The organism is Paenibacillus sp. sgz302164 (genome assembly GCF_056120505.1).
Map to the genome: position 1 here is coordinate 296 of NZ_JBVYOL010000030.1, position 56979 is coordinate 57274.

At 53.1% G+C, this 56979-nt stretch carries 52 protein-coding genes and 2 pseudogenes (1 of these 54 running past the window's edge); 38 read left to right on the plus strand and 16 right to left on the minus strand.

Features of this window, described 5'->3' with window-relative positions; genetic code table 11:
• The first annotated feature begins 619 nt into the window (after positions 1-619).
• Both AC0LWT_RS32895 and AC0LWT_RS32900 read left to right on the plus strand, forming a co-directional pair.
• Complete coding sequence (locus tag AC0LWT_RS32895) at positions 620-925, plus strand: hypothetical protein (protein ID WP_474685521.1); 306 nt, start codon at positions 620-622, stop codon at positions 923-925.
• Positions 926-1015: 90 nt separating this feature from the next.
• Positions 1016-1669, plus strand: coding sequence for a GDSL-type esterase/lipase family protein (locus AC0LWT_RS32900; RefSeq protein WP_474685522.1), 654 nt, complete (start codon positions 1016-1018; stop codon positions 1667-1669).
• A gap of 36 nt (positions 1670-1705) precedes the next feature.
• Here AC0LWT_RS32900 and trhA read toward each other — a convergent pair whose 3' ends face one another.
• Together trhA and AC0LWT_RS32910 are read right to left on the minus strand one after the other, a co-directional pair.
• Complete coding sequence (gene trhA / locus AC0LWT_RS32905; protein WP_474685523.1) at positions 1706-2338, minus strand: PAQR family membrane homeostasis protein TrhA; 633 nt, start codon at positions 2336-2338, stop codon at positions 1706-1708.
• A 186-nt stretch (positions 2339-2524) separates the two neighbouring features.
• Positions 2525-4687 carry a HelD family protein gene (locus AC0LWT_RS32910; protein WP_474685524.1) on the minus strand — a complete coding sequence of 721 codons (2163 nt, stop codon included), beginning with the start codon at positions 4685-4687 and terminating at the stop codon, positions 2525-2527.
• A 180-nt stretch (positions 4688-4867) separates the two neighbouring features.
• On the opposite strand from AC0LWT_RS32910, the gene AC0LWT_RS32915 reads away from it, so the two are divergent.
• The 4 genes from AC0LWT_RS32915 (at position 4868) to AC0LWT_RS32930 (ending at position 8181) form a co-directional block, all read left to right on the plus strand.
• Entirely contained in the window at positions 4868-5347 is a 480-nt protein-coding gene (locus AC0LWT_RS32915; protein WP_474685526.1) for a glutathione peroxidase, read from the plus strand.
• 263 nt (positions 5348-5610) lie between these two features.
• Positions 5611-6918: a histidine--tRNA ligase gene (hisS, locus tag AC0LWT_RS32920; protein ID WP_474685528.1), complete on the plus strand. Its 1308-nt coding sequence runs from the start codon at positions 5611-5613 to the stop codon at positions 6916-6918.
• Between the two features lie 69 nt (positions 6919-6987).
• A complete protein-coding gene (locus AC0LWT_RS32925; protein WP_474685530.1) occupies positions 6988-7824 on the plus strand; it encodes a prohibitin family protein in 837 nt (278 codons plus the stop codon).
• Between the two features lie 159 nt (positions 7825-7983).
• Positions 7984-8181: a hypothetical protein gene (locus AC0LWT_RS32930; protein WP_474685532.1), complete on the plus strand. Its 198-nt coding sequence runs from the start codon at positions 7984-7986 to the stop codon at positions 8179-8181.
• 224 nt (positions 8182-8405) lie between these two features.
• On the opposite strand, the gene AC0LWT_RS32935 is transcribed toward AC0LWT_RS32930, so the two are convergent.
• The 3 genes from AC0LWT_RS32935 to AC0LWT_RS32945 all read right to left on the minus strand — a co-directional run bounded on the left by AC0LWT_RS32935 (position 8406) and on the right by AC0LWT_RS32945 (position 12028).
• Complete coding sequence (locus AC0LWT_RS32935; protein WP_474685534.1) at positions 8406-8612, minus strand: hypothetical protein; 207 nt, start codon at positions 8610-8612, stop codon at positions 8406-8408.
• A gap of 390 nt (positions 8613-9002) precedes the next feature.
• On the minus strand, positions 9003-10712 hold the full coding sequence (locus tag AC0LWT_RS32940; protein WP_474685536.1) for a hypothetical protein: 1710 nt from the start codon (positions 10710-10712) through the stop codon (positions 9003-9005).
• Positions 10713-10726: 14 nt separating this feature from the next.
• Positions 10727-12028, minus strand: a complete 1302-nt coding sequence (locus tag AC0LWT_RS32945) for an AAA family ATPase (RefSeq protein ID WP_474685537.1) — start codon at positions 12026-12028, stop codon at positions 10727-10729.
• A 236-nt stretch (positions 12029-12264) separates the two neighbouring features.
• Between AC0LWT_RS32945 and AC0LWT_RS32950 the strand changes: the two genes are divergently transcribed.
• The 4 genes from AC0LWT_RS32950 (at position 12265) to AC0LWT_RS32965 (ending at position 17701) form a co-directional block, all read left to right on the plus strand.
• A complete protein-coding gene (locus AC0LWT_RS32950) occupies positions 12265-12762 on the plus strand; it encodes a metallophosphoesterase family protein (RefSeq protein WP_474685538.1) in 498 nt (165 codons plus the stop codon).
• 100 nt (positions 12763-12862) lie between these two features.
• A complete protein-coding gene (locus AC0LWT_RS32955) occupies positions 12863-15154 on the plus strand; it encodes a type IA DNA topoisomerase (protein WP_474685540.1) in 2292 nt (763 codons plus the stop codon).
• A gap of 23 nt (positions 15155-15177) precedes the next feature.
• On the plus strand, positions 15178-15855 hold the full coding sequence (locus AC0LWT_RS32960; protein WP_474685542.1) for a uracil-DNA glycosylase: 678 nt from the start codon (positions 15178-15180) through the stop codon (positions 15853-15855).
• 151 nt (positions 15856-16006) lie between these two features.
• A complete protein-coding gene (locus AC0LWT_RS32965; RefSeq protein WP_474685544.1) occupies positions 16007-17701 on the plus strand; it encodes a M3 family oligoendopeptidase in 1695 nt (564 codons plus the stop codon).
• Positions 17702-17758: 57 nt separating this feature from the next.
• Here AC0LWT_RS32965 and AC0LWT_RS32970 read toward each other — a convergent pair whose 3' ends face one another.
• Positions 17759-18691, minus strand: coding sequence for a zinc dependent phospholipase C family protein (locus AC0LWT_RS32970; RefSeq protein ID WP_474685546.1), 933 nt, complete (start codon positions 18689-18691; stop codon positions 17759-17761).
• 190 nt (positions 18692-18881) lie between these two features.
• Here AC0LWT_RS32970 and AC0LWT_RS32975 point away from each other — a divergent pair, with 190 nt between their 5' ends.
• Complete coding sequence (locus AC0LWT_RS32975) at positions 18882-21125, plus strand: PAS domain S-box protein (RefSeq protein WP_474685548.1); 2244 nt, start codon at positions 18882-18884, stop codon at positions 21123-21125.
• Between the two features lie 122 nt (positions 21126-21247).
• Here AC0LWT_RS32975 and AC0LWT_RS32980 read toward each other — a convergent pair whose 3' ends face one another.
• Positions 21248-21478 (minus strand): hypothetical protein, encoded by a 231-nt coding sequence (locus AC0LWT_RS32980; RefSeq protein ID WP_474685550.1) that lies wholly within the window; start codon positions 21476-21478, stop codon positions 21248-21250.
• A 210-nt stretch (positions 21479-21688) separates the two neighbouring features.
• On the opposite strand from AC0LWT_RS32980, the pseudogene AC0LWT_RS32985 reads away from it, so the two are divergent.
• A pseudogene (locus AC0LWT_RS32985) lies at positions 21689-22130 on the plus strand (DUF3900 domain-containing protein); the annotation flags it as partial.
• Positions 22131-22207: 77 nt separating this feature from the next.
• Here AC0LWT_RS32985 and AC0LWT_RS32990 read toward each other — a convergent pair.
• On the minus strand, positions 22208-23161 hold the full coding sequence (locus AC0LWT_RS32990; protein ID WP_474685552.1) for an L-lactate dehydrogenase: 954 nt from the start codon (positions 23159-23161) through the stop codon (positions 22208-22210).
• Positions 23162-23371: 210 nt separating this feature from the next.
• Here AC0LWT_RS32990 and AC0LWT_RS32995 point away from each other — a divergent pair, with 210 nt between their 5' ends.
• The 9 genes and pseudogenes from AC0LWT_RS32995 (at position 23372) to AC0LWT_RS33035 (ending at position 32798) form a co-directional block, all read left to right on the plus strand.
• A complete protein-coding gene (locus AC0LWT_RS32995; protein WP_474685554.1) occupies positions 23372-24028 on the plus strand; it encodes a deoxynucleoside kinase in 657 nt (218 codons plus the stop codon).
• Between the two features lie 854 nt (positions 24029-24882).
• A pseudogene (locus tag AC0LWT_RS33000) lies at positions 24883-25998 on the plus strand (FAD-dependent monooxygenase); the annotation flags it as partial.
• Between the two features lie 174 nt (positions 25999-26172).
• Positions 26173-26481 (plus strand): DUF4870 domain-containing protein, encoded by a 309-nt coding sequence (locus AC0LWT_RS33005; RefSeq protein WP_474685556.1) that lies wholly within the window; start codon positions 26173-26175, stop codon positions 26479-26481.
• Positions 26482-26763: 282 nt separating this feature from the next.
• Positions 26764-27012 carry a hypothetical protein gene (locus tag AC0LWT_RS33010; RefSeq protein WP_474685558.1) on the plus strand — a complete coding sequence of 83 codons (249 nt, stop codon included), beginning with the start codon at positions 26764-26766 and terminating at the stop codon, positions 27010-27012.
• Between the two features lie 1551 nt (positions 27013-28563).
• Positions 28564-29565, plus strand: a complete 1002-nt coding sequence (gene cyoA / locus AC0LWT_RS33015; RefSeq protein WP_474685560.1) for a ubiquinol oxidase subunit II — start codon at positions 28564-28566, stop codon at positions 29563-29565.
• Between the two features lie 29 nt (positions 29566-29594).
• Entirely contained in the window at positions 29595-31568 is a 1974-nt protein-coding gene (locus tag AC0LWT_RS33020; protein WP_474685562.1) for a cbb3-type cytochrome c oxidase subunit I, read from the plus strand.
• Positions 31568-32182 (plus strand): cytochrome o ubiquinol oxidase subunit III, encoded by a 615-nt coding sequence (gene cyoC / locus AC0LWT_RS33025; RefSeq protein WP_474685564.1) that lies wholly within the window; start codon positions 31568-31570, stop codon positions 32180-32182. Before AC0LWT_RS33020 ends, cyoC begins: the two co-directional genes overlap by 1 nt.
• 1 nt (position 32183) lies before the next feature.
• Complete coding sequence (gene cyoD, locus AC0LWT_RS33030) at positions 32184-32510, plus strand: cytochrome o ubiquinol oxidase subunit IV (protein WP_474685566.1); 327 nt, start codon at positions 32184-32186, stop codon at positions 32508-32510.
• Between the two features lie 75 nt (positions 32511-32585).
• Positions 32586-32798, plus strand: a complete 213-nt coding sequence (locus AC0LWT_RS33035) for an alpha/beta-type small acid-soluble spore protein (protein ID WP_474685568.1) — start codon at positions 32586-32588, stop codon at positions 32796-32798.
• Positions 32799-32897: 99 nt separating this feature from the next.
• Here AC0LWT_RS33035 and AC0LWT_RS33040 read toward each other — a convergent pair whose 3' ends face one another.
• On the minus strand, positions 32898-33737 hold the full coding sequence (locus tag AC0LWT_RS33040) for an ATP-dependent DNA ligase (RefSeq protein ID WP_474685570.1): 840 nt from the start codon (positions 33735-33737) through the stop codon (positions 32898-32900).
• Positions 33738-33899: 162 nt separating this feature from the next.
• Here AC0LWT_RS33040 and AC0LWT_RS33045 point away from each other — a divergent pair, with 162 nt between their 5' ends.
• The 6 genes from AC0LWT_RS33045 to AC0LWT_RS33070 all read left to right on the plus strand — a co-directional run bounded on the left by AC0LWT_RS33045 (position 33900) and on the right by AC0LWT_RS33070 (position 41685).
• Positions 33900-35099 carry an ornithine--oxo-acid transaminase gene (locus tag AC0LWT_RS33045; protein ID WP_474685673.1) on the plus strand — a complete coding sequence of 400 codons (1200 nt, stop codon included), beginning with the start codon at positions 33900-33902 and terminating at the stop codon, positions 35097-35099.
• Positions 35100-35116: 17 nt separating this feature from the next.
• A complete protein-coding gene (pruA, locus tag AC0LWT_RS33050) occupies positions 35117-36667 on the plus strand; it encodes an L-glutamate gamma-semialdehyde dehydrogenase (RefSeq protein WP_474685572.1) in 1551 nt (516 codons plus the stop codon).
• 24 nt (positions 36668-36691) lie between these two features.
• Positions 36692-37621 carry a proline dehydrogenase family protein gene (locus AC0LWT_RS33055; RefSeq protein WP_474685573.1) on the plus strand — a complete coding sequence of 310 codons (930 nt, stop codon included), beginning with the start codon at positions 36692-36694 and terminating at the stop codon, positions 37619-37621.
• A gap of 15 nt (positions 37622-37636) precedes the next feature.
• Positions 37637-38587: an arginase gene (gene rocF / locus AC0LWT_RS33060; protein WP_474685575.1), complete on the plus strand. Its 951-nt coding sequence runs from the start codon at positions 37637-37639 to the stop codon at positions 38585-38587.
• A 662-nt stretch (positions 38588-39249) separates the two neighbouring features.
• Positions 39250-41211, plus strand: coding sequence for an endonuclease MutS2 (locus AC0LWT_RS33065; RefSeq protein ID WP_474685577.1), 1962 nt, complete (start codon positions 39250-39252; stop codon positions 41209-41211).
• A gap of 150 nt (positions 41212-41361) precedes the next feature.
• Positions 41362-41685: a hypothetical protein gene (locus AC0LWT_RS33070; protein ID WP_474685579.1), complete on the plus strand. Its 324-nt coding sequence runs from the start codon at positions 41362-41364 to the stop codon at positions 41683-41685.
• Positions 41686-42042: 357 nt separating this feature from the next.
• On the opposite strand, the gene AC0LWT_RS33075 is transcribed toward AC0LWT_RS33070, so the two are convergent.
• Positions 42043-42180: a hypothetical protein gene (locus tag AC0LWT_RS33075; RefSeq protein WP_474685581.1), complete on the minus strand. Its 138-nt coding sequence runs from the start codon at positions 42178-42180 to the stop codon at positions 42043-42045.
• Positions 42181-42360: 180 nt separating this feature from the next.
• On the opposite strand from AC0LWT_RS33075, the gene AC0LWT_RS33080 reads away from it, so the two are divergent.
• The gene (locus AC0LWT_RS33080; protein ID WP_474685583.1) at positions 42361-43857 is read left to right on the plus strand and encodes a L,D-transpeptidase family protein; all 1497 of its coding nucleotides are present in this window, start codon (positions 42361-42363) and stop codon (positions 43855-43857) included.
• 93 nt (positions 43858-43950) lie between these two features.
• Positions 43951-44388 (plus strand): carboxymuconolactone decarboxylase family protein, encoded by a 438-nt coding sequence (locus tag AC0LWT_RS33085; RefSeq protein ID WP_474685585.1) that lies wholly within the window; start codon positions 43951-43953, stop codon positions 44386-44388.
• Positions 44389-44466: 78 nt separating this feature from the next.
• On the opposite strand, the gene AC0LWT_RS33090 is transcribed toward AC0LWT_RS33085, so the two are convergent.
• Positions 44467-45582 carry an aminopeptidase gene (locus AC0LWT_RS33090; RefSeq protein WP_474685587.1) on the minus strand — a complete coding sequence of 372 codons (1116 nt, stop codon included), beginning with the start codon at positions 45580-45582 and terminating at the stop codon, positions 44467-44469.
• Between the two features lie 172 nt (positions 45583-45754).
• Between AC0LWT_RS33090 and AC0LWT_RS33095 the strand changes: the two genes are divergently transcribed.
• Positions 45755-46282, plus strand: coding sequence for a hypothetical protein (locus tag AC0LWT_RS33095; protein ID WP_474685589.1), 528 nt, complete (start codon positions 45755-45757; stop codon positions 46280-46282).
• 139 nt (positions 46283-46421) lie between these two features.
• Here the strand turns inward: AC0LWT_RS33095 and udk are convergent, their stop codons facing one another.
• On the minus strand, positions 46422-47060 hold the full coding sequence (udk, locus tag AC0LWT_RS33100; RefSeq protein ID WP_474685590.1) for a uridine kinase: 639 nt from the start codon (positions 47058-47060) through the stop codon (positions 46422-46424).
• 154 nt (positions 47061-47214) lie between these two features.
• Positions 47215-47532, minus strand: coding sequence for a hypothetical protein (locus AC0LWT_RS33105; protein WP_474685592.1), 318 nt, complete (start codon positions 47530-47532; stop codon positions 47215-47217).
• Between the two features lie 320 nt (positions 47533-47852).
• On the opposite strand from AC0LWT_RS33105, the gene AC0LWT_RS33110 reads away from it, so the two are divergent.
• The 5 genes from AC0LWT_RS33110 (at position 47853) to AC0LWT_RS33130 (ending at position 52781) form a co-directional block, all read left to right on the plus strand.
• Positions 47853-49382, plus strand: coding sequence for a HAMP domain-containing sensor histidine kinase (locus AC0LWT_RS33110; RefSeq protein WP_474685594.1), 1530 nt, complete (start codon positions 47853-47855; stop codon positions 49380-49382).
• Positions 49382-50968 carry a DUF3369 domain-containing protein gene (locus tag AC0LWT_RS33115; protein WP_474685596.1) on the plus strand — a complete coding sequence of 529 codons (1587 nt, stop codon included), beginning with the start codon at positions 49382-49384 and terminating at the stop codon, positions 50966-50968. The genes AC0LWT_RS33110 and AC0LWT_RS33115 overlap by 1 nt, the downstream gene beginning before the upstream one ends.
• 76 nt (positions 50969-51044) lie before the next feature.
• Complete coding sequence (locus tag AC0LWT_RS33120; RefSeq protein WP_474685598.1) at positions 51045-51179, plus strand: hypothetical protein; 135 nt, start codon at positions 51045-51047, stop codon at positions 51177-51179.
• Between the two features lie 77 nt (positions 51180-51256).
• On the plus strand, positions 51257-52114 hold the full coding sequence (locus AC0LWT_RS33125) for a patatin-like phospholipase family protein (RefSeq protein WP_474685600.1): 858 nt from the start codon (positions 51257-51259) through the stop codon (positions 52112-52114).
• 100 nt (positions 52115-52214) lie between these two features.
• Complete coding sequence (locus AC0LWT_RS33130; RefSeq protein ID WP_474685602.1) at positions 52215-52781, plus strand: DNA-3-methyladenine glycosylase I; 567 nt, start codon at positions 52215-52217, stop codon at positions 52779-52781.
• 56 nt (positions 52782-52837) lie between these two features.
• On the opposite strand, the gene AC0LWT_RS33135 is transcribed toward AC0LWT_RS33130, so the two are convergent.
• The 3 genes from AC0LWT_RS33135 to AC0LWT_RS33145 all read right to left on the minus strand — a co-directional run bounded on the left by AC0LWT_RS33135 (position 52838) and on the right by AC0LWT_RS33145 (position 54695).
• Positions 52838-53137 (minus strand): hypothetical protein, encoded by a 300-nt coding sequence (locus tag AC0LWT_RS33135; protein WP_474685604.1) that lies wholly within the window; start codon positions 53135-53137, stop codon positions 52838-52840.
• A gap of 305 nt (positions 53138-53442) precedes the next feature.
• Positions 53443-54420, minus strand: coding sequence for a YpdA family putative bacillithiol disulfide reductase (locus tag AC0LWT_RS33140; protein ID WP_474685605.1), 978 nt, complete (start codon positions 54418-54420; stop codon positions 53443-53445).
• A 98-nt stretch (positions 54421-54518) separates the two neighbouring features.
• Positions 54519-54695, minus strand: coding sequence for a hypothetical protein (locus AC0LWT_RS33145; RefSeq protein WP_474685608.1), 177 nt, complete (start codon positions 54693-54695; stop codon positions 54519-54521).
• A gap of 138 nt (positions 54696-54833) precedes the next feature.
• Here AC0LWT_RS33145 and AC0LWT_RS33150 point away from each other — a divergent pair, with 138 nt between their 5' ends.
• The 3 genes from AC0LWT_RS33150 to AC0LWT_RS33160 form a co-directional block, all read left to right on the plus strand.
• Complete coding sequence (locus tag AC0LWT_RS33150) at positions 54834-55769, plus strand: hypothetical protein (protein WP_474685610.1); 936 nt, start codon at positions 54834-54836, stop codon at positions 55767-55769.
• 112 nt (positions 55770-55881) lie between these two features.
• Positions 55882-56202, plus strand: a complete 321-nt coding sequence (locus tag AC0LWT_RS33155) for a Dabb family protein (protein WP_474685612.1) — start codon at positions 55882-55884, stop codon at positions 56200-56202.
• A gap of 13 nt (positions 56203-56215) precedes the next feature.
• Positions 56216-56979, plus strand: partial view of an aldo/keto reductase gene (locus AC0LWT_RS33160; protein ID WP_474685614.1) — the 5' portion only. Its footprint extends 124 nt past the window's final position; the window shows 764 of its 888 coding nt (coding positions 1-764); it begins with the start codon at positions 56216-56218; the stop codon falls past the right edge of the window.

Here is a 56979-nt window from a genome sequence, read left to right on the forward strand (position 1 = left end):
GCCATCCTTGCAGGCGAGGCCTACAGAGTGGTGAGCGGAAAAACATGCTCACCAGGGAATCACTAGCCGCGCGCAGAAAGCCTGCAAAAGTACATCTTTTTTGCGTCGAGAAGTGCTGCCCGCGAAATATTCCTGCGATAGTGCAGGCTTTTCGCCGAAATTCGAGGCCCAGCCGCCTCTTAGCCGGAAATTCCTGCACAATCGCAGGAATTTCCCGAAACCGGCCCGCTCCCCCGAAAAAGCCTGCACTTTATACGAAAATAAACACAGTAGAGCTGAATTATTTTCATTCTGTGGGGTGACGTCCACGGCGTCATGGGGGTTTTCGCAGGCTATTTCGGGCTGCCAAGCCGTCAGGTTCAACCGGCTGCGCCGTGCCACCCATCGTGGGTTTTCACACAAACGAATGTGCAAGCCCGAAAATTAATTACTGCGGAACCGCTCGACGGTCGCTAAAAACGCCGTTCCGCGCAGCATGGACGACTGTTTTTATCCCCCGCTCGAACACGATGAAAAAATATTCTTGGTTTCATTGTAGTACATTTGAGGGGGAACTACCACAAACGCGGAGGCTGGGTTACAATAAGTGGACGACACGTGCAAGAAGGAGGCAATGGGTATGATGAAATACGGTGCGGATCCGGTAGAGCACGATTTTGCGCTATTTCGCAGGGAAGTGGAAGCTCGGGGGCAATGGGTTGATGTGTACCTCGACCTGAATTTGAAGGAAGGGCAGTATTTGCCCAACGGCCTGCAGGAGCCGGGGGTTCTCGTCATATGCAATCATGGCGGCGAGCCCGTGCAAATCGTGCTGCAGGACGAGGGCTGCGACTGCGAATATCAGTTTACTTTGACGGAAAAGGCGCAAATCGAAAGGTTTGTCGAGGAGCAGTGCAAGCCGCAGATGCTGCTCGCGAGCGAATAAAAACTTCCCGCCGGCGCGTCGTCCGGCCTTCCCAATCTGGGCGCACCCGCATACATTGGTAGTACGTCGGGATTTGGGGAGAGGGTTGTGATGAAGAAGGCGATCCATTATCTGGCATTCGGTGATTCCTTGACTGTAGGCTATGGGGCAAAGGCCGGGCAAGGCTTCGTGCCGCTGTACCGGAAAAAAGTGGAGAAGGCGCTGAACGTGCCCGTCCATTTGACTCAGGCAGGTACGAATGGCGCGACTACCGGAGAACTGCTCGCCAAGCTCGAAAAGGAGCCCGAACTGCGGGCTCATGTCAAACAGGCGAACTTGATCACGATTACAGCCGGTGGCAACGATTTAATTCAAGCTGCCATTCCTTATTTTTACCAGGGTAATGCGAACCTTCTGAAGTCGGCGCTGCAAAAATATGAAGCGAATTATAAAAAGCTGCTCGCGCAGCTGGAAGAATTGAAAAAAGGCGCTGGGGCGCCTTATCTCATCGTTTTGATCGGATTGTATAATCCGCTGCCGCAAGTGCCCAATTCCGCTTACTGGATCAGGCGGTTTAACCGGTTTTTGCGCAAGCAGGCGAAGGAGGACGTCCGCGTCGTGCAAATTTATGATGCTTTTGTCGGCAAAGAAAGCAAGCATTTGGCCGAAGACCACGTCCACCCGAACGCCAAAGGCTACGGGCTGATTGCCGCCGCGCTCGAACACGCCGTCTCCGTCGGTCAACTGCAGCATTTGCTGGCTTAACGGGAGCCATGCGGCCGGTCAGCGGCGCCAAAAGCTTTACAGCGGTGCGACATAAAGGAATATGGAGAAAAAGTGGCAAGCGCTGCCTGCCAGCACGAATGTATGCCATATGGCGTGGTGGTAGCGGACGCCGCGCCATACATAAAAGATTGTGCCGAACGTATACAGCAGTCCGCCGGCAATAAGCAGGACGATCCCGCCGGTCGGCAAATGGTCATAGAGCGGCTTGAAGGCGAACACAATGAGCCAGCCCATCAATATATAACAGATCGTGGACAGTACGATGAATCGTTTGACATAAAAGATTTTGAGCACGATGCCGACGAGTGCCAAGCTCCATATGACGGCAAAATACGTCCAACCGAGCGTCCCGCGCAGCGTAACGAGGAGATAAGGCGTGTACGTTCCGGCAATGAGCAAATAAATTGCGGAATGATCCAGAATCTCGAACAGATCTTTGATTTTCGGTTCGCTGACGCTGTGCAGCAAAGTGGAGCACGTATACAGAAGCACCAGGGTGACTCCGAAAATGCTGAAGCTTACAATATGCCAGGCGTCTCCATAACGGCTGGCTTGAACGATCAGCAGAATCAAGGCGGCGATACTGAGTGCGGCTCCTATGCCATGACTGATGGCGTTGGCCCGTTCCTCTCGAAGCGAGTAGTCCATATGCTTCCCTTCTTTCTTCCCAATTTCATTCGTTGTTTTTGGCGATTGGTTCAGCCACTACTAGTTTGGACGCTCGCGGAACGCGTATACCTTCATTCGTTTTGAACAAAATGCAAACCGAAAAAAAGAGACACACAGCTTGGGCGGCCGCCGCGTTGCGGTCACCGGAGCTATGTGTCTTATTGGTTATTGTGGAAAATCGGTGGTTACGTAGGCCTCATCCCGAATATCGATCAGCGGCGACAGCTCGCCGGGGGCGATCAGCCAAAGCTCGTGAAGGGCGCGGGTACAGCCGACATACAGCAGCTTGGCGTCCAACAGGTTCGCTTCGTACTGACCCGCGATTGCGTCCATAAGCAGGACGGCGTCGAACTCGAGTCCTTTGGCGATGTAGACCGGAAGTACGGAAAGGCCGCCGCGGTATTCCCTTTGCCCAGCCGTAATCAAATTCGCCTCAATGCCTGACGCAGTCAGCGCTTCGTGCAGCTCCAGAGCCTGCTTCTCCGTCCGCGCGATGACAGCGATCGTGTTTGCATCGCCTTGTTTGAGCTTCGTCACGGCTTTTACCAGCATAGGCAGCCGGTTTGCGGGGGCGGTCTGCAGCACGCGCACCTTGTCTCCGCTGCGGAATACAGGGACGGCGAGCAGCGGATTGGGCACGCCCCGGGTGAGCACCTGATTCGCAAAATGGATGATTTCCATCGTAGAGCGGTAGCTTCGTTCAAGCTCGAAATAAGCCGTTTCGTTTTCTTGGAATAAACTGGAAAATTCTTTCCATTCGACGATGCCTTGATAGGCATGGATGCCTTGCGACAGATCGCCCAAAATCGTAAAGGAGCCGCTGCGTGTATAAGAATCCAGCACGGCAACCTGGAACGGCGAGAAGTCCTGCGCCTCGTCGATAACGACATGATCGAACATCCGGTCTGAAGCGATGCCGTGCAGACGGGTATGAATGTACAGCAGCGGCGCCAGATCTTCCGGCTGCACTTCTTTTTTCTTGAACAGCTTCACCGTGGAGCTGACGATCGAGTCGGGAATTTGCCGCAGCAGCTCAAGCGGCAGGCTTGAGGGTCTGCCCGTCTCCGAAAAAATCAGCTTATACAGCGAGAATGCCGTATGCTCCGGCCATCCGGTCAAATACGTGCGCAGCTTCTGGGACGATTTTTTCTTCAAATCTTTTTTGCGGCTTGCTTCCCAAATTTTTTCCAGCTGCATCTCCGTCCACCGCTTAATCCGCGCGATGACGCGCTCACGGCGTTTGGCTAACGGGTAGTGCTTGTTTTCGACGAAAAACCATTCGCGGATCGTGGCGATCGGCAGCTTGGCGCCTTCCCACGGAATGAAATCCGCAGCCGGAACGTACGATTGCTCGAACCGGCTCAGGCAATCGTCCAAATAGCGGAGGAAGGCGGTGGAGCCTTTGAAGCGCCCCGGCGCGGAATCGTCGATAACCGGCCGTTTGCTGCCGACGGCGAACCAGGTTTGCAGGGCGAGGGAAGGGTCGGCCATTTTGACTTCCTGATCCAAAATATCGAGCGTCCAGTCGGTGAACGTGCTTTGCTGAATATTGCCGACGCCGAGCTCGGGGAGCACGCCGGAGATGTAGTCGAGAAACATGCTGTTCGGCGCGAAAATAATCATCCGTTCCGCACGGATTTGCTCTCTGTATTGATAGAGCAAGAACGCGAGGCGGTGGAGCGCGACGGTCGTTTTACCGCTTCCGGCGACTCCTTGAATGATCAGCGCCGTGTTCTTGGCGGCGCGAATGATGCGGTCCTGCTCGGCTTGAATCGTGGACACGATGTCGCGCAGCTTATTGTCCTTGTTCTCGCCGAGCCTGTAAAGCAGGAACTCGTCGCCTACGGCGAGCGAATCCTGATCGCGGTCATAAGTATCGACGACCCGCTGCAAAATTTGCTTGCGGATGACGAGGTTGCGTTTCAAATAGACGAGGCCTTCGATCAGCCCGTCCGGGGAATCGTAGGCTGCGGCGTCCAAACCGCCTGTAAACGAGTAGAACAGGCTGGCTACCGGCGCGCGCCAGTCAATGACAAGCAGCTGCCCGGTGTGATCGTCCTCTACGCCGACTTTGCCGATGTACAGCGGAACGGGGCTGCCTGACGCATTTTCTTGAAAGTCAAGACGCCCGAAATACGGCTCCTCTACGGCTTTGGACAAGCTGCGACGGCTTTGATCGCGAATCCCCTCGAGCGCCTGCTCGGTTAAGTCGGGGCCGTAATAAACCGGGGTCGCGCGCAGCCTTTCCAACTGCCGGTCGATCTCTTCGCCTGTTTGTTCCAGACGCTGCAGTTCTTCTTGATAGGCACTTTGAGTCTTTGTGTCCAAGATCAGTTACCTCCTAAGAGTTAATGTGTTGGTAAATAAAAACAGAGTAATCAACTATATCACATGAAAGGTTGGCAGGCAACTTTAGCTTCAAGGTCGTCCGAAAGCATTGGTAAAATGCTGGAAAGCAATGTTATAATGGACAAGTCGGGACATTTCAAAATAAAGGAGAGAGCATTTATGTCGATCTATGATATACAAGTACAAACGATTAAAGGTGAGGAAATTTCGCTTTCCGCGTTTAAAGGCAAGGTGCTGCTCATCGTCAATACGGCCAGCGCCTGCGGACTGACTCCGCATTATAAAGGGCTGCAAGAGCTTTACGAAGCATTCAAAGAGCGGGGTTTTACGGTTCTCGGGTTTCCCTGCAACCAGTTTGCCAATCAGGAGCCGGGAACGAACGAAGAAATTCAAAGCTTCTGCGAGCTGAACTATAACGTCACATTCCCGATGTTCGCCAAGGTGGACGTCAAAGGCGAGCATGCTCATCCGCTGTTTGCTTATTTGGTGAACAACACGCCCGAGCCTTACCGGACCGGCGATATCGAATGGAACTTCGTGAAATTCCTCGTCGATGCCAGCGGTCAAATCGTGAAGCAGTACAGCGCCCGCACGGAGCCTGCCGATATCGCTGCCGATATTGAATCCTTGCTGGCATAACCGGCAAAAAAACCAGTTGCACAGCGGACAACGTGCCGTTATAATCATTGTAATTATGTTGAAGGAGACGATCGCCATGATTCGTTCTTGCATCGTACAATTTCATCATTATTTTGAAAGGCGTTAGCACACACCTGTAACTTTTTCGGGGTGGGCTAACGCTGTTCGCGTTGGCCTCCCTGCGGAATAACGATTCGCGCGGGACCAGAGGTCCGGCGCGTTTTTTATTTTCGCCAATAAACGGAGAAGGGAATGGGAAATGTATGCAAAACGTGAAAGGAACTAACGATTATTGGGGAAAAGAGCAGGCGCTGAGGAAAGAGGTGCAGTCCGTGCTGGAAACGGTGTTTGCATTGTACGATTTTGAGCCGATGGAAACGCCGATTTTGAATGAAGAGGCGCTGCTGGCATCCAAGTATGCGGGCGGGGAAGAGATTTTGAAAGAAATGTACCGCCTGCATGACCAGGGCGGCCGGAATTTGGCGCTTCGATATGACCTGACGCTGCCGCTTGCCAAAGTGGTTGCGAATAACCCCGGGCTGGAGCTTCCGTTCAAACGTTATGAGATCGGCAAAGTATTCCGGGACGGCCCCGTGAAGCGCGGACGAATGCGTGAATTCATCCAATGCGACGCCGATGCGGTCGGAATCGCGGGTCCGGTCGGAGAGGTGGAGCTGATGCAGCTTGCGGCCGATGTGTTCGGGAAGCTCGGCATTCCGGTTATTATCAGATGGAACAACCGCAAATTGCTCGGCGAGCTGCTTGACTGTCTTGGCGTGCCGTCAGCTATGCACCTTACCGTCATGCTTACACTGGACAAATTGGCGAAAATCGGTGCCGAAGGCGTTGGCGCCGAGCTTGCCGCCAAAGGATTATCGGACGCAGTAATAACCCGCACGCTGGCCCTTAACGGCGAGGAGCCGCTGCGACTCGCTCATCTGCTGGACCGTTTTCAGTTGGAGGCAAAGGGAGGTGCGCAGGAGGCACGGGCCTTGCAGCTGCTTTTGCAGCAAACCGGTTTGGACGCCTGCTGCACTTTTGACCCGTTTCTCTCGAGGGGATTGTCTTTTTATACAGGTACGGTTTACGAGATTGCCGATGCGGCGGGCGCGTATACATCGAGTCTGGGCGGAGGGGGGAGATACGACCGGATGATCGGGCTTTTGGCGGAGGGACGGGAAGACAGCGTTCCGGCAGTCGGCCTTTCCTTTGGGTTGGAGGCGATTATGGAGATGCTGCGTCGCGGAGAACATGCGGATCAAACGCCCCGGCCCCAGGTGCTGGTCGTTCCGATAGGGGAGGAAGCTTCCGCCGAAGCTCTGCGGACAGCGTTCGAGCTGCGCCAGGCAAACATACGGACCCGCGTCGCAAGCGGCAGCCGCAAATTAAAAAAGCTGCTGTCATCCGTATCCGCTCAAGGCATCCGATTCGTCGTTCTGATCGGTTCGGAGGAAATTTCGGCAGCCCGAGTCAGGCTGAAAGATATGGTCGAGCAGACCGAGCAGGTCGTTCCTCTGCAACAAGCGATCCGCTGCATGGAAGTGTGCTGCCCGCCAAGAAACTTTACATAATTTTGAAACAAATTCCCGCTCGCCGCCGTACAATTATTGAGGTTCTTAAAAAAGAGAGGGAGAGATGCGATGGAAACCAATCTGAACCCGAAGAGTCGGGCTGCGAATGTGAAATGGATCATAACCACGGCTTTGCTGGTCGTTGTCGTTCTCATTATTTTGTTGAACGGATTTTCGACCGTACAGTACGGGAATGTAGGTTTGTACAAAACATTCGGAAAGCTGAGCGACTCCGTATTGGGCCCGGGCGTGCATATGAAAGTGCCGTTCGTGCAGACGATTATTCAAGTGAACACCCAGGTGACCAAAGCGGAAGCCGACACGACGGCATCGTCGAAAGACCTTCAGCCGGTGTCCACGCACGTCGCCGTTAACTATTCGGTGGATAAAGCATCGGCGTACAACTTGATGAACAATATCGGCGGCTCGTACGATACGGTGATCATCGCGCCGGCCATTCAGGAAATCGTGAAAGAAGTGACAGCCAAATATGCGGCTGAAGATTTAATCGCCAAACGCGATGCGGTCGCTGTGGAAATTCAGGAGCTGCTGACCAAACGCTTGGGCAGATACAATCTGTTCGTCAATGACATCAATATTGTCAATTTCAAATTTTCCGATGCGTTCAATCAATCGATTGAAGCGAAGCAAGTCGCGCAGCAGCAAGCTTTGAAAGCGGAGAACGACTTGAAACGGATTCAAATCGAAGCCCAGCAAAAGGTTGCGCAAGCGCAGGCGGAGGCGGAATCGCTCAAGCTCAAGAAGCAGGAAGTAACGCCGGAGCTTGTGCAATTGAAGCAAATCGAAGTGCAGGAGAAGGCGCTGGAAAAATGGGACGGCCGTTTACCTTCCGTTACCGGCGGGGCGGCACCATTTATCGACATCGATTCTTTGACGAAAAAGTAAACAGGATCGGTACTGGCGGCATTGTCAAAACCTGGGGTATAATGTCTAGTAGAATGCAAGTGCGATCACGATAACGATGGAATTTTATTCCAGGGTTACCCCCGAATTCGGGAAGCGGCTTGCGAAAGATATAGGGAAACCAACGTGGAGGGTGAGCCAATGCCGCTTTGCAACTGCGTCGATTGCGGGCAATTGCTGCTCGCCGACTATGAGAATCGCTGTAAAACGTGCGTAGAAGAGCTTATGGCGGAAACACGCAAAGTGAAAGAGTTTGTCCGTTCGAACCCGGGAGCTTCATTGCTGGAAGTATACCGCGAGACGGGCGTAGCCCTGCACGTTATTAAAGAGTTGCTGTGATGATCGGCAAATAAAGGACCCGAAAGCTTCCAAGCGAAGATTGCGGGTCTTTTTTGGGTCGTCCAATGACGGTGCACCCGGCAAAACAGCGACCTTCCAGCCCGCCACCCGCCCGCCCGAGCCGTTCGCAACAATTTGCCCAGAAACCTACACGGTAGAGCCGATCGCAACAATTTGCCAGAAACCCACACGGCAGAGTCGGTCACAACAATTTGCCCAGAAACCTACACGGTAGAGCCGGTCGCAACAATCTGCCCAGAAACCCACACGGCAGAGTCGGTCGCAACAATTTGCCCAGAAACCCAGACGCCAGAGCCGATCGCACCAATCTGCCAAGAAACCCACACACCAGAGCCGGTCGCACCCTCTGCCTGGTTGCGCGAAGAAAACCTGCAAAAGTACAGTTTTTGTTCGATAGATACGTTGTCCACGACAAATTCCTGCAAATGTACAGGCTTTTCGCTGCGAACATGGGCTCAGGTTCATTTTCGTCGAAAATTCCTGCACTATTGCAGGAATTTCGCTAAAATGGACCATTTTTACAGAAAAAACCTGCACTTTTGCAGGTTTTCTCCCTACCAAGCCGTCTAGCCTCACCACTTCAGCACCGCAACCCGACCGGGAAGGGGCTTACTTCAGCACCGTAACCCGATAGGAGAGGGGGGCCTACTTCAGCCCAAAGGCCAAGCTTATGCACCAGATATCTAGCAGGTGAACTGCTTGCCAGTCGGTTCTACGCATAGCCGATACGGATGCCTCCTTCAAGTGTTCACCCAAATGGAAACAATCGTTTGCGGTCAAGAGGGCGTTATTCCGTGCCGTCAATGTTTAGCGAAAACGTCAAGCAGCAGCTCGTCTTTAACCGGGTCCTGCATCTCCCAGGTCGTTGCAAATCGGATTTGATGCGAGACGCCCAAAATCTCGTATTTTTGCATCAGATGCTGGCGCGCGGTTCCGATGATCAGGGAGTGGAGGCGCAGCCGCTTGGTTTGGCCGAGCGCGCCGAGCTTTTGCAGCGTCGGCGGGGACAACTGGCCTACGCCGTCCGTCACCATGACGAAATCGGCGCCGTGAAAATGCGGATTGCTCTGCACCGCTTCCATTCCTTTCAGTAGCGGCGCGTCGAAGTTCGTGCCTCCGCCGAAAGCCATCTGCGCCAGCGTGTAGAAGCGGTCCCAATCCGGACGCTTACAGTACAGCGTGTGCTCGATCAGCTCGCCTTTGGCGCCGAACAGCAGCAGCATGAAGTCGCGCCCCTCCAGCAGGGCGAAGGAGGCGAACGTTGCGGTGAACAGCTGAGCAAGCTTCAGCTTGGCGCCGCGCATGGAGTGCGACGTGTCCAGCATGCAGATGACGGGACCTTTTTGCGGTTCGTCGAGAGCGCCGGTGTAGTTGTAAGTCATGAGCTTGTTTTCGATCCATTTGACGAGAAAATAAGGCTCGAAATCTTCATCCCCGAGCAGGCTGGCTTCGCTGGGCAGCATGTGGGAAAGCTCCCCGGAATGCCGCAAATCGTCGTAGGCTTCGGGAATGAAAGGGGAGCGTATTTTTTTGCGCTGCACGCGCAGGTGATGGACGTTCCGGCCGACTTCCTGCAAGAAGGTGATCAAATCTTTGCTGCGCCGCAGCTTTTCGATCCACTGCGTGTAGCGTTCGAACGTCTGCCGCCGCAGTTTGCCGAGCTCGCTGCCCCAGCGCCTGTTGGCCAGCCGCTGGCTGGCCTGCATCAGCGCGTGCACATCGAAGCTGTCTTCCTCTTCCTGCGACAGCGTCTCCTTGAGCGCGCGGTTCAGCCAATCGCCGATCTCGTCCTCGATTTCTTTCATCGCGGCGGCATCTCTTGCGGTCATCCGCTCCATTTGCCGCTCGCGGCTCGTGAGCTCGTCCTCCGCCTTGCGCAGCTTGGTTTTCAGCTTGTCCCGCTTCATGAACTCGGTGCGCATCGCTTCCTTCAACTCGGCGATGCGCTGGCGCAAAGCCTGGATCTCCTCGGCGACGAGCGGTTTCGTATCCGCGGCAGCCTGTTTCTCCTCGACCGTGCGCTTGCCCTGCTGGAGCGTATAGCCGACAAGGCGCAACTTCTCGATCTGTTTGTCCGTTAGCCGCTCGCTGACCCTGGCGTCTTCCTGGCCGCTGCGCTCCTGCTTTTTCTCGATGCCGGCGGCAAGCTGCTGCTGTTCCTTTTGCCTGCGCGTCACTTCTTTCTCGTAAGACTCCGTCAGCCACATCAACGCTTTCAGCGCCGTTTTGAAGGACGCATTGACATGGCCGATCGTCCGCGGATGTATCGAGACGTAAAAATACTGCTTGCGCAAAGTGAGCACAAGCCAGCGGTGAAAGGGCGTGTCTTCCGCCGCGCCGTCGATTTCCGGTTTCGCCAAATAAAAACACATGAAAAAATCGGCGAACAGCTCCAGTTGAAACCACGGGGCTTGCCGGACAGCCTCGCGCATCCATTCGCTAGCGGCCCGCGATGAGCGGACATAGCCTTCGAAGACGTATCTGTCGACCCTTGTGCAGCGTATGATCATAGGGCGGTACCTCTTTAAAGGGTATAGTCGTAGACAATGCCGGGAATTTCCCGGTCAAACAAGGTGCGGTACAGGCCTTGAACGGACTGCAGGATGCGCTCGCCCTGTATGCGGAGATGGGTGAACTTTACGGCATATTGATCAGGATGCAGCAGGAAAATGAACTGGGAAGCGATCCATTCGGCCAGCTTTTTCTCCTTTTCCTGCCAGCCGATGAGCCGGCCCCGCAAGCTTCTAGCCGTTTCCTCCAGCTCGGAGCGGCACAGCTCCAGCTCCGCTTTCAGCCGTTCGGACGCCTCTTTGGAAAGCGCACCGCCGACTTCCTTTTTAAATTGGAACGAATGCAGCTCGTCCTCCTTGTCCAGCCACTTGCGGACGGATTGATTGTAGGTCTGGAGCGGCAGTTCCTGCTCCATTTCCTTTTTCAGCATCTCCTGAAAAACTTGATCGAACAGCTCTTTCAGCTCGCTCAAGTCCTCCGGGAAGTCCCACAGCATATGCGGTGTGAGCACCGTATCCCATACGCTTACCGAGCTGCGGCCGTGGATGGCGGCGGAGCATTTCCAGACCCGGCCGATTTTGTGCCAGCGGCGGTCGGATATGACGTATTCTTTTTCCTCCATGGCGGTTTTCAGCTGGAACATCATATAGATGATCGGCTCTGGCAAAATAATGTCTTGCGCCGCCGCTTTCAATTGGTTGACCAACTCCGTCGACAGCAGTACGGGCAGCGGTGCGGAAGGGGCGCCGAACATCAGCTCAAAGCTCGATATTTGCTTCACATACTCGACTTCGAAGCGGAAAAGGAAGCGGTCGTACAGCGCGGCAAGCTGTTCGTTGTCTTCGGGCAGCTCATTGGAAGCCGCCATCAAAAAATGAAGCGGAACCTGCTGCTTCCCGCGGCCGTTGAAAAAGATACGCTCGTTCAGAATAGAGAGCAGGGAGTTGAGAATCGCGCTGTTCGCCTTGAAAATTTCGTCGAGAAAAGCGAAGCGCGCCGCCGGCAAATATCCGTCCGTCAACCGGACGTATTCGTCCTGTTTCAGCTTTTGCAAAGAAACGGGACCGAACAGCTCATCGGGAGTTGTAAACCTGGTGAGCAAATAATCGAAGCCGGGCTCGCTGCCGAACAGTCCGGCAACGGCCCGCGCCAGCTGCGACTTGGCGGAGCCGGGAGGGCCGACGAGCAGAACGTGCTCGCCGCTCATTACGGCCAGCAGCAGCACGCGAATCAGTTCTTCGCGTTCCATGAAGCGTTTTTCGAGATGGCTCATCGCTTCTTTGAGTTTATTTTGAATGACCACAGGTTCTTTCATATGATGGAAGTGCCTCCGGTTTGCAGGGCCGGGTGCACGCGATCCCCCTTTATCGGTTGAAGTATGGTTTCTATTGTAACAAACTGGCACGCAAACAGCGAGTGAGTGAGCGGAAGAAGTATAGAATCGTTTTGCTTACATCAGATGGAAGGAATGTCCTTTTTTGGACGATTGCGTGCAAATGTAAGCGTTTTCTGTTACAATGGCAGGACAGAGAGCGATTGGAGTGATAGTACTTGAGAATTGGTGTGATTTCGGATACCCATTTATCGGATCGTGCGGAAAAGCTGCCGAATGCACTCGTTCGGGGGCTTCAGGGTGTGGATCTGATCGTGCACGCCGGCGATTGGGTAGGCATGCGGATCGTAGATCTTGTAGAGCAAATAGCTCCTTGCGAGGCTGTGGCCGGGAATAACGACGGCATGGACATCATCGAGCGCTTCGGGCGCAAAAAACTGCTCACGCTTGGCCGCCGCCGGATCGGGCTGATCCATGGCGACGGCTACCGCAAGACGACCGAGGAGCGGGCGCGGGAAGCATTTGCTGCCGAACGGCCGGACATCGTCATTTTCGGGCATTCCCACGTTCCTTACCGGCAAACGATTGACGGCATGCTGCTGTTCAATCCGGGTTCGCCGACCGACAAGCGGAGACAACCCCGGTATTCATACGGCATCATCGAGCTGGGGGCCGGTATTGACGCGCAGCTGTATTTTTACGACGAAAAGATATAAGACGGGCTTGATAGAAAGAGGATTTTTGACTGCGTAGGACGAATATTGTTAAGCTGACGAGAAATACCGACAGCAATAATCGACAAGAGGTAGTAGACGCGTGAAAACTTTGATTATCGCCGAAAAGCCTGACATGGGCCGCAATATCGCCTCGGCTATCGAGCCGAAAGCGCAAAACAAACGGTCCTATTTGGAAGGCGAGACGTACATTATTACTTGGGCGATCGGTCATTTGATCGAACTGGCGGAGCCCGACAAATACGATGAGAAATATAAAAAATGGAGCATAGATCATCTGCCGATTATTCCCGAGCAGTTCAAGCTCGTGCCGAATCCGCGCACCAAAGATCAGCTTAAGGTCATTGCCGAACTGGCGGGGAAATGCAACCTTCTGGTCAACGCGTGCGACGCCGGGCGGGAAGGCCAGCATATTTTTTCGCTCATACAGCGGCATTTGAAGTTGAAGCATCCGGTGAAGCGGCTGTGGATTTCGGACTTGACGGCGGAGACGATTCGCAAAGGGTTCGCGACGCTGAAGGACGGCAGCGAGTACGATAACTTGACCAAGGCAGCCAGATCGCGGAGCGAAGCGGACTGGCTGATTGGCATGAACGGCTCGCGCGCTTTTACGACGAAGCATAATGTGCTGCTTTCCGTCGGCCGGGTGCAGACGCCTGTGCTCGCATTGATTTATGACCGGCAAAAGCAGATCGAGGCGTTTTCGTCGCTCAAGTTTTTCGAGCTGGAGGGCCATTTTACGCAAGGGGATACGGCCTACAAAGGCATGTGGCAGGGAGAGCGCATGACGGACAAGGCCAAAGCCGAAGCGCTTGCGGCGAAAGTAAAAGGCAAGCCTGCGCGCATCGTTTCGTACGAGGTCAAAGAGACGAAGGAGTATCCTTTCAAACTGTACGATTTGACGCTGCTGCAGCGGGATGCGAACGGCAAGTTCGGATTTTCCGCGAAAAAAACGCTGGACACGGCGCAGTCGCTGTATGAGAAGCATAAAGTGATCTCGTACCCGCGGACGAATTCCAACTATGTGACGGAGCAAAACATTCCGGAAATGCACAAGGCGCTTTCCGCGCTCCAGGGTACGGCTTACCAGGATTTGGCGCAGGGAGCCGACCGCAATCTCGTTCATAAAAACAACAAATTTATTTGCAATCCAGCTAAAGTGGAAGACCACCATGCGATACTGCCTACGAACCGCAAGGCGTCGGGCCTGAATCCGGACGAACAGAAGCTGTACGATCTGATCGTCAGGCGCTTTCTTTCGCAGTTTTATCCGCCGGCCGAGTACAAGGTGCATACGGTGATGACGGAAGCGGAAAAGGAAATGTTCAAGACGACCGTCAAAGAGCTGCTGCATTTGGGCTGGAAAATCATTTACGCCGATCAGAAGAAGGACAAGCCCAGAGGCGGCAAAGGCAAGGACAAGGACAAGGAAGAGGAAGACGAGGAAGAAATCGAAGTCAATGAGCCGTTCTCCGTCAATCCGTCGGACGGTGTCATCTGCAGCGACGCCGTCGTCAAGGAGAAAGAAACGCAGCCGCCCAAAACGTTTACCGAAGGCACGCTGCTGAAGGCGATGGAAAGCGCCGGCAAGCAGATCGAGGACGAGGAGCTGCGCGATGCAATGAAAGATTCGGGGCTCGGCACTCCGGCCACGCGCGCCGCGACGATCGAGCGGCTGAAAAAAGTCGGCTACATCGATATGCAGGGCAAAAAAATCGTCATCACGCAAAAGGGCCGAACAGCCGTCGAGCTGATCCGCGGCGCCGGGATCGAGCTGCTGACCTCCCCCGAAATGACCGGACAGTGGGAGCGCAGGCTGAACGAAATATCGCGGGGCACGGCTTCGGACGAGCAGTTCATGCATAACGTGAAAAAGTTTGCCGGCCTGATCGTGGACAAAGTCCGCATGCAGGCGAGAGCGTCCCGCACGGCTTTCGAAGGGGAGACCCCGGTCGCAGGCAAGCGCGGCGCGGCGCGTTCCCAGGCGGCGGGTTCCCGCCGGGAGAACGGCACAGCGGCGCAAGGAACCGCTGCGGGAGCGAAAGCCCCGGCCGCAGCGCGCAAAACGGCCGCAGCCCAGCCGCCGGACGGCGCTCCCGCGATCGTGGCCGCGTGCCCGCGGCCCGGCTGCGGCGGCTCTTTGTTCATGGGACGGAAAGGCTACGGCTGTTCCCGTTACAAGGAAGGCTGCAAGTTCGTCATCTGGAAGGAAAGCTTCGGCCGCAGTTTGACCGATACGCAGGTGCAGGCGCTGGTGCAAAAAGGAAAAACCGCCAAGCTGAAACTGACGCTGCCGGACGGCGCGCCCGTTGAAGGCCGGATTGTGCTGAAAGACCCGCATACGGGGGAACTGGGCGTAGAAACGCTGGCATAAAAACATGGTGGAGGAAATAAAGAATGGCTATCTTGAATAACGATTGGTCGGAGCTGTTGGCCGAGCAATTCGAAACGCCTTACTATATGGAGCTGCGCAAATTTCTTGTGGACGAGTACAACTCGCGGCGAATTTACCCGGACAAGCACGATATTTTCAACGCGCTTCATCTTACAGGCTACTCGGACACGAAAGTTGTGATTCTTGGCCAGGACCCGTATCATGGGCAGGGGCAGGCGCATGGACTCAGTTTCTCCGTCAAACCCGGCATAGCGACTCCGCCGTCGCTGCAAAACATGTATAAAGAGCTGCAAACCGATATAGGCTGTCACATCCCGGATAACGGCTATTTGATCAAATGGGCGGAGCAGGGAGTGCTGCTGCTCAACACGGTGCTGACCGTGCGGGCCGACACGCCGAATTCGCACAAGGACAAAGGCTGGGAGCGTTTCACGGATCAGGTGATCCGATGCTTGAACGAGAGGGAGAAGCCGGTCGTGTTTCTGTTGTGGGGGAGCCATGCGCAGGCCAAGATGAGCCTGATCGATGCGAAGCGGCACCGGATCATCCGATCGCCGCATCCGAGCCCGCTCTCGGCTTACCGGGGATTTTTCGGCAGCAGGCCTTTCTCGCAGGCGAACGCGTACTTGCAGGAAATGGGCAGCGAGGAAATCGATTGGCAAATCCCGAATTTGAGCTAATGATGCAAGGGGGCGGCTGCGTGAAGCCGTCCCCTTCGGTTTTATGATTGCTCCTATTTGCTTATTTAAAACGAGTCTCATCTGGTGTAAAGTGAATATATACCATTGGTTAAATAATCCTGCCGAGCAGGGAGAAAAGAGTGATCCAGCGTTGAAATTTCAAGAGTATGTGTATGAAAGACCGGATTTTGCAGCGTTTGAACGGCAGTTCAACGGCCTGCTTGAGCAGTTTTCAAGCGCGGCGGATTTTGGCGAGCAGGATGCGTGCATGGAATCGATCGTCGCTTTGCGCGGCGAACTGGAGTCGCTGATGCAGATCGCGCATATTCGCCATACGATTGATACGGCGGACGAGTTTTACAAGGCGGAGCAGGATTTCGTCGATGAGGTTGATCCGCAGTATCAGGGGCTCGTGACAAAATTTTATGAAGCGCTTACAAACTCGGCTTTCCGGGCGGATCTGGAGGCGAAATGGGGCAGGCAGCTATTCACCATTGCGGAGCTGTCGCAGCGCACGTTTGCGCCGGAAATCGTGGAAGATCTCGTGCGCGAAAATAAGCTGGCGAGCGAATATTCCAAGCTGGTCGCCTCTGCGAAGCTGATGTTTGAAGGCGAAGAGCGCAATCTGGCGCAGCTGGCCCCGTTCCAGCAATCGACGGACAGGGCGATGCGGAAGCGGGCGACGGATGCCAGGTACGGCTTCTTTGAAGAAAATGAAGCGCGGCTCGACGAGATTTACGATCAATTGGTCAAGGTTCGCGCCCAAATTGCCGCAAAGCTGGGCTTCGGCAGCTTTGTCGAGCTCGCCTATGCCCGGCTGAACCGGTCCGATTACGACGCGAACGATGTTGCCGCATTCCGCAAGCAGGTGCTGGAGCAGATCGTGCCGGTGGCCACGAAGCTGAAAGAGCGGCAGGCGGCGAGAATCGGGGTCGATACGCTTCGCTATTACGACGACAAGTTCAGCTTTCCGTCCGGAAATCCGCTGCCGCAAGGGGATGCGGAATGGATCGTCCGGCAGGGAGCCGAGATGTATGCGGAACTGTCGCCGGAAACCGATGAGTTCTACACGTTCATGCAGGAAAACGGCTTGTTCGACCTCGTCGCCAAAAAAGGGAAGCGCGTCGGCGGATACTGCACGTTTATAAGCAAATATAAAGCGCCTTTTATTTTTTCCAACTTTAACGGCACGTCCGGGGATATCGACGTGTTGACGCACGAGGCCGGCCATGCTTTCCAAGCTTATTGCAGCAGGCATTTCGAGGTGCCCGAGTATATTTTTCCGACGCTTGAGGCGTGCGAGATTCATTCGATGAGCATGGAGTTTATCGTGTGGCCATGGATGGAGCTGTTTTTCGGGGAGGATACGGACAAGTACAAGTTCAAGCATTTGAGCGAGGCGCTGCTCTTCATTCCGTACGGGGTAGCTGTCGATGAATTTCAACACCGCGTGTACGAACAGCCGGACATGACGCCTGCGGCCAGAAAGCAAGTATGGCGCGAGATCGAGCGCAAATATTTGCCTCACCGCGTGTACGACGACCAGGCGTATTTGGAAAGAGGTGGCTTCTGGCATCAGCAGGCGCATATATTCAAAAGCCCGTTTTACTACATCGATTACACGCTGGCGCAAATTTGCGCGCTGCAATTTTGGAAACGGGCCGGCGAAGCGCCTGCGGCGGCGTGGCAGGATTACTTGAGGCTGTGCCGGCTGGGCGGAAGCCGCTCCTTCACGGAGCTTGTGCAGGCGGCCGGGCTGATCTCGCCTTTTGCAGACGGATGCGTCGCCTCCGTGATCGGGCAGATCGGGAAATGGCTGGAGCAGGCTCCGGACGACAAGCTCTAGAAATCTGACGGCGGAGCTGTTTGGGCGCAGACAGCTTCCGTACACCGGATCGGCCGCCTAGATAATCGGCTGCACGTGAACGATTTCCAGGCCGCTTTCGCACGGCTTGCCCGTTTCGTAAGATCGGTTGCTGAGAACGGTGCGCAGCGCTTCCCAATCGGCGGCCGAGTCTGTCTGCAGCGCGCGGATCGCAGCGGGCATGACTTTCAGGCCGTCCTCCACGGCTTGATCCCACAGCTCCCAGGCGCTGTGCGTGTACGTTTCGTCCGGCGAAGTCGGACAGTTCCAAACCGTTCCGGCTTCATTCATGTAATCGAGCGGAGCCGGGTTTTTGGCATATACGAACGGGCTGATTTGGCCGAGCGTAAATACGCGTTTAATCCCTTTCGGATCGTGAAACAGCCGCTGCGCCCGAATCATATCCTGATACGCGTCGTTCCAGTCCTGTTCGCTCAGGCCGGCGGCAAGCTCCGGATAATGCCGCTCTGCGGAGGCGGCAAGCGCCGGTACGACGCCGAGCGGGAACGTCCGGCCGACATCGATCTGTTTCCACACGGGCGTCTTCCATGTCTCCAGCCCAAGCATGCGCCGCACGACCAACGTGTCCATAATGACCTCGAAGCGCTGGTGATTCCACTTTTTAAAGCCGGATTTATAAAAAATGTACGGATGCATATTGCGGTCCAAAATATGATGGGTGACAAAGCCGAGAGCGTACAGGACGGCGGGATTGTATATGCCTCTGCCCTGCATCCGGCCCAGCAAATCCAGCAAAAAGGGCCCGCATTCCCGCTGGTGCATCGCGCTCCCGAGCTGCTGAAGCCGCTTATCTTTTTGCCAGGGCAGGAAATGATGATACAGCAAAAAATCGGGCCCCTGGCAGCCGAGGGAGAACGTGCGACAGGCCTGTTTATCGTTCAAAATATGGCTGTGCCCAAGCCGTTTCATCAGTTCCTGGCCGAATATAAGATGAGCCCAAATATTGGGCATAGCACATACCTCCATTCGCATGCTTGATACTCGATTCATTCTAGCATACAGACTATTGGTTTGGGCACATTTTGAGCATAATTTCAGCACGGCATGCAACTTGGGCAGGAAAATATTTCTAGTCGTCGAATTCAAACAAGCGAACAACGTGAGCTTTGAACGCTTGTAAGGGATAGGAGATAGAACGAAAATGATTAATAAGCCGCTGGAAATGGGAAAAGGCGTGGATCCGGACAATGTGCAGGAGCTGCTGAGAGGCAACGAGCCGTCTTTTGGCGCGGCCTTCGAGTATGCGGCGATCGGCATGGCCTTGATATCAGTCAACGGCCTCTGGATCAAAATCAATAATTGTTTCAGCTCTATTACAGGATATTCGCGACAAGAACTTCTTTGCACCGATGTTCACGCCATTTTTTTGCCGGAAGATATGAGCCATCACAAGGCGTTAATGGAACAATTGCTTCAAGGGCAGTTTACTTCATACCAAATCGACAAAAGACTTAAGCATAAATCGGGAAGCATCCTTTGGGTGGAGTGCAGCATATCGCTAGTTCGGGACTTGATCGGCAATCCGCTCTATTTTGTTACGCAAATCCGCGATATTACGCGCAGGTCGGAGATGGAAAGGAAACTGGCCGAAAGCGAGCAGCGCTACAAGTCGCTGATCGAGCACAATCCGGCCGGCATTCTGACGTGCGATTTATCCGGCATCATCAAGAACGTAAATCCTGCGATGGAACGCATTATGGGCTACCTGGAGATTGAGATGGCCGGTCAGCCGATCAGCCGTTTTTTTGGCGGCAAAGAGAAGGAGAACATTTTCGCTCACAGCCTGCTTTTTCAGGAATCCGATAATTACATGCTGTCCGTCAAGCATAAAACCGGCGAAACGATCGTGCTCGGCTTGAAAAATGTGCCGATTATCGTCAACGATGTGATCGAAGGCATGTACATTATCGCCAGGGACATTACCCAACACAATAAAGACCGGGAGTCGCTGCGCATCGCCCAGCAGGATTTGCACGAGACGGTCCGCAGACAGCAGGGCATGACGATGAAGTTCCGGCAAATGAAAGGCCGGTTTATCCATACGCTGTGCGACGGCGAGCTGCTGTACCGGTTAGGATACAAACCGTCGCATATTATCGGCAACGGCTTGTATGAAATATGGCCGGCCTACATGGCCAAAAATTTGGAAACTTATTACCGCAGAGCGTGGAACGGCGAGGAAAACGTCATTTACGAGGCGACTTTTCGCGGCATCACGTATTTGAGCTCCTTGCGGCCTATTTTGGAAAACGGCAAAGTGATCGAAGTCATCGGCTCCTGCGTAGATATTACCGAGCGCAAGCTGATGGAGACGGAGCTCCGGGAGACGAAAGAGCTGCTGGAATCGTTCATCAATAATACGACGGACGCCATCTGCGTGCTGGACCCGAGAGCCAAGGTGATGTCTGTAAATGCGGCATACGAGCATGTGTTCGGTTGGCGGCTGGAAGAGCTCAAAGGGAACAGGCTGCCGATTTATCCGGAATTTCTGGAAGAGCAGCGCCAGGAAATATTTGAAGCGCTGCAAGCGGGCAAGCAAATTTCCGGCTTGGAGACGGTGCGCCAGCGCAAAGACGGCCAACTCGTCCATGTAAGTGTGACGAAAACGCCGATCAAAAACGAGCGGGGCGATATTATCGGGTTCGCCGGCATCACGAGGGACATCACGGAGCGGAAAAGAACGGAGGAGCTGCTGCGCAAGTCCGACAAGCTCTCTGTCGCGGGCCAGCTGGCCGCCGGTCTGGCGCATGAAATCCGCAATCCGCTTACTTCCTTGCGGGGGTTTTTGCAGCTGCTGCAGAGCGACATGAAAGGGAAGCAGCACTATTTCGACATTATGCTGTCGGAGCTTGACCGCATCAATTTCATCGTCAGCGAATTTCTCGTCATTGCCAAGCCGGAAGCGATTCAATACAAAAGAGGCGATTTAAAGGAAATATTGCTCAGGGTCCAGGCGCTGCTGGACACGCAGGCGGTGCTGCGCAGCGTGCAGCTCGTGCTGGAATTTGAATCCGAATTAACGGAAATCGTTTGCTCGGAGATGCATTTGAAGCAGCTTTTTATTAATTTGGTGAAAAATGCGATCGAAGCGATCCCCAAGGAAGGCTTGATCCGCATCAACGTGTCTATGCCGGACCCCGGCCACATTCGGGTGCGCACGCAGGACAACGGCTGCGGCATCCCGGAGGAACGGCTCAAAAAGCTGGGAGAGCCTTTTTATACGACGAAGGAAAAAGGCACCGGGCTCGGGCTGATGATGTGCTTCAAAATCGTAGAAGCCCACAAAGGCACGATGCATGTGCGCAGCACGATCGGCAAAGGTACGACCATCGACGTCATTTTGCCGACACGGCTCGACGACAGCGGGCCGCTGGAGCTTGCCTAGAAATCCGGCGGGCGCCGCCAAAACAGAAAACCGCCGTCCTGCTCACTTCCGCAAAGGAGGCAGAACGGCGGTTTTCTCCTTGTCGAATCGAAATGTTTAGTTCTTCAAGGTAAAGGTTTATCTCATGGTTTGATGCTGAATTCATTCGTTTCCCGCGAATACCGGATCGTCCGCTGCTCGTTTCCGTAACTGCGCACCCGGACTTCGTCGGGCGTATACTTCACAATAATTCCTGAATCCACCTGGTAAAATACGCCCAAGTGATCCATGGACCAGACCAGGATAGGCGTCTGAGTCAGCGCGGCGGCGAATAGTTCGGTATCTGTATCGATCAGCTTAGTTCCGTAAATCATCTAACGCACCTCTGTCGTTTATTTTAGAAGAAAGGCTCATTTTGTAAGACAGTGCGAGAAAGGCAATCATCACGCGCAAACGAAAAATATCTTTACAACCCGCTCAGGTGAAGTACAATCATAGTTGTGCCTATGGTTAAGCGGACGTGTCATCTACGAATCGGTAAGGAACGGCAGCATGAAATTTACTATCCTGTTCATCTCATTTTTCGTATCGCCCGGATTACAGACGAGAAAAGTTTGCTGAATCAAGTCGAAATGGCGATTAACGCCAAAAACATGAAGTCCATTCAGTATCCGTTCATGCCGGAGGAAGGGATGCTGGAGGAGGCGGAGCTGAAAATTCACCAGGCTTCGCACGCCCGCTATTTTGAGGATTTCCTAAAATATGTAGAATATGAGCAATCGATGCCGGAAATTTTGCATGTTCAAGTGATGGGGCTTGTTCGGCAGCAGTTGGAGAGCCAGGACGAGCATTTGCCCGAGGAGCGGGAGGCGCGAGGAGATAGACATCGAGCTTTGGGCCGCCGGCGAAAAAAGGGAGCTTCAGGAAAAATGGACGCCCGTCCAGGTCATGGAAGCGGCGTCTTATTGGGTCGAACAAAAGCCTGATCTCGAAATGCGCATCAAGCTTGATCATATTCAGGTGAAGGCAGCTGAAGCCCGACGATCTTCATGAGGCGATCGAGCGAATAACCCGGGAAGAGGATGAACGGTAAGCTTCCCGTTTTACGGAGCTGCCAGCTGTCCGATATGTTGACGAATGATGGAGCAGGAGTAATCGAACTGCTCTTTTTCTTTTGCCGATAGGTTTAGCTCCAAAATTTCCTTGATTCCTTGCCGGGTGACGATGGCCGGCACGCCTGCGCATACGCCCGACTGCCCGTACTCGCCATCGAGAATGGCGGAGACGGCAATGATTTTATGATCGTCATTAAATACGGACCGGACGATATAGGCGATGGCGCTGCCGATGCCGTAGTGCGTCGAGCCTTTGCGGTTGAAGATTTCCCAGCCGGCATTTTTCGTCCGCAGGGCGATCTCTTCCAAATCCATATGCCCGAACCGGCCGGGATGCTGGGCGATAATGTCCAGAATCGGTTTGCCGCCGACGGTGACGTGCGACCAGCAGGGAAATTGGGACTCGCCGTGCTCGCCGAGCACATAGCCGTGAACGCTGCGGGGGTCGACGGGCAAATACTCCGACAGCAGCGTTTTCAGACGTGCCGAATCGATGGAAGTCCCTGTGCCGAGCACCCGGCTGCGCGGGAGCCCCGACAGCTTCCACACCAAGTAGGTCACGAGATCTACCGGATTGGAAGCCGCGACAAAAATGCCGTTAAACCCGCTTGCCATAATTTGGCGAATCATGGGCTCGTGAATTTCGGCCGCCGTATCCAGATGATCCAGACGGTTGCGGCTGTTCGGGGGATTGGAGCCGGCGCACAGCACGATAATATCGCTGTCCGCGCACTGCTCATAGGCGCCGGTATAAACTTTCGTGCGCGTATGGGTAAAGTCCATACAGTGCGACAAATCGAGCGCCTGGGCGTAGGCGCGGTCAGGCGTGCGGCCGATCAGCATGATTTCGTCGCAGACCGATTGATGGATCAAGGAGTAGGCGCAGCTTGAGCCTACATAGCCTGTTCCGACAATCGCGACTTTGCGCGGTTTGTTTCCCATGGCGATTCTCCTCCCGTCATATGTGGTTGCTATAATATATGTGTAGGAGTCAGGTTAGTGTGATGAAAAAGTTAATTTTTATTACACAATGAGTGACGAAATTACAACATCGGTTTTTCACTGTTCACAGTAGCTGTTCTCCTTGCTATAATTGAAAAGCTCTTATTAACATTTGGTAAATTAAAGTTTGGCAAAAGGGGAAAGGGGACAATGTCAGTGATTGTGGTTGGGGGAATGATCGGGCTGGGCAAAACGTCGGTAGCCACTTTGCTCGGAAAAGAATTGAATTCGGACGTTTTTTTCGAAAGTGTGGACGACAATCCGATTTTACCGCTGTTTTATACATCTTTGCCGGAAGAAATCGAGCGGAAACGGTATCCGTTTCTGCTGCAGCTGCATTTTTTGAATACGCGATTCAGAGCGATCAAAGCGGCGCTTGTACACAACCGGAACGTAATTGACCGAAGCATATACGAGGACTGGTATTTTGCAAAAGTTAACCATGATCTGGGGCGGATCAGCCAGTTGGAGTTTGATATTTATGAAGACTTGGCCGACAACATGATGATGGAATTGGCCGAGCTTCCGAAAAAAGCTCCGGATCTGATGGTCTACCTGAAGGCATCCTTCGAAACGGTCATACACCGGATCGGGCTGCGCGGCAGAAGCTTCGAACAGGATCAGTCGCTGGTGGATTATTACCGTCTGCTGTGGTCCGGATATGACGATTGGGTGATGAACTACTACAAAGCCTCCGACGTGCTGACGGTCGATATGGATAGATTCGATGTCGTCAACCGTCCGGAAGACGCTGCGAAGCTGGTAGCGGATGTAAAAGAGAAGCTCAAGGAATTGGGCATTGAATAAAAGCAATCAGGGCTGCCGGCGAGGGCAGCCCTTTCTCATGATTGGAGTGTATCCGATAAGGTGCAGGAAGCAATGCGGTAAAACGCTTTATTTATATAAAGTAGAAAAACCAGCTGAGTGTAAACAAGGCAAGCCATAAAAATGAACTGATCATGAGACCGTTTATTAAACCCCAAGCTGTGTTCGGATAATCGTTCATTTTATCATCACCCTTCGAAAAACTATTACCTATATAGTATGAAAGCACTTACAAAAAGTCTATGGTTAAATATATTCAGAATAATTAGAAAAATGATGCGAAAATAGTAGGAGCCGGCGACTAAATTCGTCTAGTTATAAAGTCCTGCAACAAAATGCGGCCCGCTATCGTTTTATGACTGGAAACCTCTTTTTTTGTTGCAATTGCGAGCGAAATGATTTATGATACATTATGTATCAGTCGCAATCGGCGGCTGAAGATAACACAAAGAATAGGGTGATCGATTATGCTGTACATTGTTTGCTATAAAGGTAAACCTCTGTGCTCACCGATATCCAAGTTAGAAGCAGCCGAGAAGTTGATGAAGTGGAGCCGTTCTTTTTCCAACCTCGAAATTATAGAAGTAAAACAGGAACTCGCGTCCGCATCCAAATAAGAACAGTGCAGTGGTCGCATACCTTGAACGAGAGTAATCGTTGAACCTCCTGAACGCCACCCGCGCGGGCCAGGGGGTTTTTGTCATGGCGGCACTATGCTACAGTGTAAACAGTACACTCGATATGCAAGCCGTGCAGCCGTTTAGGAGGAGCATCATGGGGAATGAAGGGAAAGCGTTAAGGAAAGCGGTCATTATCGGATCGGGGATCGGCGGCCTGTGCGCAGCTATCTGTTTGCGGAGAGCAGGCTTTGCGGCGGCGGTTTTTGACCGGCAGGAAGCTTTGTCCGAAATGGGCGCGGGGATTGTTTTGGGCGCGAACGCGATGAACGTTTTCAAAAGCTCGGCCTGGACGGGCAGGTTCGATCGGAGGGGGCGAAGGTCGGGAAGGCCGAGATCCGGACATGGGACGGCAAGCTTTTGACGGAGCTGCCCGTGTCGAAGCAAGCTGAAGCGTACGGAACGTACAGCTATCTCATTCACCGGGCGCGGCTTCAGTCCATTTTGTATCAGCAGGCGGTGCGGGAAGGTGTGGTATGGGCGAACAAAAAGCTTGTCGCGCTCGGGCAGGGAGCGGATTATGTGACAGCCCGGTTCGCGGATGGGAGCGAAGAAACCGGGGATGTACTCATAGGGGCAGACGGGCTTTATTCTTCCGTCAGACAGCAGCTCTTCGGCGCATCCGATCTTCGATATTCGGGATACACCGCGTTTAGAGGCATTGCCGCTTTCGGCGACCCGCGATACGAGATGGAGCGAGGCGGCGGTTTTGAAGCTTGGGGCCGGGGCAAGCGGTTCGGGTATTCCCATCTGGGCGACGGCCGCATTTTTTGGTTCGCCGCGATTAATTCGGCGCCGGGCAGCCGCGTGCCCTCCGGTGAGCGAAGAGACGCCGTCCTGCAGCATATGAAAGGATGGTACGGTCCGATTGAAGCGGTCATAGCGGCAACGGACGAGACGGCCATCCTCGCGCACGATATTTTTGACCGCAAGCCATTGAAACGGTGGAGCCGCGGCCGCGCAACTTTGCTAGGGGACGCCGCGCATCCGATGCTGCCCAATTTGGGGCAGGGCGGCGCGCAGGCGATGGAGGACGCCTGGGTGCTGGCGCAGTGCCTGCGGGCGGAACCCACGGACGCCGCGAAGGCGCTCATCGCCTATGAAAGGCTGCGCATTCCGCGAACGGCCCGGGTCGTTCGGCAGTCGCGCCGAATGGGGCGGCTCGTGCAGCTGGAAAACCGGGCTGCGCTGTACATGCGCAATTTGCTGCTGCGGACGATGCCCGCCCGCGTGCAGATGCGCCAGCTCGACTGGCTGCTTGGCTATGAGCTTTAATGCGAGATTTCGGACACGCTCGGAGGATGTCGGGTAAACGACTTGTAGGAGTGATCCAGGTACGGACAAATTTGTACAAAATTAAAATATTTAATTTATGAGAAAACATACAGAATAGCCGGGCGGTTTCGAATATAATAGAAGTAATAAATATGAATCGAAGAGGTGCTGCGCATGTACGAATCATCGGACATTCAAAATAACAAAGGCATGGCGATTGTGGCCTACATTTTGTTTTTCATACCGCTGCTGGCCGCCAAAGAATCGCGGTTTGCGATGTATCATGCCAATCAGGGGCTGACTTTATTTCTGGCCGCTGCCGCATCGAACATTGTGCTGGGTTTTATCCCGATCATTGGCTGGTTCTTGCTGCCAATCGCCAATTTGATCGTTGTCGCTCTGGCGATATTAGGAATTGTGGCCGCAGCGCAGGGGCAGGTCAAGCCGCTTCCGCTCATCGGTTCGTTTACATTGCTAAAATAGCCGGAAGCCGTTTGCGAGGACATACATACGAATTGAATAGAAGAGCCGTCTTTGAATCGCTATGACTCAAGGACGGCTCTTTTTTGCTTATTTTCTAACTCAGTCTCGATAGCTGGGCGACCGTTCGTTCAATATATAGCTATATTTTTTACGTTTTGTGAATTTCCAATAAAAAACTTGTCTATTTTTTGATAAAACTGTGAATAAATAATGAACAAAATCAAAAAGTTGTGGTATACTATAAATATAAAGCACTTACATTTCTCGTTTGGAGTGATTATAATGACGACAAGAACAGCAACTGAAAGTATGGATAAAGACGTAGCGCGCCTGGTGAGATTGATGACCGTAGCCTCTTGGGTACTGCTTGGCATCGGGGTACTGCTTAGCCTTTTCAGTCTCAATCAATTCAATGATTTCAACACCCCACTGATGGTCGGCATCGGGTTCATGGTCGGCAGCGTATTTGTTTATGTGATTCGTACGGCTATTCATTTGGTTCATTCGCAAAGAACTTCCCAATCGGAATGAGACGGAATCATAGTCAAGTTTCCGGCATATTTAAAGCCCTTTAGGTGAAAACTTAAAGGGCCTTTTCCGTTTTTATATCATTAAATTGACACATTTTCGTGCAGGTGGTACTTTCTCTTTGATTTGATTCCACATTTTGGGAGGAAGCTGTGCGAAAGAAAGTGATGATAGTTTCTGCGCGCGGTAAATATAAGGGCGAGACTCATTATGAATTTAATTATTCAAATCATGATCATAGCAAATCCGTTACTCGTTCTCAGATAAAACAAAAAAGGTATACAATTCAAAATATACTTTAATAGCCAGGTTGTAAGCGAAGACCACACCGGCAAAGAGAACAACTTCTTGTTGGAAAAAACGTTTAGTCCGTAGAATCAAAGAGATTATAAAATCTCGTTTGTGTCGGACGATGGCGATGGAGGAACGAATTATCCAATTAGTGAATTGGTTGGAACGGTACCGAATTGATTGTTCATCAATTCGGTCGGGCTGTTGATAAAGGGGGACGACCCGGTGCTCGGTGAAAGACAAGCAATCGGTCGACAGGCGGTCAAGGCGCGGCAACAGGGGCGGTCCCCCGTCGTGTGGCGCAACAAATGCGCCGGAAGAGAGCTTGATTGGGAAAGGGCGGCTGCGCTCCCAATTAGTACCCCGGCAAAAGCAATGCACCGGTTGAACTCTTGGTTGCAAAACCTAGGTACTGGCGTGCAGGCAACCTGCAATAGTCAGGCTGTTGAGAACCCTCACAAGCCCGAACCGTTAATACGATCTGACTGGCCGGGCAGGGAAAGCCTGCAAACATACATCTTTTTACTCATTGATACTCCGGCCACCTCTTTTCGCAGAAAAAACTATATTAATCCAGGCTGTTCGAAAACCGGGTAACTATCGATGGCCACAAACTGCCTGGTTGCATGAAGAAAACCTGCAAAAGTACATGAATTTATACCCTTGAGACGCTTGCCTCGAAGAATTCCTGCAATTGTTCAGGCTTTTCGCCGCGATCATGGACGCAGCTTCACTTTCAGAGGAAATTCCTGCACAATCGCAGGTTTTTCATCAAAATAGACCAATTCCACAGAGAAAACCTGCACTTTTGCAGGTTTTCACCTGCTGGGCCGCCTTGTCCCACCCACTTCAGTTTCGCAACCGTGTAGGAGAGGGCGTGGCCCACTCCAGTTTCGCGACCGTGCAGGAGAGGGCGTGGTCCACTCCAGCTCCACAACCGTGTAGGAGAGGCGCGGCCCACTCCAACTCCGCAAATCGTCGTTGTTCTTGACCTCCCTGGTCTACATTGTAATACTCCTCAATAATTCAACAAATCCTAAGTTTAAATATGAAGTCTGAAGAGGCCGTTTTAAATTCATAATCACTTTAATAAAGTCAACGAACGTTTTGTGACATTTGTTTTACATTAAAACGTCTATCCTTTGACGTATTTGTTAAGTAGGATGTACTTTATGTTGTAATTTGATATCTTTGGAATAGTAAAAGTGAAGAAAGGGCATATTATTTCATTGCTTTCGGACATGCGGATAGGGAGGATCACGAATGGAAAAAACGAAAAAATGGATAAGGACAGCATTGCCGCTTGCAATCATATTGATGATTGTCTTGCTGACAGGCTGCAGCAGTCAAGCGATGGTGCTGGATCCGAAAGGGCCGGTCGGCGCGAACCAAAGAGATTTGATCTATATCTCGACCTTGCTCTGCGCCATCATATTGGTGCCGGTGCTCGTGTTGACGGCATGGATCGTGTGGCGGTACCGCGACAAAGAGGGGAACAAAGCCGCATACCAACCGAACTGGTCGCATAGTACTGCGCTGGAGACGATATGGTGGTCCATTCCGATCGTCATTATTTTGGCGTTGGGCGTAGTCACTGTCAAATACACGCATGCGCTTGAGCCGTCTAAACCGTTAGCATCCGCCAAAAAGCCGATTACGGTTCAGGTGACTTCGTTAGACTGGAAATGGCTGTTCATGTATCCGGAGCAAGGCATCGCGACAGTCAATTACTTGCAAATTCCGGAAGGAACGCCGGTCAAATTCGAGCTTACTTCCGATGCGCCCATGAACTCGTTCTGGATTCCGCAGTTGGGCGGACAAATCTATACGATGTCAGGCATGGCGATGACGCTGTACCTGCAGGCTGACGAGCCCGGCCATTATTTCGGCACAGGGGCCAACTTCAGCGGCGAGCATTTTGCGGATATGACTTTCGATGTGAATGCAACCTCCCAGCAGGATTTCGACACTTGGGTGGCGGAAGTCAAGAAAACGAACCCGGGTCTTTCGAAGGAACAATACGAGGCGCTGGCCAAGCCGGCAAAATCGACGCAGCAATTCTTCTCTTCGTTCCCGGACGGTTTGTTCCAGTACATCGTAACGAAATATACGCCTAACGGTGAGGGTGGACACAGCATGCACGGGGGTTCGGAGGCTTCCAATGCAGCGAAGGATAAAGTTGTCGACGAAGTGAAAAAGCCTCAAAAGGCTGATTACGAGATGCACAACGATCAATCCGAACATAAGGGCCATACGGGTCATTAAAGTTGACTTAAACGAAAGGAAGTCTGCACATGCTGGATAATATCAAACAGTTTGCCTCAACGTTTTTCGTGACCGGCGACCCCATGATTCTCGGGGCGCAGGTCAGCATCGCGCTGGCGATGGTGGCCATCGTCTTCGTGCTCACGTATTTCAAAAAATGGGTCTGGCTATGGAAAGAATGGCTGACGAGCGTCGATCATAAAAAAATCGGGATCATGTACGTGATCTGCTCGATTATGATGTTGTTCCGCGGCGGCGTCGACGCCCTTCTGATGCGTCTCCAGTTGGCGATGCCGAACAATCAGTTCCTCCAGGCTGAGCACTACAACCAGATTTTTACGACGCACGGCGTCATCATGATTTTGTTCATGGCCATGCCGCTCATGTTCGGTTTGTTCAACATCGTAGTGCCGCTGCAAATCGGCGCGCGCGACGTTGCTTATCCGTTCCTGAACTCGCTCAGCTTCTGGATGTTTTTCTGGGGCGCCATGCTCTTCAACGTATCGTTCGTCATCGGCGGTTCGCCGGATGCCGGATGGCTGTCTTATCCGCCGTTGTCCGAAATGTCGCACAGTCCCGGCGTAGGGGAGAACTTCTACATCTGGGGCATCCAGATTTCCGGTATCGGCAGTTTGGCGACGGGGATCAACTTTATCGTTACCATCATCAAAATGCGTGCGCCGGGCATGGGCCTTATGAAAATGCCGATGTTTACTTGGTCTGTGTTTTCAAGCTGTATCACGATCATCTTCGCCTTCCCGATTTTGACGGTGACGCTTGCGCTGTTGTTCCTGGACCGCTTCCTTGGCGCGCATTTCTTTACGCTGGACGGCGGGGGCAACCCGATGATGTATATCAACTTGATCTGGATGTGGGGACACCCCGAAGTTTATATCGTCGTCTTGCCGGCTTTCGGTATATTCTCCGATGTCGTGGCGACTTTCGCCAAGAAAAAGCTGTTCGGATATTTGTCCATGGTTTTCGCGATGTTGGTGATCAGCTTGCTTTCCTTCTTTACTTGGGCGCATCACTTCTTTACGATGGGCTCGGGCGCAGATGTCAATGCCTTCTTCGCCATAACGACGATGGCGATCGCCATACCGACCGGGGTCAAAGTATTCAACTGGCTGTTTACGATGTTCCGCGGCCGCATTCGCTTTACAACGCCGATGATGTGGACGATCTCATTTATTCCATGTTTCGTGATCGGTGGGATGACCGGGGTGCTGCTGTCCGTAGCTCCCGCAGACTTCCAGTTCCACAACAGCTACTTTCTGATCGCTCACTTTCACCAGGTTCTTATCGGCGGCGTAGCTTTCGGTTATTTTGCAGGGCTGTCCTACTGGTGGCCTAAAATGTTCGGCTTCAAGCTTAACGAGCGCCTTGGCAAATGGGCGGTCTGGCTGTGGAATATCGGCTTCTATGTTTGTTTTATGCCGCAGTACTTCTTAGGTTTGGACGGCATGACACGCCGTACGTATACGTACGATTTCGATATGGGCTGGGGACCGCTGAATCTGGTTTCGACCGTCGGCGGCTTCCTGATGGGGATGGGCTTCCTGTTCCAAGTATGGCAAATCGCGCACAGTATCAAATTCCAGGAACGCGACACGACAGGCGATCCTTGGGATGGACGGACGTTGGAATGGTCGATTCCTTCGCCTGCGCCTCTCTATAACTTTGCAGAGCTGCCGCAAGTTCATCACGTGGACGATTGGTGGGAACGCAAGCAAAAAGCGGGCGGCACTATAAAGCGCACTGTGGCCGCGCATTACGAACCGATTCATATGCCGAAAAATTCGGGCATTCCTTTTATCAAATCGGCGCTTTGGTTTTTTGCCGGCTTCGGTTTCGTATGGGATTGGATGTGGCTGTCCATTCCGGCCTTGATCGGCATCGCCATTTGTATGATAGCGCGCTCGTTCTCTTATGACACCGATTATTACATTCCGGCTGACGAAGTAAAACGTACGGAAGCCGCGTTGAAAGGAGCGAACGTTTAATGGCACAGACAGCTGCGCATTCCGCACACGGTCACGGTCATGACCACGAGCATCACGATCATGAATCGCTGAAGACGTTCGGATTCTGGATCTTTCTGATTACGGACTGTATTTTGTTCGGATCTTTATTTGCAACGTACGTAGTTTTGCACGCTAACACCAACGGCGGACCGACAGCCAAAGAGCTGTTCGAAATGCCGGGCGTTATCGCCGAAACGTTCATCCTGCTTACAAGCAGCTTCACGAGCGGCCTCGCCGTTCTGGCGATGCATAAAGGCAACACCAAGCAGTTGATCGGCTGGCTTGCCGTAACTGTGCTGCTAGGGGCTTCGTTTATCGGGCTGGAGCTTACCGAGTTCGTGAAAATGGTGGGCGAGGGCGCTACGATCAAGACGAGCGCATTTTTATCTGGCTTTTTCGTACTCGTCGGTACGCACGGTCTACACGTTTCGGTCGGTTTGATCTGGATGATCGGGTTGATGATTCAATTGAGCAAAAGAGGCATTACGTCTGTCACCAAGCGTAAGGTCGAAGTTATCAGCTTGTACTGGCACTTTCTCGACGTCGTGTGGATTTTCGTATTCACGGTCGTTTACTTGATGGGGGTGATGTAGGATGAGTCAAAAAGCAGGTTCGCACGATCATCATGCATCCCATGGGTCCATAAAATCGTATACTACAGGTTTTATTCTTTCCATCGTGTTGACCATCATTCCGCTCGTCGTCGTGATGAATCACATGCTTTCCAAATCCGCCACCGTGGCGCTTATTATGGCGATGGGCGTGCTTCAGTTCGTGGTTCAGCTGTACTTCTTTATGCACATTAAAGAAGGCGAGAATGCGCGCTGGAATATAATGGCGCTCCTGTTCGGCGTCATCATTCTGTTAACGGTCGTTGCCGGTTCGATCTGGATCATGACCTACAATCAGGTTGCGCATTAAAATTGATCTGCTCATGCATAAAGATTCCATTTGCTCGGCAAATTAAAGTTATTCACCTAGAAGGAGTGATATTTAATGGCGAGCAACAGCAACACACTGGTCGTTCAACAAGCAAAAGCGGCATTGGAACAACTGAAGTATGAAGTCGCACAAGAGCTGGGTATCCAAATTCCTCAAGACGGGTACTATGGATACATGGCTTCGCGCGATACTGGCGCAATCGGCGGACACATTACCCGCCGGCTTGTTCAAATCGCCGAACAGCAATTATCGAGCTTCAGACGCTAGACGTCTGAAAGCAATACAAAAAAGACTGAATCACCGTCCGAGGTGATTTCAGTCTTTTTTTGTATTTGCAGCGGAAGCGCGCGGCATCAGTCCCGTGTTCTAACGGACGAATCCGATAAATTCCGGGGACCGCAATTTGCCCCTCCTCGTCCAGCCGCGCGTTTTGATGCTGGCCATCAGGACCGGTTCCATATAAGCGAAATGCTGATCCTCTTTGTAAGCGAACCGCTTTTTCAAACTGTCGAGCGCCTTCTTTTGTTCCGGAGCGAGTCCGGTCTCGATCAAGCCGACGGGCGTCGGATAGCCGGAGGCAGTGTCTATGGATGCCTGCAAAGCAAAATCCCCTTTGCGGACCCCCGTTATATAGACGTCGGCATACGTCCAGTTAATGACCTTTTGCCACGCTTTCGATCGTTTGCCTGCCGTATATTTCGTTCTTTTCGATTTGATGACGATGCCTTCAAGGCCGCTGTTTTTAATTTGCTCGAAGTATTCCGCCGCATTCCCTTCGTGATATTGAACTTTTTTATAAGCTTCGTTGTCGGTAAAAGACTTTTCCAACAGCTCCTTGCGCTTCAGCAAAGAAAGCGGAGTGACGTCGACTCCGTTGTACCGGAGCACATCGAACGCGTAAAAGATAGCCGGAGTGCGGTCTTTTCGCGATAAGAGCCGGGCGGACATCGCTTCGTAGTCAGGCTTGCCCTGATGATCTTTCATAATCAGCTCGCCGTCAAGCACAGTTCCCTCGGGAATCGGGCAATTATGTAGTTCGGGGAACTTATGCGTAATATTGATGCCTGTCTTCGTGTACACCCGGAGTCCGTCGACGCGCGAAACGATGCAGCGAATCCCGTCCAGCATCGCTTCCGCAATATGGTAATTACTGCCCAGCGGTTCACGATGAACAGCGGTTTCAACCAACATCGGAGAAATGAACATAGTATCCTCACCCATATTCATGGTACAACGGGAAGCGCGGTTTGGGTAATGGGAGTTGAAGGGAAGTCTGCGTCCGGCGGGCGATCTTTTTCGTGCTTTTGCCTCGAACGTAACATAGATCACCGCCTGCAATCGTACTATATATCAGCGGGGTGATCTATGATGAAGCGTACCGACGAAGTCATCAGTTTGTCAGAGCGCTTTGGCGCGCGTAATTATCGGCCTCTTCCCATTGCCGTCGCATCGGCTTTTGGCGTGTGGGTGGAGGATGTAACCGGCCGCAAATATTTGGATATGCTGAGCGCCTATTCGGCTCACAATCAAGGCCACCGCCATCCGGCGGTCATACAGGCGCTGAAGGATCAAGCCGACAAGTTAACCCTTACTTCCAGAGCATTCCATAGCGAGGTGCTGGCAGATTGGCTCGAACATTTGGCTTCTTTGTCTGGCAAAGAGCGGGTACTTCCGATGAACACGGGCGCGGAAGCTGTCGAAACCGCGGTGAAAATCGCCCGCAGGTGGGCCTACGACGTCAAGGGAGTACCGCTCGACCAGGCGGAAATAATCGTGTGCGAGGGCAATTTTCACGGGCGTACGCTATCTGTGACTTCTTTTTCCACGACTGCCGAGTATATGCGGGGTTTCGGTCCTTTTACACCGGGTTTCCGCGTCGTTCCTTACGGAGATGCGGCTGCGCTGGCCGGGGCTATTACCCCGAATACGGCCGCTTTTTTGGTTGAGCCGATTCAGGGCGAAGCGGGCATTCGCATACCGCCGGCAGGTTATTTGCGGCAGGCGGCGGAGCTGTGCAGGCAGCACAATGTGCTGCTGCTGGCGGACGAAATCCAAACCGGATTCGGCCGGACGGGCAAACTGTTCGCCTGCGAGTGGGAAAATGTGCAGCCGGACATGTATATGTTCGGAAAAGCGCTGGGCGGAGGGGTATTGCCGATTTCCGCGGTATGCGGAGATGCGGCCGTTCTCGATGTGCTCGATCCGGGCTCGCACGGTTCCACTTTCGGCGGCAATCCGCTCGCTTGCGCGGTGTCCATCGCCGCGATGAACGTTATCATGGACGAGAAGCTGCCCGAAAGATCGCTGCAATTGGGCGATTATTTGCAGGAGCAGCTGCACAAAAAGCTGGCGCATTCGCGCATCCGCGAAATACGCGGCAAAGGGCTTTTTATCGGGATCGAATTATCCGAGGAAGCGCGGCCCTATTGCGAAAAGCTGCTTGACGCCGGCATCCTGACCAAGGATACGCACGTAAATACGCTGCGGCTGGCGCCGCCGCTCATCATTACGCAGGATGAAATCGATTGGGGCGTCGAACGCGTCGCGCAAGTGTTGAATGCGAATTAGGAGGAGGCGGTGCGGCAATGATTCCATATCGTCCGGAGCCATTGACGAATTTTCAGGACAGCTCCAGCGAGCAGGCGTTTCAGCTTGTTATGGATCAAGTGAGCGGGGAGCTGGGGCTCGAGGTTCCGCTCATTATCGGCGGCGAGCGGATCGCGACGCAGCGGCAAATCCGCTCGATCAACCCTTCCGACCGGCGGGAAACGGTCGGTTTGGCCGCGCAGGCGGATGAGCCGTTGGCCGACCGGGCGATCCGCGCGGCCGCGGATGCTTTTGCGTCATGGTCGCGGGTGACGCCGGAGGCAAGAGCGGCCGCGCTGCTCAAAGCCGCGGCGCTGCTCAGGCGGCGCAAGCACGAATTTTCGGCTTGGCTGCTGCTCGAAGCCGGCAAGAGCCGTGCGGAAGCGGACGCGGATACCGCCGAAGCGATTGATTTTATCGAATACTATGCAAGGCAAGTAGAGAAGCTGGAGCAGCGGGCCGCCGGGGAACTCGTATCGGCGCCGGGCGAGATCAACCGGCTGACATACGTTCCGCTCGGCGTCGGAGTTATTTTGTCTCCGTGGAATTTCCCGCTCGCCATATTGGCGGGCATGACAACAGCCGCGATTGCTGCAGGCAACACGGTCGTCGTCAAACCGTCCAGCCTGACGCCGATCGTCGCTTACAAGTTCGCGGAACTGCTTGAGGAAGCCGGGATTCCCGACGGCGTCGTGAACTATTTGCCCGGTAGCGGCGAGGAAATCGGCGATTTCCTCGTTTTGCATCCGCTGACGCGCTTTATTTCCTTCACCGGCTCCAAGGAGGTCGGCCTGCGGATAACGGAACTGGCCGCCAAAGTGACGCCCGGGCAAAAATGGATCAAGCGCTACGCGGCTGAAATGGGCGGAAAAGACGCGATCATCGTCGATGCGGATGCCGATTTGCAGCTCGCGGCCGCAGGCATCGTCAGCTCGGCGTTCGGCTTTTCCGGGCAAAAATGCTCGGCTTGCTCCCGTGCCATCGTGCACAAAGACGTATACGACGAGGTGCTGGAAAAATGCGTCGCCCTGACCCGGCAGCTGGCGGTTGGAGACGTGCGCAGCGCGGCTCATTTTACCGGTCCGGTTATCGATGAACGTAGCCAGCGCAAAATCGCGCAGTATCTCGACATCGCGAAGCAGGAGGGGAGGATCGTGTCCGGCGGCTCGGTCATTGCGGGGGACGGTTTTTTTGTCGAACCGACGATTGTCGCCGATGTGCTTCCCGAAGCGAGGATCATGCAGGAGGAAATATTCGGGCCCGTGCTCGCTTTTGCCAGGGCGGAGAATTTGACCGAGGCGCTGCGCATCGCCAACAGCACGGAATACGGGCTGACCGGCAGCATTTATGCGCGGAACAGAGCATCTATTGAAAGAGCGAAAGCCGAGTTTCATGTGGGCAATTTATATATTAACCGCAAATGCACCGGCGCTGCGGTAGGGGTGCACCCTTTTGGCGGCTTTAATATGTCGGGTACGGATTCCAAGGCCGGCGGTCCGGATTATTTGCTGCTTTTCACGCAGCTTAAGCTCGTTTCCGAGTTGCTCTGACCGGCGGGGAAAGGAGGGCTGCGCATGGTCATGGACGCTTTCCTTCGCCGCAGCGTGCTCGGCATCGCCAACAACCGTTTCGTCCGCTCGTGGTTCCGAAAGTATGGGCTTTCCTACGGCGTAAGCCGATTCGTCGCCGGAGAAACGCTGGAGGCGACTGTGGGGCAGGTGAAAAGGCTGAACGAAGCGGGGTTGTGCGCCACGCTGGATCTGCTCGGAGAAAGCGTCTATGACGCACGCCTTGCGGAGGAAGCCGCGGCGGGCATTTTGTCGACGCTGCAAGCCATAAACACGGAGAGGCTGCAATCCCATATTTCCGTTAAACTTTCGCAACTCGGCATTGGCATGGATTACGGCACCTGCCTGAATCATATGCGCGCCATTTGCCGGCAGGCGCAGCAATACGGCATTTTCGTGCGGATCGACATGGAAGATTCGACGCTTACCCAAACGACCGTCGACCTGTTCCGGGAACTTGCCGCGGAATTCGGCTGCAAAGCGGTCGGTCTGGTCATTCAGGCGTATTTGTACCGTTCCGAAGCCGACGTGAGGGAGCTGGGCAAAATGGGCGCCAATCTGCGGATCGTGAAGGGCGCCTACAAAGAGCCTCCCGGGCTCGCTTTTCCCCGTAAAAAAGACGTCGATGCCAACTATTTGCGATTGACCAAAAAGCATATGCTTAACGGCTGCTACACGGCCATTGCCACGCACGACGAACGGATGATTGAGCCGCTCAAAGCTTTTGCCGCCGCCGAGGGCATAGAGAAAGATCAATTCGAATTTCAAATGCTTTACGGCATATGCCCGGGGCTGCAGCGCCGGCTTGCCGGAGAGGGATACAAAGTAAGAGTGTATACCCCTTACGGCGGTCAATGGTACCCGTATTTTACCCGGCGCATAGCGGAACGACCGGCCAACCTGTGGTTTGTGCTGAAAGGAATGCTCAGAAAATAGCGGAGGTGCTGCTCCATGAATCCGGGATTGCACCCGAATGTTGCGATCATCGGCGTCCCGATGGATTTGGGCGCGGACCGCAGAGGGGTCGATATGGGACCGAGCGCGATCCGCTGCGCGGGACTCGAAGCGAAATTGGCAAGCATCGGCTATCAGATGCAAGATTGCGGGGATCTTATCGTACGGAGGCACGCTGCGGCGCAACCGGCCGTTGCGGCTGCGGGAGCAGGCCCCGGCCCTGGTCCTGGTCCGGGCAATCTCAAATATTTGGATGAGATTGCGAGAGTGAATGATGAGCTGCATCGGCTCGTAGCGGATGTGATCGGGCAGGGTAAGTTCCCGCTCGTTCTTGGCGGGGATCACAGCATTGCCATCGGCACGCTGGCCGGCGTCAGGCGGCATCATGAGGAGATCGGCGTCATCTGGTTCGATTCCCATGGCGATGTGAACACCGCAGCGACTTCTCCTTCGGGCAACATTCACGGGATGTCGCTAGCCGTTGCGCTCGGATTCGGACATTCCAAACTGGTCTCTATCGGCGGTTCCTTCCCGAAAGCAAAGCCCGAGCACGTCGCCATCGTCGGCGCCAGATCGCTCGATCCGGGCGAGCGCGCTTTTTTGCGGCAGCACGGTATTCTGGTGTACACGATGCATGAAATCGACCGGCTGGGCATGTCCCGCGTCATGGAACAGGCAATCGAGCATGTGTCGCGGGGGACGACCGGCGTGCACCTCAGCCTCGATCTGGACGGACTCGATCCGGGCTATGCTCCGGGAGTCGGTACTCCCGTGCCGGGAGGCATTACTGTGCGCGAAAGCTTTTTGGCGATGGAGCTGCTGTCGGACGCCGGGGTGCTCGTCAGCGCCGAGTTCGTGGAGGTGAATCCCATTTTGGACCACCGGAACCAGACGGCCCAATTGGCGGTCTCGCTCATCGCCTCTTTGTTCGGCGAACGTATTTTGTGAGATAAACCTCTATCGAGGTCTTTCGAAGATGAGCGACCGCGTTTAGAGGTAGGTTTATTCGCCAATAAGAATGCAGTTCTTCACGCTTTAGCGCTGTAAAGAACTTAAACATTTTTATGTGGTAAAATATGGTTATAATGATTCTTTCCTTTGATTTTTTGGAGTGAGTTGACTATGATGGTCGTAGTACAAATTCAGGTTACGCAGATTGATATGATGAAGCTTGGGAGACGTGATTGTATGTCGAAGGTTGTTCTTAACTAATCAATTTCATAGGAGGCACCATGCGTTTGGCCCTGCCGCGCTACCCGTCTGCCCATTTTGGCAGTGTGAAAGTGCGAAGCGTCAACCATCGCCCTCTTGAAACTAGTTAAGAACATCGGGATCATATCGTCTGCAAAAGCTTTTTGCGCCGAAACGGACCGTGCTCTTGTGAGCACGTTTTTTTTCGCCTTGGCGGAAGGACTCTTTTCGGAGGCCGTGCGTAAAAAGTTCCGAACCGGGAGCGGAAGATGAACGCGATTCGTTCATTTTCCGCTCTTTTTTTGTACCTGTTTTTGTGCATACCCCCGAAACCAAGGGGTCTATCCGATAAACCACGGATTGGGCATGCGCAAAAGTAACTGTGTCGGAGAGAATCCTAGAAGGAGGCAAACGGAAATATGAATTTTGATGCAACGAACCGGCTTGAATACGAAAAAGTGAAGGAGCATTTGGCGGAATATGCCCGCACTTATTTGGGACGCGGACACATAAGCAGGCTGCGGCCGCTCACGGACATAGCCGTCATCCGCAGGCTGCTTAGTGAAGCGGAGGAAGCGCTCAAGCTGATCGAGCACGGGGCCAGCGTTCCGCTCCCGTCGCTTGAGGGCATCGAATCGATCGCTGACGGGTTCGGTAAAGGGTTCCTGCTGTCGGTCGGCGAGCTCAGCCTGATCGGCAGATTGCTCGAAAGCACCGACCAGCTCAAACGGTTTATGAGCAGGAAAACGGAAATTGCGCCGAATGTCGCTTCTTATGCGCTTTCCTTGCACGAGCTGCGGGAAGTGCGCGAAGAGCTTGAGCGCTGCATCCGCCACGGCCAACTGCTTGATCAAGCGAGTCCTGAGCTGGCCAAAGTCCGTAAAAAAATCGTCATCGCCGAGCAGCGGTTGAAGAAAAAGCTGGAGGGTGCTCTGCAGCGCTATCGCGCCAGTCTGCAGGAGCATGTCGTCAGCATGCGCGGCGACAAATATGTCCTTCCGGTCAAAAAGGAGCACCGGAAGCTGGTTCCCGGCTCTGTCCTGGACGAATCGGCCAGCGGGCAAACCGTCTTCGTGGAGCCTGCCGACGTCGCTGCGCTGACATTCGATCTCAGCGCGCTCCGCGCCGAGGAGAGCCGGGAGGAAATGAAAATTCTCGGCTCCCTGACGGACTTGGTCGAGAGCCGCAGCTACGAGCTGGGAATCAACCTGGAGACGATCGGTCATTATGATTTTTTGTTCGCCAAAGCGCGGTACGCCTTGGTGACGGATGCGCGTTCCGTCGGCTTGAATGAAGACGGTTATGTCCGGATTTGCCAAGGTCGTCACCCTTTGCTGGGGAAGCGGTCGGTGCCCCTGGACTTCGAGATCGGTACGGCGTACCGATCCTTGATCATTACCGGGCCCAATACAGGCGGAAAGACGGTTGCGCTCAAAACCGTCGGACTGCTTGCGATGATGGTGCAATCGGGATTGCCGGCGCCTGCGGCTGAAGGCAGCTGTTTCCCGATTTTTGATCGCGTGTTGGCCGATATCGGCGACGGGCAGAGCCTGGAGCAATCGCTGAGCACGTTCTCGTCGCACGTCAAGAACTTGATCCGCATTTTGCGGGAAGCGGGTCCTTCCACGCTGATCCTGCTCGATGAGCTGGCGACCGGGACGGACCCCGGGGAAGGCATCGGCCTATCCATTGCCGTGCTTGAGGAGCTGCACCGCAAAGGCGCCACGATCGTGGCCACGACGCATTTTAACGAAATCAAGCAGTATGCGGAAGCTGCGGACGGCTTTGAAAATGCCAGAATGGAATTCGACCTGGACACGCTGCAGCCGTTATATCGGTTGAAAATCGGCGAGGCGGGGCACAGCTACGCTTTTCAGATCGCCGCGAAGCTCGGCATGCCGCAAGCGATTATCGACCGATCGGCTGCCATCACATACAGCGGCGGAAAGGGGAGCGGGACGGGGCTCATATCGCTGGAAGCCGCGCTGCAGCGGAGTGCCGCCGATCAAAGCGGCGCTGAACGGAGCGGCCGGCAGAGCCCGGCAAGCGGTTCAGCGCCGGGAAAGCATAAGCATGCCGGCAAGCCTGGGGTGTCCCCGTTCGAAATCGGGGACTGCGTCTGGATCCGTTCGTTGAAGCGCACGGGCATCGTATGCGAACTGCCTGATGAAAGAGGAAACGTCGTGGTGATGATACAAAAAGAGAAGGTGAAAATCAATGTGAAACGATTGTCGCTTTATATCGAAAAAGAACAGCTGTATCCGGCCGACTACGACATGGATATCGTCTTTGAATCCAAAGAAGTGCGGAAAAAACGCAAAATCATGAGTAAACGCCACGATGAGACGGCAACCATTATCCATCCGCCCCAGACGGATTGACACGCCCTCCCCTGGCAAGGGGCCGCGCATCGTGTTTGGAGGCGGCCCCGCATCGGCGTGGCGCGGGGGGCAGCCCGCCCGAGATCTGCGGGAAATCCTCGCGTCCGCCCGTTTCCACCCAAAAAGCCTGCGAAAATACAGGCTTTTTTGATGGAAACGGCTCGTTTTGGGGAAAAGCCTGCGATCGTGCAGGAATTTCCGCTGTGGAGGGGGCTATGCCTCAAATTTCAGCAAAAAACCTGCAGATTTGCAGGAATTTTTCGTGGCAAGCGTGCTAACGAGCAAAAAACTGTATTTTTGCAGGTTTTCCCCCAACGCTGCCAAGTAGATGTGATGCTTTCTTGGAGTCTTTCCGATGAACTCAGCAGAATGTATGTGTATGCGAGATGGGGCTGTCCCGAAAGTCAATTGATGATTTTCTATTCCCCACTTGAAATTTCATCAAAAGAGAGGGCTTCATCCTCCACTTGGTAGTGGAATTTGAAGTCGTTTTGCTCGACTTTCGGGCTTTTCCGGTATTGGCAACCCGATGATTCCGGTGAGCAAAAAAGCAGCTCCGCCCGCCAGACCCCTGGCGTGAGGGTGCCGCCTCCCCGCAGCGTATTGGCTGTGCACAAGCCGTCTCCCCGCAGCGCGTTGTGCGCGGCCCCCGCGGCGCACAGCGCCGGCTCCGGCCCGGGCGAGCACGCTAGGCCCGCGGTCCCTCGCGCATCGTTCCGCAGCCCTCAACCGCCGCGTCAAAAAGACGCCTCCCCGCTTGCAAAAGAAAGCGGGCGGAGGCGTCTTTTCGCACCACTCGGGCCAACTCGCGCGGGTGGCGGCTCCTTCGACTTAGCAGCCGCCTTCGTTATTTTTGCGCTGCTTCGTTGCTTGCTTGGCGTCTTGCGCGGCTTTTTCGCCGAATTGATCCAGCCGGGAAGGGCTGCTTGCAGGGCCGTTGTTTTTTGGCGAATTGTTTCTTCCGCTCATCGTTTATCACCTCCAATGGTACAGGTTTTGCAAATGGCCAGCGATTCATGCAGGACTTTGCACAAAACTGTTGTCAACCCGGCATACGATATGATACATTATGTATCAATGGTACAAAATGTATCGTAACGCGCATCACAGTTTGGACATGCCTACAATAGGAGAACGGGGAGGAGCCGAATGATCCGCCGAAGCCAACGATTTCGCAACCATCTCGATGATAATCTTGTTCACCTCCACAAAAATTTGTACATCAGTCCGTCGGATCCGCTCTATTATGAGAAAGTTATCCGCTACCTGGACGCCAATTCGCCGGAAGCTCATTACAAGCTGGGACAGAAGTTCCAAATCAACGGGAACCGGAGGAGGGCGATTTTCCATTACAAACAAGTGTTGAGAACGTATCCGTCGCCGTTTTACTCAGCCGCCAACCGGGCTCTGCATGAGCTGGATCAAGCGCAGCCCGCCCGTCTTGCAGCGGAAGATGTAGGGGAGGAGACGCCCAAACGCGGTATGTCGTTCTTGCCTTCCTTTATGAAAACGCTTCTGATCGTGCTGCTTGTGCTGAATTTGCTGCTTATCGCTTTATTTTTCGGGGACCGCCCGGTCACCAAAACCGTATCCGCGATGATGCATTGGGGCGTCGGCAGCGAAGTTACGTATGAGACGGTTGACGTTCCTTATGTGATTTATCTTGCTCCGGCAACCGACCTCAAGGAGATTGAAACGATTTTGCACAAAAAAGCGTTGAAACTCGGCAGCGAACATCCTAATCAAAACGTGCTTCTTTACGGAATTGCCTCATCCGATGCGAACGATCTCGGAAAGACACGCCTCCTGTCGAACGGCGAGCTCGCCAAAAGCGCCTTCGTCATAGCGGAATACCACCCTGCAACGGATCAATCGGTCAAAATCCGGTTTCTGAATGCGGAATATGAAAAGCACCAGCCGCTCAGCGCGATTGGTGCTAATTTAGTTCGGACGGCTTTGCAAAATTATAAGGCGGATTACGGCAAAAGCCCTGACACGGTCGCCCGGCTGCTGCAGGATTATCCGAATAATTATTTGAGCTTTATTCCGTTGGAAACGTATTCAGGAAGCAATGCAGTCCAAGGAACGTATGACGGGCATGGAGGCTGGGTGTACGATCCTTCGGCAGAGCAGGCGGAAGCTATGTTTTTTGCGAATGTACCTGCCGGCAGAACTGTTCCTTACGAACCGATGCTTATCGAAGTCAGCAAGGACGATCACCGTCTCAGGCTGTTAAGCGGAGCAGTGCTGCTATGGGACACTGCCATCGGCCTGGGAGCGGGCGGCAGTACGCCGGAAGGCAGCTTTCGGGTGAAGGATCGCGTGCTGGAGCCGCTTGGAACGAAACAGCATGTTTACGGCGCAGCGGGCCTCGGGCTCGGTCAAATCGCTTTGCACGGCACTTATGACGAAAGCTCGATCGGCAGCGATAAATCGTTAGGCTGTGTCCGGCTGTCCAACGGGGATATGGTGCAAATATATAATTTTGTGCCGAAAGGAACCGAGGTGCGCATAACGGCAAAATCAAGCGCCGAACGATCCGGCGGCGGCGCCCGGAATACCGTCGACCCCGCTTCGCTTGTTCCAACGGAATTGACCCGGCCGGATGAAACGCCCGAGCATATCGTTTTTCATTGGCTGGGCTAGCGCGTACCCGTCGTAACCCTTTTTTGTCACAAAAGAAAGAGCGGCTTCGTCTTGTAAATGAAATCGAATATTTCCGTACAGGAGGAATCGCGGATGAAGGAAAGAATGGACTACAAAGAAGAGTATCCGGAAGCGTTTCAAGCTATGCTCGGGCTGGAGCAGTTCGTCAGGAAGAGCGGTCTGGACCCATTGCTGCTGGAATTGATCAAGCTGCGGGCTTCGCAGATCAACGGCTGCGCCTTTTGCCTGAACATGCACGCCAAAGATGCAAGAGCATACGGGGAGACCGAGCAGCGCATTTATTTGCTGAACGCCTGGAGGGAAGCGCCGTATTATACGGCATCCGAAAGGGCGGCTCTGGCATTGACCGAGGCTGTCACCCGAATTTCCGAAGCCGGCGTGCCGCAGGCGGTTTACGATGAAGCGAGAAAGCATTTTGACGGCAAGCAGTTTACTGCGATTTTGATGGCCATTAATGTCATTAATAGTTGGAATCGTTTGGCGATTGCGACAGGCATGATGCCTGAATAATTAACAGGCAAGAAAAGTAAAGCAGCCGACGTCCTTAGCATGAAAACTGCAAAGGGCATCCGGCTGCTTTTTAGTTTACTATATTAAATTTTCCGGATTAAGCTTCTCCAGTTCCGGAATGACGAACCGGCCGTCTTTGCGGATAAGTACGTCATCGAAATAAATTTCGCCGCCGCCGTATTCCGCACGCTGGATGAGCACCATGTCCCAATGCACGGAAGAACGGTTCGTGTTATCAGCTTGTTCATAGGCTTGGCCGGGGGTAAAATGGATGCTGCCGTCGATTTTTTCGTCGAACAAAATATCTTTCATCGGATGCTGAATATGCGGGTTGACGCCGATTGCGAATTCGCCGATATAGCGCGCGCCGTCGTCGGTATCCAAGATTTCGTTCAGCCTCTTCGTGTTGTTGCTCGTCGCTTCGACGATCCGGCCGTTCTTGAAACGGAGCACAATGTTTTCGAACGAGGACCCGGAATAAATCGTCGGCGTGTTGTAGCTGATAACGCCGTTAACCGAATCCTTCACAGGCGCCGTGTACACTTCTCCGTCCGGAATGTTTCTACGGCCCGAGCAGGGAACGGCGGGGATATCCTTGATCGAGAACGAAAGATCCGTGCCCGGAGAAACGAGCCTCACCCGATCCGTGCGGTTCATCAGTTCAACGAGCGATTCCATGGCATCGGCCATTTTGCCGTAGTCCAGATTGCACACCTTGAAGTAGAAATCTTCGAACGCTTCCGTGCTCGTGCTCGCGAGCTGCGCCATCGACGCGTTCGGGTAGCGCATCACGCACCACTTCGTGTTGTTGATGCGTTCATCGAAGATCGGACGCTGAAAATGTTTTAAATACAGCTTCATTTGCTCTTCCGGCACATCTGACGATTCGGTGATGTTGTCCCCGCTGCGGACGGCAACGTAAGCGTCCATGGCCCGCATCCGGACGAGCTCGAATTCCGACCACTGCCCGAACTGCTCGGCGGTTCCTTGCATTTGCAGACTCCGCGTGACGGCGGGATCGCGCAGCTCGATAAACGGTTTTCCGCCTGCGGCGTACACTTCCTCAATTAAGCATTTTGCCAATTCGGGGTCTTTGACACCGATCATTTCGATCAAAATGTTCTCTCCTGGCTGAAGGTCTACCGAATAACGAATAATGTTTTTGGCAAAAGTTTGCAGTCTCGGATCTCTCATACGAAAACTCTCCTCTGGTTCAATTGCGTTTTCTCAAATTATACCTTATTCCTGCGAAGGATGCGAATTGACCATTGGATATTTATTGCAAAGTGTCTGGGTATGCTACAATATAAGGAAGCTTGCAGGATGCTTAGGGGAGCTTCGCGAATAGGGAGGGAGCAAAAGCAGCATGGCGAGAGAACAGATCAAAGTGCCGTACGGCTATGAGCCGCCGGTTCAAACGCGAAGAGGCACAGTGCTCGTTATGGAAACTTTCGAGGATTGGCTCGAGGAGGATATGCGGTCCATTACCGCGTGGGCGGAGGAGCGGAAGTTTGCCAGAGTTATTTTATATCCGCAGCATGAAGAAACGCTTCGCAGAATGGGCATTCCATGCGAGGTGCCGTATTTCGCCAGGGTCAAACAGCTGGAGGCGCTGCTTGAGCATGTGCCGGCGAACATCCGGGCGGAGGTGGACCGCTGGGAAGGGAAGAGGAAGAAGTATACGCCGATCGACACATCGCTTCACTTTTTAACGGATAAATATGTGGGCCCCTTTTTCGTCGCGATGAGCGACCGGTACGCCAATGTGTTTGTCACCTATGCGTCTTTTGCGGAATGGATCAAGAAGGTGCGGCTCGTCGTCCAGCTTAAGTATCGCGTTCCCTTGAACGGGAAGCTGGAGCAGTACGCCTCAAGATGGGAAGCGGTGGAGTGACCCGAGGAATTTGTCCGCTTCGCCGGATAAATAGACTCGATAGACTCGCAGACAGGCAAAAAGACACTCGAACCGCAACAACGATGCTGCGGCTCCAGTGTTTTTTTATTGGCGATAAACGCGGCCGCTCATCACCTGCTTAGTTGAATGATTGCGCTGCTCGCGAATGATCCGTCATGTACCGCTCCGTCAAAATCGTCAGCATATGAATACCGATCTCGTTCTCGCCGCCCTCCGGAATGATGATATCCGCGTATTTTTTGGAAGGCTCGATGAAAGCGTCGTGTATCGGCTTCACGGTCGTTAAATATTGATCGAATACGGACTGCAGCGTCCGGCCTCTTTCGTTAATGTCGCGGGATAACCGCCTCAAAATGCGGACATCGGGGTCGGTATCGACGAATACTTTAATATCCAGAGCCCCCCGCAGCTCCTCGTCCGTCAGGACATGAATGCCTTCGATCAATACGATCGGTTTCGCTTCAATGTGGAGCGTCTGCCCGCTTCTGTTATGCTCCGTAAAATCGTACACCGGAATATCGACCGCATGACCGCTTTTAAGCTCACCAAGATGCTGGAGCAGCAAGCGGTTCTCGAAAGCGTTCGGATGATCGTAGTTCAACCGTTCGCGCTCTGCAAAAGTAAGATCGCTATAATGACGATAATAATTATCCTGCGAGATAAGCGCAACGTTTGCGCCGCCTAATTTGTTCATAATCGAACGGGCAACCGTCGTTTTTCCCGACCCGGTGCCTCCGGCAATTCCGATAACCAGCATGAAATGTATTGCCTCCCCAAGTGACTTAAGCTCTTCTGCGAATAGTTTAACATAATGATTGCATTTTGAAAAAGAAAGTCACCCTATATTGGCAAAACCGATGCACAGGAAAAAAGCGATCGTTAGCCGATCACTTTGTCCGTCTCGCACGTATTTATCTGACTTGCCGCGGCGTGTGGGACTTCTCCTGGTTCGCTTCCAGGTCTTGACCCGCCTGATGGAGCTGCTCCAGCGTCTGTTGAATTTGCGGGCCAAACTGCTCGTTGTCAAACGCTCGCAGCTGCCCCTGGGCGTCCACGACCTGCTGTCTGGCTTGAACGACCGCCGCCTGAGCGGACTGGATCGCCTGCGGATCGGCCTGCAGGATAGCGGTATGCAGATTGTACTCCGCTTTTTGGGCGAGCAGAATCGCTTTTTCCGCGGCCTCCTGGGCGTGGCGAATCGGTTCCTGCTGATGATTGGTGTTGGTCACCGGTATAAGCCTCCTCACATGTACGCATTGAATTGTCGTTTTGCAAAAACTCCCATTACTACATTGCTCCAAACCCCGGGAAATCATTCCCGTACGAGGAAATTGTTTTTATTTCCTGGGCAAGCGCAAAAAATGATAGCACTTCTACTTTTTCGACATCATTTGTCTGAAAATTCCGAACAGAAAAATTATTCAACTGTTTTTCCTTTACATGCGCGGTAAATAAAAGTAGACAAACGGATTGCTAGTTTTATAAGCTAGAGGCATGCGCTCTTTGAGAATGGTATTTTGTGGCAAGCGAAAACAGAGGAGTCTGAACGATGTCGACAGAAAAAAAACGGCTCAGCCTGCAGAAAAGAATTGTGTTCATGCTTACTGGAGTCACGGTAGTCATGCTTTCGTTAATGATGGCCGTCGACACCGTCAGCCTGAACAAATCGATCAGGGAGGCTTACGTCAGCCAAATTAACGGAATCGCCATTGCAATCAACGCGAGGTATGAAGAAGGGCGTTCGATCGGCGATGTCCAGCAAATGATTGATTACATACAGATCAAGAACAATCGCGTTTTGGAGCTGAAGCTTTACAACATGGAAGGCCTTATTTTGGCCTCTTCCCAGCACGAAGAAATCGGCAAACAATTTTCACCTTCCCAAATGAAGTATCCGCTGAGCCATTCGATTATCGACCGCGCGCCTATGGAAGAGAACGATAAGCCCGTCGTACGGTTGACAGCTCCCTTGGAGGAAGGCGGGACGATGGTCGGCGCCGTGGAAGTTATTTTCGATTCGACGGAAGAAACTGCGCTGCTGAATACCCGTACAAGGCTTATTTTGGTTGTCGGCGCCAGCATCGCCTTGCTGCTTTCGGTGATTTTATGGCTGATTTTACGGAAAATGGTTATTATCCCGCTCATCAAGCTGCGCGAAGCCGCCAACTGGGTCAAGCAGGGGGGCAAGCTGCCGAAGCTGGAGTTTCAGGCTTCTCCCGAAATCGAGGATGTCTCGGACGCGTTCAATGAGATGGTGAACATTCTCGATGAGCGGTATCAGGAGCTGCAGCAAGCGCTCCACAGACTCAAACAGACACAGGATAAGCTCGTTCAATCGGAAAAAATGAGCGCTCTCGGCGGCCTCGTTGCCGGCGTTTCCCATGAAATCAACACGCCGATCGGCATAGGGGTGACGGCGGTCTCCTATTTGGATGAAAAAACGAAGCATTTTCAGCAGTTGTATCAAACAGGCAAAATGAAGAAATCGGATCTCGAACAATTTTTGACGGTTGTCGAAGAAACGAACGGTATGGTGCAGTCCAATCTGGAGCGCGCGTCTGCGCTGATTCGGAGTTTCAAGCAAATATCCGTGGATCAAAGCGTGGAAGTCAAACGTTCGTTCCATCTTCGCGAGTATTTGGAGGGTGTCGTAGTCAGCCTGAAGCCTTCTTTGAAAAAAACGCGGCTGCGCGTCCATATCGAGTGTGACGAACAGCTTGTCCTGTACAGCTATCCCGGAGCTTTGTCGCAAATTATGACCAATCTGGTCATGAATTCTTTGAACCACGCGTTTGCCCCGGAGGAGGAAGGCAACTTGCATTTTCGCGTTATGACGAGCGAAGATAGCGTCCATCTGGTTTATACGGACGATGGCAAAGGCATGACGCAGGAGGTGCTTGCGCATATTTTCGATCCGTTTTTTACGACGAGCCGCGGGAAGGGCGGGACAGGCCTCGGCATGAACATTGTGTATAATTTGGTTACCCAAACGTTAGGCGGAACGATGAGCTGTTCCAGTACGCTGGGACAAGGAAGCTTGTTCCATATCGAAATTCCGAAAGAGGAGGAATCCCTATAATGAAGCCGAAAGATCCAATTATTCAGACGGATGAAGCGCTGTTTGCGGACGATCAAGACGACCAGCTCTTATTCGCAGCGGAAGAAGACATGGATTCCAATACGAAAGAAAACCACGACAAAGAAGCGTGGGTCGTCCTGATCGTCGATGACGAGCAGCAAATTCACCAGGTCACCAAGATGGTGCTGCAGGATTTTGAGTTTGACGGCAAAAAGCTGGAATTCCACTGCGCCTACTCGGGTTCCGAGGCCAGGCAGCTTCTGCGCGAACAGCCGAACGCCGCATTGATTTTATTGGATGTGGTCATGGAACATGACGAAGCCGGACTGCAAATCGTCAAATTTATTCGCGAGGAGCTCAAGAACAGCTCGATCCGCATTATTTTACGGACGGGGCAGCCGGGCCAGGCGCCGGAAAAAACCGTCATTACGGAATACGACATCAATGATTACAAGGAGAAAACGGAACTTACGGCACAAAAGCTGTTCACGACGGTCATAGCCTCGCTGCGTTCCTACCGCGATATTAAAACGATTGAAAAAAGCCGAAATGGCCTGGAGGAAATTATCAAATCCGCCTCTACGCTGTTCGAGCTGCAATCGATGAAAAAGTTCGCCTCCGGCGTGCTGACTCAATTGACTTCCATCGTCAATTTGCATAAAAATGCGATTCACTGCAGCTTCGCCGTGACGAGGGGCGTCGAGGACATTTATGTTTTGGCTGCCAGCGGAGATTACGCATCCAGCAGCGACAAGAGAGCCAGGGACGTCGTTCCGGCCGATGTGATGCGGGAAATCGAAGAGGCGTTTCGCTCGAAAAAAAGCCGGTTTGCCCCCGAACATTTCGTCATTTACTTTCAAAGCAAGATGGGGATGGAAAACGTTATTTTTATGAACGGATTCAAGTCGCTCAGCGAATGGGAACATTACCTGATCGATATTTACTGCGCGAATGTTTCGGTCGCCTTTGAAAATATATATTTGAACGAGGAATTGGAGAGCACGCAGCAGGAAATCATTTACACGATGGGCGAGATTACGGAAACGCGGTCGCAGGAAACAGGCTATCATGTGAAGCGCGTTGCCGAATATTCGCACCTGCTGGCGCTGAAGTACGGGCTTTCCGAGCAGGAAGCCGAAATCATCCGTCTCGCTTCGCCCATGCACGACGTCGGGAAGGTCGGGATTCCCGATGCGATTTTGAATAAGCCGGGCCGCTTAACAGAGGAAGAGTTCGGCGTCATGAAAACGCACTCCGACCTCGGGTACGAAATGCTCAAGCATTCGAACAAGCAGGTGCTGCATGCGGCTGCGGTCATCGCCAAAGAGCATCACGAGAAGTACGACGGAACGGGCTATCCGCAGGGATTGCGGGGGGAAGAGATCCATATTTACGGCAGGATTACCGCGCTGGCCGACGTATTTGACGCTTTGTGCAGCGACCGCGTGTACAAGAAAGCGTGGGAGCTCGACCGGGTGCTGGAGCTGCTGCAGCAGGAGCGCGGCAGGCATTTTGATCCGGTTATTGTAGATTTGTTTTTGGACAATCTCGATGAGTTTTTGGCGATCAAGGAGTCTTACGCATAAGCCTGAAGGAGCCCGACCGGGCATAAAAAGCGGCGCGAACCCCCATACTAAGCAAAACGTGCGGGAGGTGAGCAGGGTGTCCAAACGGGCGGATAAAAAGGAAAATCAGCAAAATAAAGCTAATTTCACGGAAGAAATGACGAACTTGACGGCAAAAAAGGCGGACGATTATGTGCCGAGCTTGAATAACATCAGCAAGAACGAACAATAAGTCCCGCACAATGCGCCCCTTGATCTTAGCGAAGATCAGGGGGCATTTTTAAAAAGGGATTGAAAGAAGGTGCCGTTTTGGAAGGAATCGGACTCGTACTGGAAGGCGGCGGGATGAGAGGTGTCTACACCGCGGGGGTCTTGGAATATTTTATGAAGCAAGATTGGTATTTCCCATACATTGCAGGCGTATCGGCGGGCGCATGCAACGCCGTTTCATACATCTCCCGACAGCGCGGTCGCAATAAAAAAGTGACGATCGGATATATCGCCGATCCCCGATATTTGAGTTACCGCAATTTATTCCGGCATAAAAGCATATTCGGCATGGATTTTATTTTCAAAGAATTGCCTAACCGTTTGGAGCCGTTCGATTACGATGCGTTCTACGCGTCGCCGCAGCAGCTGGTCATCGGGACGACGGACGCACATACGGGCAAGCCCGTGTATTATACGAAGCATGAGCTGATGAAGGATACGATGCCTATCGTTCAAGCATCCAGCAGTCTCCCCTTCGTGTCCACGCCGATTCATTATAACGGGAAAGTTTTGTTTGACGGCGGGCTTGTCGATCCGATCCCGATTCAAAAGTCGCTGGCCGATGGCAACAGCAAGCATATTATCGTTTTAACGAAGGAGCAGGGTTACCGCAAAAGTCCGTTCAAGCAAAAATGGCTCGCCAAAAGCTTCTATCCGCGCTACCGCGGTCTCATAGACGTCCTCGTGAACCGAAGCGAGATTTATAACCGCACCCTGGATACGATCGAACGCTTGGAGCGGGAGGGACATGCCATCGTGATTCGCCCATCTTCAACTGTCCGGGTTGGCCGCATGGAGAAAGATGCAGGCAAGCTGGAAGAACTCTACGAGCTGGGCTACACGGATGCCCAAAGAGAAAGCGGACGGATCAAGGCTTGGATCGAATCGGAAAAATAAAAATATAAACGGAGCCAAACTGGACTTTTTGCCAAGCTGCCGATATAATGGTTTAAGAACTAATGTTCGTATTTTTTTGAAAAGGGAGCTGGCGGCAGCGATGGTGATAAGATGCGGTTGGGTAAATGAAGATCCGTTGTATATCGATTACCACGATCACGAGTGGGGAGTCCCTGTTCATGACGATCGCAAGCTGTTCGAAATGTTGAATCTGGAAGGCGCTCAGGCCGGGTTAAGCTGGTATACGATTTTGAAAAAGCGCGGGCATTACCTCGAAGCTTTCGATCAATTCGATGCGGAACGCATTGCCGGGTATGACGACGCAAAGCTCGAATCGCTGATGCAGAACGCCGGAATCGTGCGCAATCGGCTGAAAATTGCGGCGGTGGTGCAGAATGCGAAATCGTTCCTGAAGGTGCAGCAGGAGTTCGGAAGCTTCGACCGCTACATATGGGGGTTCGTAGGCGGAGAACCGGTCATCCATCACTGGGACGACCTGCGCAGCGTTCCTGCCTCGACGGCTCAATCCGATGCCATGAGCAAGGATTTGAAAAAGCGAGGCTTCAAATTCGTAGGCTCCACGATTTGCTATGCATTCATGCAAGCGACAGGAATGGTTAACGATCATACGAGAGCTTGTTTCCGGTACAACGGCAATCGGGCATGACAGAAGCGTGCTGCTTCCATCTGACATTCGTCAATGGGCAGCACGCTTTTGTTGTATTATGCATACTGGAGCTGTTTTTCCAAAAGGTTGGCTTTGATGAGATGGATTCGTTTGCGGATATAAAAATCGTACACCGCTCCGGTTAATTCGCGCGGCTTGACCAATGTGTTCGTATCGTTGTCAATGATCGTAACGGAGCCGTCATCATAAAACTTGAACGTGTAGTCGCAGTAGTAATGGCTGTCTTCGTCCAGCATTTCATCGATTTGAGCGGGCAGAAGGCTATCGCTGTTACACAATGCCTTATGGTACCAATAGTCTCGCTCAATAAAACGGAAATTGTGACTTGTATTCATCGTGTAAACAACCTCCTTCACTCAAATAGAACATTTGTTTGTATATCTATAATATACCAAACATTCGTTCGTAATGGAAGAGTTTTGCATGAAAATTTTAATAAAAATTCATACTATTTTCGCGGGCACAATGAAAGCGGGAGGGAAGCGCACTATGGCCAATAAAAAAGCTGACGGCACGCAAGAGGCGGAGGCTGTTTCAGGGCAAAACGGGAAGCAGGGCAGATCGGCGGCAAAAAAGAAATCCAAATAAAACAAAAGAACAAGCAAGCTCCGGGCGGGGCTTGCTTGTTCTTTGGCGGGCATCAAACCGGCTGCGACTTGATGTGTTCGGTAATGGCAATTCCGTGCATTCTGCCGGTTTCAATGAAGATTTCGTTGGCATCGTACTTGGAGGAAGCGACGACCCCGGCTACGTATAAGCCTTGGATGTTCGTCTGCATCGTTTCCGGGTCGATCAGCGGGGCGCCCGTTTCTTCATGGAAACGGACGCCAAGTCCGGTGAGAAGCTTACGGTCCGGACGGAAGCCGGTCAGCGCCAGAACGAAGTCGTTGTCCAGTTGGACGAGCTCGCCGCCGCGCCGGACATGAACGAGCTGTTCCTCAATCCGCTCTACCTGGGAATCGAACCACATTTTGACGCGCCCTTTATTCACCATGCTTTCGAAAATCGGTCTGACCCACGGCTTAATGTTGGCCGAAAACTGGCTTCCGCGGTAAACGACGGTTACTTCCGCTCCGACGCGCAGCAGGTCCATGGCCGCGTCCACGGCGGAGTTGTTCCCGCCGATGATAGCCACTTTTGTCCCCGTATAGGGGTGCGCTTCTTTGTAGTAATGCGTCACTTTCCAAAGCTCCTCGCCGGGGATGCCAAGCATGTTCGGAGCGTCGAAGTAGCCTGTCGCGACAACGACGAAGCGGGCCGTGTAGGACGATTTTTGGCCTGCGCGGTTTTCCGTATGTACGCTGAATCCGCTCTCCGACCGTTCGATGGAGACGACCTCTTCATAGGACCGGATGCGCAGCTGCTCGCGCCGGGCGACTTCCCTGTAATAGACGAGAGCTTCCTGGCGGTAAGGCTTCTCGTGAGGCGTGACAAACGGATAGCCGCCGATCTCGAGCAGCTCGGGAGTGCTGAAAAATTGCAAATAGGTCGGGTATAAATAAATGGAGTGCACGATCGAACTTTTTTCTATGAGTAATGGAGAGAGGCCTGCGCGCTGTAAGGCAACAGCTGCCGACAACCCGCACGGACCCGCTCCGATGACAATAACTTGTTCCACGACAAAATCCTCCTTGGTTCATTTTCTCTTCTCATACTACCGCAAGTAGAGGAAAGATGCCAAGGTTGATTCGCAATCGCACGGCCTCCGGGCCGAAATCAGGACTGGTTTAAGGTCCTGTCTTCCCGCTCTTCGCTGATATCGTCTTTGGCGATATTGACCGGCGTCGTGTTTTTGGCGTTTTCCAAAGTGTCGTTGACGAATTCCAGATCCTGATTTTCCGCCTTCATGTTCGCTGTGCCGGTGTAGTTGCCCGTATGTATTTTGTTTTCCATGATCGAATTTCCTTTCCATGCAAAATATGGTACAAAATTAACGTGCGCCGGGAAGCCGAATTTTATGCAAAAGGATGAAACTTCGCCGGGCTGCCACCGTCTAAAAAGATATAGCGAAGTACGGGAGGATGGTCCGCCATGATCCAAGAGCTCACCGGTCAATTAACCGCTGCAAAAGAAAAAGGCCGCATGCAGCGCATTTGGCAAGAACGAATGGCTGCCCTGGAACGGCAGCTTGCAGAGGAAATATACCGGGTTTGCACATGGGAAGAGTGGCTGAGAAAAGAGCAGGACGGTGTCGACAAGCTGAAAAAGCACTCTTTTATCGGCTTTTTGTACAGGGTGTTTCATAAAAAAGAAGCGCAGCCGACGGCGGAACAACAAAAGAGATTGGAAGCGAAGCTGAAGTACGACGAGGCCGTACGCGAGCGAGATCTCATTCAACAGCATATCGACGAGCTTAAGCTCAAGCTGGACGCGGTAAGATTTTGGGATTTGGAGGTGGAAAAGCTCACAAAGGATATCGAGCGGCACATTTTTTTGACGGATTCGCATAAAAGTAATAAGCTTCGCCTTCTGACCGAACAACAAGCCCAGCTCAGGCATCGTTCCGGGGAGCTCAAAGAAGCCGAAGGAGCCGGAAGTATCGTTGCCGGACATTTACAAAACGCGCTGGAAACGCTCCGCTCGGCAAAAAGTTGGGGCGTATTTGACATGATCGGCGGAGGGCTTCTAACCACGCATATTAAAAACGAAAAAATCGACGAGGCGATGGAGCACATTCAAAGTGCCCGGACGAGCTTGGGCAATTTGGCGAAAGAACTGAAGGACGTAGAGCTATCGCTCGACATAGATATCGGGATCAGCGGATTTCTGCGGTTTGCCGATTACTTTTTCGACGGCCTTGTAAGCGACTGGCTCGTTCAAGACAAAATTCAGGACACGTTATCGCAGGTAGAGGAGAAGCTGGATGCGGTCAACGGCATTTTGCGCGCATTGGAGCGGGAGCGCCTAAAAACCGAGAGCGCGTTGGCCGAAGCTGTCAGGCGGTATGAGGAATTGATCGCAAATTAACCGGGGCAGTTACCTCCGGGTAAGTTAATGAAGCTTTTTATAGCTCTTATGTACGATTCGGGTATGCGCTATAATAAACAATATCGTGAATTTTGGAAGGAGAAGATGTAGCATGAGCCGTACGAGCATTAAACATATGGTGACTTTTAGTTTGCATGCGGGCAAAGACAACCCTGAAGCCGAAGCGTTCCTCAAAGAGAGCGCAGCGCAGTTGGCGCCGATTCCGGGAGTGGAGCAGTTCGAAGTTTTCCGCCAGGTGAGCGCAAAAAACGATTACGACTACGGATTTTCGATGGTATTCGCCGATCAGGCCGCATATGACGCCTATAATGTCCACCCTGTGCATCAAACTTATGTGGCGGAACGCTGGCTGAAGGAAGTTAGCCGTTTTCAGGAAATCGATTTCCAATATTACGAAAAATTAAACGGTTGAGGAGTGGGGCGCGATGCTCAATCGAACTATCGGACGGCTCGGAATCGAAAGCTCCGTATTGATGTTCGGGGCAGCGAAACTCGGTCAAGTGACGCAGGAAGAAGCGGATTCGTCGATCTCGCATGCGCTGGAGCATGGGGTGAATCATTTCGATACGGCGGCGAGCTACGGGGATGCGGAGCTGCGTCTGGGCCCCTGGATGCCCCGCATTCGCGGCGATATTTTTCTGGCCACAAAAACCGGCGAACGGACGAAAGAGAAGGCGAAAGCGGAAATTTACCGCTCACTGGAAAGATTGCAGACGGATACGATAGATTTGATCCAACTGCACGCGGTCGGCGATTTGAAAGAGCTGGATGCCTGCACGCAAAAGGGCGGCGCGCTGGAAGCGCTCATCGAAGCCAAAGAAGCCGGGATCGTCAAAGCGATCGGCATTACCGGCCACGGTCATCAGGCGCCTGCGACGCATACCGAAGCGCTTAAGCGCTTTCCGTTCGATACGGTGCTGCTTCCGCTCAACTATCATTTGTATTCCCGCGAGGCGTACAGGGACGATTTTGAGCAGTTTCTGGAACAAGCGAATGCGTCCGGCGCTGCGGTCAGAGCGATCAAGGCGATAGCCAAAGGTCCGTGGGCCGAAGAGCAGAGCCGCTCCTATTCGACTTGGTACGAACCTTTCGATCAGCAGGAAATTATCGATGCGTGCGTGCATTTCGTCCTTTCTTTTTCGGCGATTGCAGGTTTCGCGAGCGCAGGAGATATCCACCTGTTCCCCAA

Bases quoted from the DNA above. Each gene is read 5' to 3' on its own strand.
- AC0LWT_RS32895 (WP_474685521.1), top strand. From the start codon at position 620: ATGATGAAATACGGTGCGGATCCGGTAGAGCACGATTTTGCGCTATTT.
- AC0LWT_RS32900 (WP_474685522.1), top strand. From the start codon at position 1,016: ATGAAGAAGGCGATCCATTATCTGGCATTCGGTGATTCCTTGACTGTA.
- trhA (WP_474685523.1), bottom strand. From the start codon at position 2,338: ATGGACTACTCGCTTCGAGAGGAACGGGCCAACGCCATCAGTCATGGC.
- AC0LWT_RS32915 (WP_474685526.1), top strand. From the start codon at position 4,868: ATGTCGATCTATGATATACAAGTACAAACGATTAAAGGTGAGGAAATT.
- hisS (WP_474685528.1), top strand. From the start codon at position 5,611: ATGCAAAACGTGAAAGGAACTAACGATTATTGGGGAAAAGAGCAGGCG.
- AC0LWT_RS32925 (WP_474685530.1), top strand. From the start codon at position 6,988: ATGGAAACCAATCTGAACCCGAAGAGTCGGGCTGCGAATGTGAAATGG.
- AC0LWT_RS32930 (WP_474685532.1), top strand. From the start codon at position 7,984: ATGCCGCTTTGCAACTGCGTCGATTGCGGGCAATTGCTGCTCGCCGAC.
- AC0LWT_RS32940 (WP_474685536.1), bottom strand. From the start codon at position 10,712: ATGATCATACGCTGCACAAGGGTCGACAGATACGTCTTCGAAGGCTAT.
- AC0LWT_RS32945 (WP_474685537.1), bottom strand. From the start codon at position 12,028: ATGAAAGAACCTGTGGTCATTCAAAATAAACTCAAAGAAGCGATGAGC.
- AC0LWT_RS32960 (WP_474685542.1), top strand. From the start codon at position 15,178: ATGGCTATCTTGAATAACGATTGGTCGGAGCTGTTGGCCGAGCAATTC.
- AC0LWT_RS32970 (WP_474685546.1), bottom strand. From the start codon at position 18,691: ATGCCCAATATTTGGGCTCATCTTATATTCGGCCAGGAACTGATGAAA.
- AC0LWT_RS32975 (WP_474685548.1), top strand. From the start codon at position 18,882: ATGATTAATAAGCCGCTGGAAATGGGAAAAGGCGTGGATCCGGACAAT.
- AC0LWT_RS32980 (WP_474685550.1), bottom strand. From the start codon at position 21,478: ATGATTTACGGAACTAAGCTGATCGATACAGATACCGAACTATTCGCC.
- AC0LWT_RS32990 (WP_474685552.1), bottom strand. From the start codon at position 23,161: ATGGGAAACAAACCGCGCAAAGTCGCGATTGTCGGAACAGGCTATGTA.
- AC0LWT_RS32995 (WP_474685554.1), top strand. From the start codon at position 23,372: ATGTCAGTGATTGTGGTTGGGGGAATGATCGGGCTGGGCAAAACGTCG.
- AC0LWT_RS33005 (WP_474685556.1), top strand. From the start codon at position 26,173: ATGTACGAATCATCGGACATTCAAAATAACAAAGGCATGGCGATTGTG.
- AC0LWT_RS33010 (WP_474685558.1), top strand. From the start codon at position 26,764: ATGACGACAAGAACAGCAACTGAAAGTATGGATAAAGACGTAGCGCGC.
- cyoA (WP_474685560.1), top strand. From the start codon at position 28,564: ATGGAAAAAACGAAAAAATGGATAAGGACAGCATTGCCGCTTGCAATC.
- AC0LWT_RS33020 (WP_474685562.1), top strand. From the start codon at position 29,595: ATGCTGGATAATATCAAACAGTTTGCCTCAACGTTTTTCGTGACCGGC.
- cyoC (WP_474685564.1), top strand. From the start codon at position 31,568: ATGGCACAGACAGCTGCGCATTCCGCACACGGTCACGGTCATGACCAC.
- cyoD (WP_474685566.1), top strand. From the start codon at position 32,184: ATGAGTCAAAAAGCAGGTTCGCACGATCATCATGCATCCCATGGGTCC.
- AC0LWT_RS33035 (WP_474685568.1), top strand. From the start codon at position 32,586: ATGGCGAGCAACAGCAACACACTGGTCGTTCAACAAGCAAAAGCGGCA.
- AC0LWT_RS33040 (WP_474685570.1), bottom strand. From the start codon at position 33,737: ATGTTCATTTCTCCGATGTTGGTTGAAACCGCTGTTCATCGTGAACCG.
- AC0LWT_RS33045 (WP_474685673.1), top strand. From the start codon at position 33,900: ATGAAGCGTACCGACGAAGTCATCAGTTTGTCAGAGCGCTTTGGCGCG.
- pruA (WP_474685572.1), top strand. From the start codon at position 35,117: ATGATTCCATATCGTCCGGAGCCATTGACGAATTTTCAGGACAGCTCC.
- AC0LWT_RS33055 (WP_474685573.1), top strand. From the start codon at position 36,692: ATGGTCATGGACGCTTTCCTTCGCCGCAGCGTGCTCGGCATCGCCAAC.
- rocF (WP_474685575.1), top strand. From the start codon at position 37,637: ATGAATCCGGGATTGCACCCGAATGTTGCGATCATCGGCGTCCCGATG.
- AC0LWT_RS33065 (WP_474685577.1), top strand. From the start codon at position 39,250: ATGAATTTTGATGCAACGAACCGGCTTGAATACGAAAAAGTGAAGGAG.
- AC0LWT_RS33070 (WP_474685579.1), top strand. From the start codon at position 41,362: ATGGAAACGGCTCGTTTTGGGGAAAAGCCTGCGATCGTGCAGGAATTT.
- AC0LWT_RS33075 (WP_474685581.1), bottom strand. From the start codon at position 42,180: ATGAGCGGAAGAAACAATTCGCCAAAAAACAACGGCCCTGCAAGCAGC.
- AC0LWT_RS33080 (WP_474685583.1), top strand. From the start codon at position 42,361: ATGATCCGCCGAAGCCAACGATTTCGCAACCATCTCGATGATAATCTT.
- AC0LWT_RS33085 (WP_474685585.1), top strand. From the start codon at position 43,951: ATGAAGGAAAGAATGGACTACAAAGAAGAGTATCCGGAAGCGTTTCAA.
- AC0LWT_RS33090 (WP_474685587.1), bottom strand. From the start codon at position 45,582: ATGAGAGATCCGAGACTGCAAACTTTTGCCAAAAACATTATTCGTTAT.
- AC0LWT_RS33095 (WP_474685589.1), top strand. From the start codon at position 45,755: ATGGCGAGAGAACAGATCAAAGTGCCGTACGGCTATGAGCCGCCGGTT.
- udk (WP_474685590.1), bottom strand. From the start codon at position 47,060: ATGCTGGTTATCGGAATTGCCGGAGGCACCGGGTCGGGAAAAACGACG.
- AC0LWT_RS33110 (WP_474685594.1), top strand. From the start codon at position 47,853: ATGTCGACAGAAAAAAAACGGCTCAGCCTGCAGAAAAGAATTGTGTTC.
- AC0LWT_RS33115 (WP_474685596.1), top strand. From the start codon at position 49,382: ATGAAGCCGAAAGATCCAATTATTCAGACGGATGAAGCGCTGTTTGCG.
- AC0LWT_RS33130 (WP_474685602.1), top strand. From the start codon at position 52,215: ATGGTGATAAGATGCGGTTGGGTAAATGAAGATCCGTTGTATATCGAT.
- AC0LWT_RS33135 (WP_474685604.1), bottom strand. From the start codon at position 53,137: ATGAATACAAGTCACAATTTCCGTTTTATTGAGCGAGACTATTGGTAC.
- AC0LWT_RS33145 (WP_474685608.1), bottom strand. From the start codon at position 54,695: ATGGAAAACAAAATACATACGGGCAACTACACCGGCACAGCGAACATG.
- AC0LWT_RS33150 (WP_474685610.1), top strand. From the start codon at position 54,834: ATGATCCAAGAGCTCACCGGTCAATTAACCGCTGCAAAAGAAAAAGGC.
- AC0LWT_RS33155 (WP_474685612.1), top strand. From the start codon at position 55,882: ATGAGCCGTACGAGCATTAAACATATGGTGACTTTTAGTTTGCATGCG.